The 56239-nt window shown below is 72.7% G+C and carries 56 protein-coding genes and 2 tRNA genes (1 of these 58 cut by a window edge); 21 read left to right on the plus strand and 37 right to left on the minus strand.

The genetic code is table 11. From position 1 onward, the window contains the following. The 9 genes from HDR73_RS07315 to HDR73_RS07355 all read left to right on the plus strand — a co-directional run. Positions 1 to 471, plus strand: a 471-nt coding sequence (locus HDR73_RS07315) for a 2'-5' RNA ligase family protein (RefSeq protein ID WP_287136298.1), incomplete at its 5' end; no start/stop codon positions are given. Positions 472 to 559: 88 nt separating this feature from the next. Next, the gene (locus HDR73_RS07320; protein WP_012298836.1) at positions 560 to 2611 is read left to right on the plus strand and encodes a TPM domain-containing protein; all 2052 of its coding nucleotides are present in this window, start codon (positions 560 to 562) and stop codon (positions 2609 to 2611) included. 108 nt (positions 2612 to 2719) lie between these two features. Next, a complete protein-coding gene (locus tag HDR73_RS07325) occupies positions 2720 to 3463 on the plus strand; it encodes a PspA/IM30 family protein (RefSeq protein WP_041464510.1) in 744 nt (247 codons plus the stop codon). Positions 3464 to 3557: 94 nt separating this feature from the next. Beyond that, a complete protein-coding gene (locus tag HDR73_RS07330; RefSeq protein ID WP_041464509.1) occupies positions 3558 to 4208 on the plus strand; it encodes an NADPH-dependent F420 reductase in 651 nt (216 codons plus the stop codon). A gap of 90 nt (positions 4209 to 4298) precedes the next feature. Further along, the gene (locus HDR73_RS07335; RefSeq protein ID WP_012298833.1) at positions 4299 to 5141 is read left to right on the plus strand and encodes an arginase family protein; all 843 of its coding nucleotides are present in this window, start codon (positions 4299 to 4301) and stop codon (positions 5139 to 5141) included. 70 nt (positions 5142 to 5211) lie between these two features. Continuing rightward, positions 5212 to 6051, plus strand: a complete 840-nt coding sequence (locus HDR73_RS07340; protein ID WP_049791906.1) for a crotonase/enoyl-CoA hydratase family protein — start codon at positions 5212 to 5214, stop codon at positions 6049 to 6051. 57 nt (positions 6052 to 6108) lie between these two features. Continuing rightward, entirely contained in the window at positions 6109 to 7542 is a 1434-nt protein-coding gene (locus HDR73_RS07345; RefSeq protein WP_012298831.1) for a dihydrolipoyl dehydrogenase family protein, read from the plus strand. Next, positions 7539 to 7931: a hypothetical protein gene (locus HDR73_RS07350; RefSeq protein WP_012298830.1), complete on the plus strand. Its 393-nt coding sequence runs from the start codon at positions 7539 to 7541 to the stop codon at positions 7929 to 7931. Before HDR73_RS07345 ends, HDR73_RS07350 begins: the two co-directional genes overlap by 4 nt. Then, positions 7928 to 8806, plus strand: coding sequence for an SDR family NAD(P)-dependent oxidoreductase (locus HDR73_RS07355; RefSeq protein ID WP_012298829.1), 879 nt, complete (start codon positions 7928 to 7930; stop codon positions 8804 to 8806). The genes HDR73_RS07350 and HDR73_RS07355 overlap by 4 nt, the downstream gene beginning before the upstream one ends. Positions 8807 to 8829: 23 nt before the next feature. Here HDR73_RS07355 and HDR73_RS07360 read toward each other — a convergent pair whose 3' ends face one another. Together HDR73_RS07360 and HDR73_RS07365 are read right to left on the minus strand one after the other, a co-directional pair. Further along, positions 8830 to 9234: an SIP domain-containing protein gene (locus HDR73_RS07360; protein WP_012298828.1), complete on the minus strand. Its 405-nt coding sequence runs from the start codon at positions 9232 to 9234 to the stop codon at positions 8830 to 8832. A gap of 2 nt (positions 9235 to 9236) precedes the next feature. After that, the gene (locus HDR73_RS07365; protein ID WP_012298827.1) at positions 9237 to 10178 is read right to left on the minus strand and encodes a siderophore-interacting protein; all 942 of its coding nucleotides are present in this window, start codon (positions 10176 to 10178) and stop codon (positions 9237 to 9239) included. Positions 10179 to 10309: 131 nt separating this feature from the next. On the opposite strand from HDR73_RS07365, the gene HDR73_RS07370 reads away from it, so the two are divergent. Continuing rightward, entirely contained in the window at positions 10310 to 11047 is a 738-nt protein-coding gene (locus HDR73_RS07370) for a sulfite exporter TauE/SafE family protein (RefSeq protein ID WP_041464508.1), read from the plus strand. Positions 11048 to 11072: 25 nt separating this feature from the next. Here the strand turns inward: HDR73_RS07370 and HDR73_RS07375 are convergent, their stop codons facing one another. The 3 genes from HDR73_RS07375 to HDR73_RS07385 form a co-directional block, all read right to left on the minus strand. After that, a complete protein-coding gene (locus HDR73_RS07375) occupies positions 11073 to 12500 on the minus strand; it encodes an amidase (RefSeq protein ID WP_041464507.1) in 1428 nt (475 codons plus the stop codon). Positions 12501 to 12612: 112 nt separating this feature from the next. Then, the gene (locus HDR73_RS07380) at positions 12613 to 14760 is read right to left on the minus strand and encodes a bifunctional metallophosphatase/5'-nucleotidase (protein WP_041464506.1); all 2148 of its coding nucleotides are present in this window, start codon (positions 14758 to 14760) and stop codon (positions 12613 to 12615) included. A 105-nt stretch (positions 14761 to 14865) separates the two neighbouring features. After that, positions 14866 to 16176: a LuxR C-terminal-related transcriptional regulator gene (locus HDR73_RS07385; RefSeq protein ID WP_049791905.1), complete on the minus strand. Its 1311-nt coding sequence runs from the start codon at positions 16174 to 16176 to the stop codon at positions 14866 to 14868. A gap of 119 nt (positions 16177 to 16295) precedes the next feature. Here HDR73_RS07385 and hxlB point away from each other — a divergent pair, with 119 nt between their 5' ends. After that, a complete protein-coding gene (gene hxlB, locus HDR73_RS07390; protein WP_012298822.1) occupies positions 16296 to 16907 on the plus strand; it encodes a 6-phospho-3-hexuloisomerase in 612 nt (203 codons plus the stop codon). Between the two features lie 53 nt (positions 16908 to 16960). Further along, the gene (hxlA, locus tag HDR73_RS07395) at positions 16961 to 17584 is read left to right on the plus strand and encodes a 3-hexulose-6-phosphate synthase (RefSeq protein WP_041464505.1); all 624 of its coding nucleotides are present in this window, start codon (positions 16961 to 16963) and stop codon (positions 17582 to 17584) included. Positions 17585 to 17655: 71 nt separating this feature from the next. On the opposite strand, the gene HDR73_RS07400 is transcribed toward hxlA, so the two are convergent. Further along, the gene (locus HDR73_RS07400) at positions 17656 to 18654 is read right to left on the minus strand and encodes an NAD-dependent epimerase/dehydratase family protein (RefSeq protein WP_012298820.1); all 999 of its coding nucleotides are present in this window, start codon (positions 18652 to 18654) and stop codon (positions 17656 to 17658) included. Next, positions 18651 to 18872 carry a hypothetical protein gene (locus HDR73_RS07405; protein WP_049791904.1) on the minus strand — a complete coding sequence of 74 codons (222 nt, stop codon included), beginning with the start codon at positions 18870 to 18872 and terminating at the stop codon, positions 18651 to 18653. The genes HDR73_RS07400 and HDR73_RS07405 overlap by 4 nt, the downstream gene beginning before the upstream one ends. Positions 18873 to 19013: 141 nt before the next feature. Here HDR73_RS07405 and HDR73_RS07410 point away from each other — a divergent pair, with 141 nt between their 5' ends. Further along, positions 19014 to 20153, plus strand: coding sequence for a CPBP family intramembrane glutamic endopeptidase (locus HDR73_RS07410; RefSeq protein ID WP_086935895.1), 1140 nt, complete (start codon positions 19014 to 19016; stop codon positions 20151 to 20153). On the opposite strand, the gene HDR73_RS07415 is transcribed toward HDR73_RS07410, so the two are convergent. The 4 genes from HDR73_RS07415 to HDR73_RS07430 form a co-directional block, all read right to left on the minus strand. Continuing rightward, a complete protein-coding gene (locus tag HDR73_RS07415) occupies positions 20035 to 20724 on the minus strand; it encodes a GNAT family N-acetyltransferase (RefSeq protein ID WP_012298818.1) in 690 nt (229 codons plus the stop codon). The genes HDR73_RS07410 and HDR73_RS07415 overlap by 119 nt on opposite strands. A gap of 53 nt (positions 20725 to 20777) precedes the next feature. Continuing rightward, complete coding sequence (locus HDR73_RS07420; RefSeq protein WP_012298817.1) at positions 20778 to 21464, minus strand: uracil-DNA glycosylase; 687 nt, start codon at positions 21462 to 21464, stop codon at positions 20778 to 20780. Positions 21465 to 21474: 10 nt separating this feature from the next. Continuing rightward, positions 21475 to 22197, minus strand: coding sequence for a Type 1 glutamine amidotransferase-like domain-containing protein (locus HDR73_RS07425; protein ID WP_041464504.1), 723 nt, complete (start codon positions 22195 to 22197; stop codon positions 21475 to 21477). Positions 22198 to 22390: 193 nt separating this feature from the next. Continuing rightward, positions 22391 to 22466: transfer RNA gene (locus tag HDR73_RS07430), tRNA-Glu, on the minus strand. Between the two features lie 179 nt (positions 22467 to 22645). On the opposite strand from HDR73_RS07430, the gene HDR73_RS07435 reads away from it, so the two are divergent. The 3 genes from HDR73_RS07435 (at position 22646) to HDR73_RS07445 (ending at position 25072) form a co-directional block, all read left to right on the plus strand. Continuing rightward, the gene (locus tag HDR73_RS07435; protein ID WP_041464503.1) at positions 22646 to 23284 is read left to right on the plus strand and encodes an MBL fold metallo-hydrolase; all 639 of its coding nucleotides are present in this window, start codon (positions 22646 to 22648) and stop codon (positions 23282 to 23284) included. Between the two features lie 36 nt (positions 23285 to 23320). Beyond that, positions 23321 to 23740 (plus strand): DUF3592 domain-containing protein, encoded by a 420-nt coding sequence (locus HDR73_RS07440; RefSeq protein WP_041464933.1) that lies wholly within the window; start codon positions 23321 to 23323, stop codon positions 23738 to 23740. 228 nt (positions 23741 to 23968) lie between these two features. Beyond that, positions 23969 to 25072 carry a TerC family protein gene (locus HDR73_RS07445; protein WP_012298813.1) on the plus strand — a complete coding sequence of 368 codons (1104 nt, stop codon included), beginning with the start codon at positions 23969 to 23971 and terminating at the stop codon, positions 25070 to 25072. 68 nt (positions 25073 to 25140) lie between these two features. On the opposite strand, the gene HDR73_RS07450 is transcribed toward HDR73_RS07445, so the two are convergent. Continuing rightward, positions 25141 to 25938: an SDR family NAD(P)-dependent oxidoreductase gene (locus tag HDR73_RS07450; RefSeq protein WP_012298812.1), complete on the minus strand. Its 798-nt coding sequence runs from the start codon at positions 25936 to 25938 to the stop codon at positions 25141 to 25143. Between the two features lie 55 nt (positions 25939 to 25993). On the opposite strand from HDR73_RS07450, the gene HDR73_RS07455 reads away from it, so the two are divergent. Together HDR73_RS07455 and HDR73_RS07460 are read left to right on the plus strand one after the other, a co-directional pair. Continuing rightward, positions 25994 to 26608, plus strand: coding sequence for a TetR/AcrR family transcriptional regulator (locus HDR73_RS07455; RefSeq protein ID WP_287136299.1), 615 nt, complete (start codon positions 25994 to 25996; stop codon positions 26606 to 26608). Positions 26609 to 26662: 54 nt separating this feature from the next. Further along, on the plus strand, positions 26663 to 27673 hold the full coding sequence (locus HDR73_RS07460) for an aldo/keto reductase family protein (protein WP_012298810.1): 1011 nt from the start codon (positions 26663 to 26665) through the stop codon (positions 27671 to 27673). 72 nt (positions 27674 to 27745) lie between these two features. Here HDR73_RS07460 and HDR73_RS07465 read toward each other — a convergent pair whose 3' ends face one another. The 8 genes from HDR73_RS07465 to HDR73_RS07500 form a co-directional block, all read right to left on the minus strand. Then, positions 27746 to 28372, minus strand: coding sequence for a hypothetical protein (locus tag HDR73_RS07465; protein ID WP_041464502.1), 627 nt, complete (start codon positions 28370 to 28372; stop codon positions 27746 to 27748). 521 nt (positions 28373 to 28893) lie between these two features. After that, a tRNA-Gln gene (locus tag HDR73_RS07470) sits at positions 28894 to 28965 on the minus strand. A gap of 90 nt (positions 28966 to 29055) precedes the next feature. Then, the gene (locus HDR73_RS07475) at positions 29056 to 30021 is read right to left on the minus strand and encodes an NAD(P)/FAD-dependent oxidoreductase (protein ID WP_223842754.1); all 966 of its coding nucleotides are present in this window, start codon (positions 30019 to 30021) and stop codon (positions 29056 to 29058) included. Beyond that, positions 30014 to 31534, minus strand: coding sequence for a glutamate--tRNA ligase (gltX, locus tag HDR73_RS07480; protein WP_012298806.1), 1521 nt, complete (start codon positions 31532 to 31534; stop codon positions 30014 to 30016). The genes HDR73_RS07475 and gltX overlap by 8 nt, the downstream gene beginning before the upstream one ends. A 13-nt stretch (positions 31535 to 31547) precedes the next feature. Beyond that, positions 31548 to 32321 (minus strand): hypothetical protein, encoded by a 774-nt coding sequence (locus tag HDR73_RS07485; protein WP_012298805.1) that lies wholly within the window; start codon positions 32319 to 32321, stop codon positions 31548 to 31550. A 2-nt stretch (positions 32322 to 32323) separates the two neighbouring features. Next, the gene (locus tag HDR73_RS07490) at positions 32324 to 33097 is read right to left on the minus strand and encodes a fumarylacetoacetate hydrolase family protein (RefSeq protein ID WP_012298804.1); all 774 of its coding nucleotides are present in this window, start codon (positions 33095 to 33097) and stop codon (positions 32324 to 32326) included. A 57-nt stretch (positions 33098 to 33154) separates the two neighbouring features. Beyond that, a complete protein-coding gene (locus HDR73_RS07495) occupies positions 33155 to 34324 on the minus strand; it encodes a branched-chain amino acid aminotransferase (RefSeq protein WP_012298803.1) in 1170 nt (389 codons plus the stop codon). Between the two features lie 8 nt (positions 34325 to 34332). After that, on the minus strand, positions 34333 to 35400 hold the full coding sequence (locus tag HDR73_RS07500) for a 3-isopropylmalate dehydrogenase (protein WP_012298802.1): 1068 nt from the start codon (positions 35398 to 35400) through the stop codon (positions 34333 to 34335). Between the two features lie 105 nt (positions 35401 to 35505). Here HDR73_RS07500 and HDR73_RS07505 point away from each other — a divergent pair, with 105 nt between their 5' ends. After that, on the plus strand, positions 35506 to 35760 hold the full coding sequence (locus HDR73_RS07505) for a DUF6458 family protein (protein ID WP_041464501.1): 255 nt from the start codon (positions 35506 to 35508) through the stop codon (positions 35758 to 35760). 37 nt (positions 35761 to 35797) lie between these two features. Here HDR73_RS07505 and HDR73_RS07510 read toward each other — a convergent pair whose 3' ends face one another. After that, positions 35798 to 37339: an MFS transporter gene (locus HDR73_RS07510; RefSeq protein WP_012298800.1), complete on the minus strand. Its 1542-nt coding sequence runs from the start codon at positions 37337 to 37339 to the stop codon at positions 35798 to 35800. Positions 37340 to 37459: 120 nt separating this feature from the next. On the opposite strand from HDR73_RS07510, the gene HDR73_RS07515 reads away from it, so the two are divergent. Then, the gene (locus tag HDR73_RS07515) at positions 37460 to 38083 is read left to right on the plus strand and encodes a TetR/AcrR family transcriptional regulator (protein WP_012298799.1); all 624 of its coding nucleotides are present in this window, start codon (positions 37460 to 37462) and stop codon (positions 38081 to 38083) included. A gap of 92 nt (positions 38084 to 38175) precedes the next feature. On the opposite strand, the gene serA is transcribed toward HDR73_RS07515, so the two are convergent. Next, positions 38176 to 39765 carry a phosphoglycerate dehydrogenase gene (gene serA, locus HDR73_RS07520; RefSeq protein WP_012298798.1) on the minus strand — a complete coding sequence of 530 codons (1590 nt, stop codon included), beginning with the start codon at positions 39763 to 39765 and terminating at the stop codon, positions 38176 to 38178. 62 nt (positions 39766 to 39827) lie between these two features. Here serA and HDR73_RS07525 point away from each other — a divergent pair, with 62 nt between their 5' ends. Continuing rightward, positions 39828 to 40229, plus strand: a complete 402-nt coding sequence (locus HDR73_RS07525; RefSeq protein WP_012298797.1) for a DoxX family protein — start codon at positions 39828 to 39830, stop codon at positions 40227 to 40229. A gap of 10 nt (positions 40230 to 40239) precedes the next feature. On the opposite strand, the gene HDR73_RS07530 is transcribed toward HDR73_RS07525, so the two are convergent. The 15 genes from HDR73_RS07530 to HDR73_RS07600 form a co-directional block, all read right to left on the minus strand. Then, positions 40240 to 40608: a hypothetical protein gene (locus HDR73_RS07530; protein ID WP_012298796.1), complete on the minus strand. Its 369-nt coding sequence runs from the start codon at positions 40606 to 40608 to the stop codon at positions 40240 to 40242. Continuing rightward, on the minus strand, positions 40605 to 41135 hold the full coding sequence (locus HDR73_RS07535) for a hypothetical protein (protein ID WP_041464500.1): 531 nt from the start codon (positions 41133 to 41135) through the stop codon (positions 40605 to 40607). The genes HDR73_RS07530 and HDR73_RS07535 overlap by 4 nt, the downstream gene beginning before the upstream one ends. A 124-nt stretch (positions 41136 to 41259) precedes the next feature. After that, the gene (gene ilvC / locus HDR73_RS07540) at positions 41260 to 42285 is read right to left on the minus strand and encodes a ketol-acid reductoisomerase (RefSeq protein ID WP_012298794.1); all 1026 of its coding nucleotides are present in this window, start codon (positions 42283 to 42285) and stop codon (positions 41260 to 41262) included. A 180-nt stretch (positions 42286 to 42465) separates the two neighbouring features. Next, positions 42466 to 42975 carry an acetolactate synthase small subunit gene (gene ilvN / locus HDR73_RS07545; protein WP_012298793.1) on the minus strand — a complete coding sequence of 170 codons (510 nt, stop codon included), beginning with the start codon at positions 42973 to 42975 and terminating at the stop codon, positions 42466 to 42468. Further along, positions 42972 to 44807, minus strand: a complete 1836-nt coding sequence (locus HDR73_RS07550) for an acetolactate synthase large subunit (RefSeq protein WP_012298792.1) — start codon at positions 44805 to 44807, stop codon at positions 42972 to 42974. The genes ilvN and HDR73_RS07550 overlap by 4 nt, the downstream gene beginning before the upstream one ends. A 44-nt stretch (positions 44808 to 44851) precedes the next feature. Continuing rightward, complete coding sequence (gene ilvD, locus HDR73_RS07555) at positions 44852 to 46546, minus strand: dihydroxy-acid dehydratase (RefSeq protein WP_012298791.1); 1695 nt, start codon at positions 46544 to 46546, stop codon at positions 44852 to 44854. 69 nt (positions 46547 to 46615) lie between these two features. Continuing rightward, a complete protein-coding gene (gene mnhG, locus HDR73_RS07560; RefSeq protein ID WP_012298790.1) occupies positions 46616 to 47194 on the minus strand; it encodes a monovalent cation/H(+) antiporter subunit G in 579 nt (192 codons plus the stop codon). Further along, positions 47191 to 47466, minus strand: coding sequence for an MrpF/PhaF family protein (locus HDR73_RS07565; RefSeq protein ID WP_012298789.1), 276 nt, complete (start codon positions 47464 to 47466; stop codon positions 47191 to 47193). The genes mnhG and HDR73_RS07565 overlap by 4 nt, the downstream gene beginning before the upstream one ends. Next, a complete protein-coding gene (locus HDR73_RS07570; RefSeq protein WP_012298788.1) occupies positions 47463 to 48137 on the minus strand; it encodes a Na+/H+ antiporter subunit E in 675 nt (224 codons plus the stop codon). Before HDR73_RS07570 ends, HDR73_RS07565 begins: the two co-directional genes overlap by 4 nt. Continuing rightward, a complete protein-coding gene (locus tag HDR73_RS07575; protein ID WP_012298787.1) occupies positions 48134 to 49726 on the minus strand; it encodes a Na+/H+ antiporter subunit D in 1593 nt (530 codons plus the stop codon). Before HDR73_RS07575 ends, HDR73_RS07570 begins: the two co-directional genes overlap by 4 nt. Beyond that, complete coding sequence (locus HDR73_RS07580) at positions 49723 to 50280, minus strand: Na(+)/H(+) antiporter subunit C (RefSeq protein WP_012298786.1); 558 nt, start codon at positions 50278 to 50280, stop codon at positions 49723 to 49725. The genes HDR73_RS07575 and HDR73_RS07580 overlap by 4 nt, the downstream gene beginning before the upstream one ends. Next, entirely contained in the window at positions 50277 to 53285 is a 3009-nt protein-coding gene (locus tag HDR73_RS07585; protein WP_041464499.1) for a Na+/H+ antiporter subunit A, read from the minus strand. Before HDR73_RS07585 ends, HDR73_RS07580 begins: the two co-directional genes overlap by 4 nt. A 74-nt stretch (positions 53286 to 53359) precedes the next feature. Further along, entirely contained in the window at positions 53360 to 54187 is an 828-nt protein-coding gene (gene otsB, locus HDR73_RS07590; RefSeq protein ID WP_012298784.1) for a trehalose-phosphatase, read from the minus strand. A gap of 5 nt (positions 54188 to 54192) precedes the next feature. Next, positions 54193 to 55797 carry an alpha,alpha-trehalose-phosphate synthase (UDP-forming) gene (locus HDR73_RS07595; protein ID WP_012298783.1) on the minus strand — a complete coding sequence of 535 codons (1605 nt, stop codon included), beginning with the start codon at positions 55795 to 55797 and terminating at the stop codon, positions 54193 to 54195. A gap of 100 nt (positions 55798 to 55897) precedes the next feature. Next, on the minus strand, positions 55898 to 56239 hold part of the coding region annotated (locus HDR73_RS07600; RefSeq protein WP_287136300.1) for a fructosamine kinase family protein (this coding region is incomplete at its 5' end). 242 nt of the annotated region lie beyond the right edge of the window; 342 of 584 annotated nt are visible.

Genomic DNA, 56239 nt, shown 5'->3' on the forward strand with positions numbered 1-56239 from the left:
CTCGCCGGCGCCGGCCTGCCGAGCCTCGCCGACCACGCCGGGGAGACGAACCGCCCGCACGTGACGCTGCTGGCGGCCGACGGCCTCGGCGGATCCGCGGACGACGCAGTCCGCGCCGTGGCCGCGGCCGGCCCGCTCCCGACGCTCCGCCTCGGCGGGCTCGTGGTCTTCGGCGTCCCACCGCGCGGCCTCGTGCTGGCCCGGCAGGTCGTGGTCGACGCGGCGCTGCTCGACCTGCACGCGCGGATCCACGCGGCCGTCGACGGCTCCCCAGGAGAAGCGGACGACGAGGACGTCGACGTCGTGCCGCACACCCGCCCCGGGTCGTGGACACCGCACGTGTCGCTCGCGGTCCGGCTCACCGGCGAGCAGCTCGGCGCGGCGCTCGGCCGCATCGACCCGCTCGACGCCCCGGCTGCCGGCCTCCGCCGCTGGGACCCGCACGACCGCACCGTGACGGAGCTCGCGTGACCCGCGCGGCCGCGATCCTCACGGCCACCGCACGCACCCGCGCCACTAGCCTGGATGGAGCACGCACTTGAGACGACGGAGGAGTCGCATGCCGCGGTCCGCGAGATTGCTGGGGGCCGCGCTCGCGCTCGGCCTGGCCGGGGCCCTGGTGCCCCAGATGGCGCAGGCCACGGAGCCGGTCGACTTCGGCGGGGCGACGATCCTCGACCAGGCCGACGCGGTGACGCCCGCGCAGGAGCAGCAGATCCAGCAGGCGATCGACCAGCTCCAGCAGCAGACCGGCGTCACGCTGCACGTCGCGTACGTGGACACCTTCACCGGGGCGTCGGATGCAAAGGCCTGGGGCCAGGAGACGAAGCAGGCGAACAGCTTCGGCAGCTCCGACGCCCTGCTCGCCGTGGCCGTCGACGGCCGCGAGTACGCCTTCCCCACGGGCCAGGTGTCGGGTGACCAGGAGTCATTCGAGACGACCGTGATCGTGCCCCAGCTCCGGGCCGACGACTGGTCGGGCGCCGCCGTGGCGACCGCCCAGGGCATGGAGTCGGTCGCGCGCACCGGCAGCGTCGCCGACACCCGCACCACCCCCTCCGGCGGGAACGACTCCGGCATCGACTTCGGGCTGGTCCTCCTCCTCGTGCTCGGCGCGATCCTGGTGGCCGCCGTCGGCACGACGCTCGTCGGCCGCCGGAGGAAGCGGAAGGCGATCGCCGCGACGCGCCAGGTCGCGCTCGCGGAGATGCGCACGGCCGAGCAGCGCGCGGGCAGCATGCTCGTGCAGCTCGACGACGCGCTCGAGACCAGCGAGCAGGAGGTCGGCTTCGCGGAGGCGGAGTTCGGATCCGGCGCGGTCGGCCCCTACCGCGAGGTGCTCGTCTCGGCGGGCGGCAAGGTCCGCGAGGCCTTCGCGCTCAAGCAGAAGCTCGACGACACGATCGAGGACACCGACGAGGAGCGCCGCACCTGGGCCGCCCGCATCGTCGACCTGTGCGAGGAGGCGCGGGCCGAGCTCGACGCGCAGGCCGAGTCCTTCGAGGAGCTGCGCGCGCTCGAGAAGAACGCGCCGCAGACGCTCGCCGCCATCGTCACCGACGCGGAGGCACTGAAGACGCGGATCGAGCGGACGCAGGAGGCGGTCGATCTGCTCGGCCGCCGCTACGCCGGCCCGTCGATGACGACCGTCACCGGCAACGTCGACCAGGCCCGCTCGCTCCTCTCCTTCGCGACCGACACCGCGCAGGAGGCCGCCGAGGCGATCCGCGCGGGCGACCGCGCCTCGACCGGCGAGATCGCCGTCAAGGTGCGCGCGGCGCAGCAGGCGGTCGGCCAGGCGGGCAAGCTCCTCGACGGCGTCGACCGCGTCTCATCCGACCTCGAGCACGCGTCCACGCGCGTGCAGGAGGAGATCGCCGACGTCCGCAGCGACATCCAGGACGCCCGCGCCGCCCAGCGCGGCGGGCGCATGCCGGAGCTGACGCGGCTGGTGGAGGCGGCCGAGCAGGCCATCGCCGACGCGAAGCCGCTGCAGGGCCGGCTCGCGGATCCGCTCACGAGCGTCACGCTGCTGCAGGAGGCGGAGGCGCGTCTCGACGAGGCGCTCGCGCCCGTGCGGGAGCAGCAGGAGCAGGTGCAGCGCGCGATCGGCTACCTCCCGCGCGCGCTCTCGACCGCCGAGAGCCAGGTGGCCACGGCGCGCGACTTCATCTCGACCCGTCGCGGCGGGGTCGGCGAGGAGGCGCGCACGCGCCTCGCCCACGCCCAGCGCGCGCTCGACGACGCGCACGAGGCCGCCCCGCGCGACCCCGTGCGGGCGGTCGCCGCATCGCAGGCCGCCACCGCGTACTCCGCGCAGGCCATCGAGGCCGCACAGCGCGACCTCGACCAGGGCGGCGGATACGGCGGCTACGGCGGGGGCGGCGGTCTCATGGGCGGTGGATCCGGCATCGGCGGCGCGGTCGTCGGCGGCATCATCGGCGGTCTCCTCAGCGGTGGCGGCGGAGGCGGCGGCTGGGGTGGAGGCGGCGGATTCGGCGGAGGCAGCTTCGGCGGAGGCGGCGGCGGATTCGGCGGCGGTGGAGGCGGCGGATTCGGCGGCGGTGGAGGCGGCGGATTCGGCGGGGGCGGCGGAGGCGGCAGCTTCTAGCCACACGCCGCGACGCCCGCATCACGCGCACGACCAGGACGACGAGAACGAGAGCGACCCATGATCAACCCATTCCGACGAAGCACCAGACGAGAAGGAGCAGCACCCATGTCCAAGCAGTCCATCCTCGGCCGCATCGCCCAGCTCGCGAAGGCCAACATCAACAACCTCATCGACCAGGCCGAGGACCCGCAGCTCATGCTGGACCAGATGGTCCGCGACTACACGGAGAGCATCCGCGAGGCCGAGAGCGCCGTCGCCCAGACCATCGGCAACCTCCGCATGATCGAGGACGACCACCGCGAGGACGTCCAGGCCGCGCAGGACTGGGGTCGCAAGGCCCTCGCCGCGAGCCAGAAGGCGGACGAGTACCGGGGCGCCGGCAACACCCCCAACGCCGACAAGTTCGACGCGCTCGCCCGCGTCGCCCTCCAGCGCCAGATGCAGTCGGAGAGCGAGGCGAAGGGCGCCGAGCCCACCATCGCGTCGCAGACCGAGGTCGTCGAGAAGCTCAAGCAGGGTCTCGACACCATGCGCGGCAAGCTGCAGCAGCTGTCGTCGAAGCGCGACGAGCTGAACGCCCGCCAGAAGACGGTACAGGCGCAGTCGCAGGTGCAGGACGCCATGAAGAGCATCGACATCATGGACCCGACCAGCGAGGTCAGCCGCTTCGAGCAGAAGATCCGCCGCGAGGAGGCCCGCGTCCGCGGCGCCGAGGAGCTGCAGGCCTCCAGCCTCGACGCGCAGTTCGAGGAGCTCGAGGACCTCGGCGAGCTGACCGAGGTCGAGGCGCGCCTGGCCGCCCTCAAGTCCGGCGGATCCGCGCCGAAGCAGGTCACGTCCGGCGAGTAGCCGCACACCACGACGGGCGCCGCATCTTCCGGGAGCGGCGCCCGTCGTCGTCCGCGCGGGGAATGCCTGCCGGGTGCGAGCCGTTCCCTCCCCCATGACCAACATCGGAATCATCGGCGCCGGACTCATCGGCAGCCAGCTCGCCCGCCTGTTCACCTCCACCGGCCACGACGTGGTGATCGCCAACTCCCGCGGCCCCGAGACCCTCACCGACCTGATCGACGAGCTGGGCGACCGCGCCCGCGCCGCCACCGTCGAGGAGGTCGCCGAGGCCGGCGAGATCGTCGTCGTGACCATCCCGCTGAAGAACATCGACAGCGTCCCCGTCGCGCCCCTCGCGGGCAAGATCGTGATCGACACGGACAACTACTACCCCGAGCGCGACGGGAACATCGCCGAGCTCGACGACGAGACCACGACGACCGCGGAGATGCTGCAGCGGCACCTGCCCGAGTCGAAGGTCGTCAAGGCGTTCAACCACATCTACGCCGCCGACCTCACGGAGCACGGCACGCCCGCCGGCACGCCGGGCCGCCGCGCGCTCGTGATCGCGGGCGACGACGCCGACGCGAAGGCGACCGTCACCTCGATCCTCGACTCCTTCGGCTACGACGCGGTCGACGCGGGACCGCTCGCGGAGGGCTGGCGCATCCAGCGCGACACCCCCGGATACGGCCCGGCGCTCGACGCCGACGGCCTCCGCACCGCGCTCACCGAGGCGAAGCGCTACCGCGACATGGAGTAGCCCCCTCCCCACGACGACGCCCGTCGCCCGCGGCCACGACCGCAGGCGGCGGGCATCGCCATGTCCGGCCCCGCACGGGATACTGAGGACGTGCCCGCCTCCTTCGTCGTCGTCCCCCAATGGCAGGGCTCGGGCTCGTCCCGCGCCATGAGGCTCGCGGACGGGGCGGAGGCGATACGCGGCGACCTGCCGGCGTCCGCCACGCACGTCGTCGAGGTGCCCGTCGAGGCCGGCGAGTCGCTCGGCACGGGCGTGCTCCGCTACGCGTCGCTCCTCGCGGTGCGCACCCGCCAGGAGGCGGCGCTGCGGGCGGCGTCCGCGGCCGGTGCGGGTCCGCTCGTCACCATCGGCGGCGACTGCGGGGTGGAGATCGCGTCCATCGGGCACGCCGCCGCCGCGCATCCCGGCCTCGCGGTGGTGTGGCTCGACGCGCACGCCGACCTCAACTCCCCCGCCTCCTCGCCGACCGGGGCCTTCCACGGGATGGTGCTGCGCGCCGCCATCGGCGAGGGCGTCGACGGCCTGGAGCTGCCCGCAGGCGCCGTCACGGCCGACCGCGTCGTGCTCGCCGGCGTGCGCGCGCTCGACGACGCCGAGTCCGACCTGGTGGACGCGCGCGGCATCACGCTGCTCGGCGTCGACGCCGTGGGGCCGGAGGCGCTCGTCGCCGCCGTCTCGGCGACCGGCGCCACCGACGTGTACGTCCACGTCGACCTCGACGTGCTCGACCCGGGCGCCATGTCCGGAGTCGGCCACCCGGAGCCGTTCGGGCTCGACGTGCCGGCCGTCACCGAGTCGATCAAGGCGATGCGCCGGTCGTTCGGGCTCGCCGGCGCCGGGATCACGGAGTTCGCCCCCTCCTCCCCCGCGGCGGCCGTGGACGACATGGGCACCATCCTGCGGATCATCGGGGCGCTGACCGGGCCGGTCTGACCCCGTACGGGTGGTCGCGCCCGCACGGTCGGCCCTGCGAGGCTGGCGGGGACGATCGAAGGAGACCGCCGTGAGCGACGACGCCCGCACCGCATCCACCGCCGACCACCCGGCCGACGACGCACCGCGCGTGCGCGTCGAGCGGCGCGGGCACCTGCTGCTCATCGGACTCGACCGGCCGGCCAAGCGCAACGCCGCCGACATGCGGATGCTCCGCGAGCTCGCGAGCGCGTACGGCCTGCTCGACCGCGATCCCGAGCTGCGGGTAGGCGTCGTGCACGCGATCGGCGACCACTTCACGGGCGGGCTCGACCTCGCCGACGTGGCGCCGCACATCGGTCGCGGACCCGGCGGCGGCCTCGACACGGTGCCGGAGGACGGCGTCGACCCGTGGCGGATGGCGGGCGACGGCGTCGGCAAGCCCGTCGTCCTCGCGGTGCAGGGCACGTGCCTCACGCTCGGCATCGAGCTGGCGCTCGCGAGCGACGTGGTGGTGGCGGCCTCGGGCACGCGGTTCGGGCAGATCGAGGTCGCGCGCGGGATCCTCCCGTTCGGCGGCGCGACCCTCCGCTTCCCCGCGGTCGCGGGCTGGGCCGACGCCATGCGCTGGATCCTCACAGGCGACCCGTTCGACGCGGAGGAGGCCCGTCGCATGCGCATCGTGCAGCTCGTGGTGCCCGACGGCGAGCAGCTGGATGCGGCGATCGGCATCGCCGAGCGCATCGCCGCGCAGGCCCCGCTGGCCGTGCAGGCGACGCTCCGCAACGCCCGCGCAGCGCTCCGCGACGGGCACGAGGCCGCGGCCGCCGCGCTCCCCGTCGAGCTCGTGCGGCTCGCCTCCTCCGAGGACGCGGCGCGCGGCATGCGGGCGGCAGCCGACCGGCGTCCCGCGGACTTCGTCGGCCGCTGATCCGCCGACCGAAGCCGCCCGGCCGATGCGCGGGAGGCCCGGCGTAGGGTCGGGACCATGACCTCCTACGACCTCATCGTCATCGGTGCCGGCCCCGTCGGCGAGAACGTCGCCGACCGCGCGAAGCAGGGCGGGCTCTCCGTGCTCGTCGTCGAGTCCGAGCTCGTGGGAGGCGAGTGCTCCTACTGGGCCTGCATGCCGAGCAAGGCGCTCCTCCGCTCCGGCAGCGCCCTCCGTGCGGCGCGCGCCGTCGCCGGATCGAGGGAGGCCGTCACGGGCGAGCTCGACGTCGCCGCGGTGCTCGAGCGCCGCAACTCCTTCACCAGCTCCTGGGACGACCAGGGCCAGGTGAGCTGGCTCGAGGGCATCGGCATCGAACTCGCGCGCGGCCACGGCCGCATCTCCGGGCCGCGCCGCGTCACGGTCACCGCGCCCGACGGATCCGTCGCCGAGCACGAGGCGGCGCACGCCGTCGTCGTCTCCACCGGCACCGCCGCGCTCCTCCCCGACATCCCGGGCCTCGCCGAGGCGCAGCCCTGGACGAGTCGCGAGGCCACCAGCGTGGAGGTCGTTCCGACCTCCATCGTCGTCATCGGCGGCGGCGTGGTCGCGGCGGAGATGGCCACCGCGTACGCCTCGCTCGGCAGCGCCGTCACGATCGTCGCCCGCAGCGGCCTGCTCGGCGGGCAGGAGCCCTTCGCGGGCGAGCTCGTCGGCGACAGCCTGAAGGGCATGGGCGTCGATGTGCGCCTCGGCGCCTCGCCCTCCCGCGTCGCTCGCGACGGCGACGAGGTCACGGTCGAGCTGTCCGACGGATCCTCCGTCACGGCCGCCGAGGTGCTCGTCGCCACCGGCCGCACCCCGCGCACCGAGGACCTGGGCCTCGACACCGTGGGCCTCGAGGCCGGCGCCTACCTCGACGTGGACGACACGATGCTCGTCACGGGCGGGGTCAACGCGGAGTCGCCGTGGCTGTACGCCGTCGGCGACGTCAACCACCGTGCGCTCCTCACCCACCAGGGCAAGTACCAGGCGCGCGCCGCCGGCGAGGTCATCGCCGCGCGCGCGACCGGCGGCACCGTCGACGACTCCCCGTGGGGCGTGCACGTCGCGACGGCCGACCACCGGGCCGTCCCGCAGGTCACGTTCACTGACCCGGAGGTCGCGAGCGTCGGCCTCACGGCGAAGGCGGCGGACGACGCCGGGATCCGCGCGCGCGTCGTCGACTACGACCTCGGATCCGTCGCGGGCTCGAGCCTGCACGCCGACGGCTACGCGGGGCAGGGGCGCATGGTCGTCGACGAGGACCGCGGCGTGATCGTCGGCGTCACCTTCGTCGGACCCGACGTCGCCGAGCTCCTGCACTCGGCCACCATCGCGGTCGTCGGCGAGGTGCCGCTCGCGCGGCTCTGGCACGCGGTGCCGTCGTACCCGACCATCAGCGAGGTGTGGCTGCGCCTGCTCGAGACGTACGGCCGGCCGACCGCGTGATCCGCGCCGGCCTCGGCGCCGTGGCGGGTGCCGTCCGCGGCGTCCTGCTCGACTCCCCCGTCTCGCGCGCAGGCAGCGGCGTCGCCACCGCGGTGGGACTCGCGATCGGCCTCCCGCTGAGCACGGGAGAGGTGCGCCGTCACGGCGACCTCATCGTCCTCAGCGGCCTGCCGTCCTGGGTCTTCGGCCGCGGCGGCACGTGCGTCGGCCGCGTCTACCTCACGCGCGACAACGCCGGTCCGGCCGTGCTCGAGCACGAGGCCGTGCACGTCGTGCAGTGGCGCCGGTACGGGCTGCTGATGCCGCTGCTGTACTGGTGGGCGGGGCGGGATCCGCTGCGCAACCGCTTCGAGATCGAGGCGGGCCTGGAGAAGGGCGGCTACCGGTGACCGGGCCGCTCGACGGCCGCACCGTCGTCATCACGGGCGCGAGCTCCGGCATCGGCCGCATCGCCGCCCGGGAGCTACACGCGCGCGGGGCCGACGTCGTCGTGGTCGGGCGCGATCCCGAGCGCACGCGCGGCATCGCGGCCGAGCTGGGCGCGCGGCACGCCATCGCCGACATGGACCGGCTCGACGAGGTGCGCGCCCTGGCGGCGACGCTCCTCGCGACCTGCCCGCGGATCCACGTGCTGGCCCTCAACGCCGGCAGCCTCGTGCCGCGGCGCGCGACGACGACGGACGGCCACGAGACGACGTTCCAGCGCAACGTCCTCGCGCCGTTCCTCCTCACGCGCCTGCTCCTCCCCCGCCTCGAGGAGACGCAGGACGCGCTCGGCGGGGACGCGAGCCCGGTGCGCGTCATCGGCACCGCGAGCCGCGCGAACCTGTGGGGACGCGTGCGCCTCGACGACCTCGACTGGCGGAAGCGCCCGTGGTCCGGCGGCTGGCAGGCGTACGGCACGTCGAAGGCGATGATGATCCTGATGATGCGCACGCTCGCCGAGCGCGTCGGCCCGCGCGGCATCGAGGCGTGCTCGTTCCACCCGGGGCTCGTGCGCACGTCGTTCGGATCCGACAGCACCGTGATGAAGGCGCTCCTCGCGCTCTCGATGGGCGCCTACGGCATCTCCGCGGAGGCCGGTGCCGTGCCCCTCGTGCAGCTCGTGTCGGTGCCCGACCTGGCGGCGCCGAACGGCACGTACTACGACCAGCTCACGCCCGACGGCAAGACGACCGCGCAGGCCGCGGACCCGCAGCTCGGCCGGGACCTCTGGGCGGCGCTGGAGCTCGCGTCCGGGACCGACGGACCCGTTCGGCGCTGAGCGCGGCAGCGGGCGGATCCGCGTCAGCGCGTCGCGAGCAGGTGCAGCAGGTCGTCGTGGCCGCCGACGTGCCCGCCGAGCAGAACGCTGACCTCGGTGACCGGGTGCTCATCGGAGATCGGCGCGGCGAACACCATCATCTCGCTGGCCCACGCACCGACCGCGCGCGCGACCGCCGTCATGGGCGCGGCGGGCTCGCCGTCGACCCCGCGGCCATCACGCGCGATGACGGTGACGACCATGCGCGGCGGGTGCGCGAGCGCGACCTCGACGGACGCGTCGGGCACCTCCACGAACACGCTGCCGCGGGTACACAGGGGCAGAGCCGCGAGCGCGGCCTGCGTCTGGTCGAGGCCGGTCTCGTCGGTGACGAACAGCACCCGGCGCTTCGTGCCCTTCGCGGCGCGCGTGCGGGTGGATCCGGCCATCGTCAGGACCCCTCGGCGGAGCCTGCGCGCCAGTAGCCCATGAAGGCGACCTGGCGGCGATCGATGCCCGTGTCGCGCACGAGGAAGCGGCGCAGCGCCTTGATGCAGCCGGACTCGCCCGCGAGCCACGCGTAGAGCGTCGACCCCTCGTGGACGACCGGCGCGTCCCAGACGATGCCATCGGCGTCGTCCTCGGCGAGCGGCTGGGCCTCGTCGGCGAGCGCGACCTCGGGTGCGGCGATGGCGCCGACCTTCACGTGGCAGTCGACCCAGCGGCGCACGGCCTCCTCGAGGCGCGACCCGTTCGGGCGGCCATCGCGCGGCAGCCAGCTGAGGTTCACGCCCTTCGGCACGCGCACGTCGAGGCGGTCGCCCGTGACCGGCACCTCGATGAAGGCGCAGCCGACGGCGTCGTCCGGCAGCGAGGAGAGGATGTTGCAGATCGCGGGGGCGGCCGTCTCGTCGCCCGCGAGGAGCAGCGATCGGGCGGCGCCCGGGTGCCACTCGATGCCGAGGCCGCGCGCGGGGCTCAGGGCGTCGGGGCCGATGACGACCATCTCGTCGCCGGGCTGGGCGCCGCCGGCCCAGCGGGAGGCGGGGCCCATGTCGCCGTGCAGCGCGAAGTCGACGTCGACCTCGCCGAGCTCGCGGCGGACCGCGCGGGACGTGTAGGTGCGGAGCGGGTTGCGCTCGGCGTCGGGCAGCGCGCGCCACCAGGCGAACCAGTCGTCGCCGCCGACGCCGGTGAGATCCGGCAGGCCGTGCTCGGCGACCGGCAGCAGCAGCTTGATGCGCTGGTCGAGGCACTCGTCGCCGAAGTCGCGGAGGTCGTCGCTCTGGAACGTGATCCGCAGGAAGGTGGGGCTGAGGCGCTCGGTGCGCGCGACGCGGGCGGCGAACGGCCGGTAGGCGGGACGTTCGACCGCGGGTTGCGCATCCACCACGGCCGAGGCTTCTGCCGTGCTGCTGGCGAGGGTCGCGGTGGAGGTAAGCACAGCCTAAGTATGGCATGCCTTACCTCAGGGGGCGAGGGCGGGCGGCGGATCGGGGCGGGGATCCACGGGAGGATGTCAGGGTGATCGCCCCCGTCCTCGTCGCCGTGTTCGTGGGCGCGGTGGCACAGCGGGTGACGGGCCTCGGCTTCGCGCTCGTGGTGGCGCCCGTGCTCGTGATCCTGCTCGGGCCGTTCGACGGCGTGATGATCGTCAACCTGTGCAGCGTGCTGTCGGCCTCGCTGATCCTCGCGGGCGTGCGGCGCGACGTCGAGTGGCGCCGCTACCTCCTGCTCGCGGGACCCGCGGTGGTCGGGATCGTGCCGGGCGCGCTCCTCGCCTACCTGCTGCCGGAGCCGGCGCTCGAGATCGGCATCGGACTGCTGCTCGTCGCCGCGCTCACCACCTCGCTCGCGCTGCGCCGCACGACCCGCGTGGTCGACGGCCCGGGCGTGATGGCCGGCTTCGGCTTCGCCGCGGGCGTGATGAACGCGGCGGCCGGCATCGGCGGCCCGAGCGTGAGCGTCTACGCGGTCGTGAGCCGGTGGGAGCAGCGCCCGTTCGCGGCGACCCTGCAGCCGTTCTTCCTGACCACGGGGGCGGCGTCGCTGATCACGAAGCTCGTGCTCGCGCCCGACCGCTGGCCGGACCTCGGGACGGCCGCGTGGGTCGGGATCGTGGTGACGCTCGTCGCGGGAGTGGGCGCGGGCACGCTGCTGGCGCCCCGGATCCCGACCCGCGGCGCGCGGGCCGCCGTCGTGGTGCTCGCCTTCGCGGGCGCGGTGACGGCGATCGTCAAGGGCGTCGGCGGGCTCGGCTAGCGCATCCCGTCGGCCCGGCGCCCGCTCACCACTGCGGCGGGTGCCGCCGCTCCCAGCGCAGCCGCCGCTCGAGCTGCCGGCCGATCGCGAGGAGCGTCGACTCGCCGCCCGGCCGCCCGATGAGCTGCACGCCCATCGGCAGGGCGTCGTCGGTGAGGTGCACGGGCAGGGTGATCGCGGGGAGGCCCGTGACGTTCGCGAACGACGTGTACGGCGTGTACTGCACCTGCTGGGCGAAGTTCCGCTCGCCGTCCTCGGCGTCGTACCAGCCGACCGGCCGCGGCTCCAGCGCGAGGGCGGGCGTGAGCACGGCGTCGACGTGCGCGAACTGCGCGATGACGCTGCGCTCGTACGCGGCGAGCTGCGCGAGCGCCCGGGCGAGGTCGCGCGCCGAGAGGGCCCGGCCGCGCTCCACGAGCCAGCGCGTGAGCGGCTCGAGGAGGTCGAGCTGGTCGCCCTCGGCGGGGATCCCCGCGGCGCCCGCCTGCCAGATGGTGCGGAACGCGGGCGCGTAGGTGGGGTCCGGCCGAAGCGCGAGGTCCTCGAGGCCGTGGCCGATGGTCGCGAGCTCGCGCACGGCGATCGCGAGGGCGTCGTCGGCGGAGGCGTCCCGCACGATCTCGTAGGCGTCGTCCCACGGCGTCGTCGTCATCACGCCGATCTGGAAGCGGCCCTCGCCGCGGACGGCCGCGCCGAGGAGGTCGCCGTCCGGGTCCTCGGGCGCGCGCAGGGTGAAGGGGTGCGGGATCCGGCCGTTGACCCGGCCGATCATGGCGTCGAGCAGCATGGCCGCGTCCGCGACGCTGCGCGCGAGCGGGCCGGGGACGACGAGGCCGGCGAGCGACTCCTGCCCGGATCCGGCGGGCACGAGGCCGCGCGACGGCTTCAGGCCGACGAGGCCGGTGGCCGCGGCGGGGATCCGCACCGAGCCACCGCCGTCGGATCCCGGCGCGAACGGCAGGAGACCCGCTGCCACCGCGACGGCCGCTCCCCCGCTGGATCCGCCGGCGCCGCGCGTCGTGTCCCAGGGCGTGCGGGCGGGCGGCGCGACGAGGCTCTCCGTGTACGACGGAAGGCCGAACTCGGGCGCGCTGGTCTTGCCGAGGCTGATGCCGCCCGCGTCGTCGAGCGCCTGCGGGATCGCGTCGGTGCGGTCGGAGACGTGGTCGCGGAAGAGGCGCGAGCCGAACGTGGTGCGGACGCCCGCGCGCTCGGAGAGGTCCTTGTCGCCGAAGGGCAGGCCCCAGAGCGGCGCGGTGCGCGGCACCTCGCGCTCGACGTGGCGCGCGCGCTCCAGGGCGCGGTCGGCGGTGACGGTCGTGAAGGCGCCGAGCTGCGGATCCAGCCGCTCGATGCGCTCGAGGTAGTGGGTGACGAGCTCGGTCGGGGTGACCTCGCCGCGCTGGAGCTGGTCCCACAGGTGGTGGGCGCTGAGGTGGTGGAGTTCGAACACCGCTCCAGCGTAGGCCGGGGTCGGGGCGGGCCGACCGGCTGGCACCGGACGCACGGTCGGGGCGGGCACCGGTCGTCCCGGCACCCGCCCCGCCCGCGCGGACAGCTGCTGACTAGCGGCGCGCGACCGCCGATGCGCGGCGGCGGAACGCGACGAGCGCGAGGCCGAGCGCGAGCGCCGCGAGCGAGGTGCCGAGCACGGGTCCGGCCTCGGATCCGGTCGCCGCGAGCGTCGGCTCGGTGCTCGGCGCGGGCACCGTGCCCGTGCCGGACGGGACGACGGATCCGGACGCCGTGTCGAGCGCGTACAGCACCGACGCGCCCGTGCTCGGCAGCAGGAACGCGAGCTGGTGGGATCCCGCGGCGAGGTCGGCCGGCACCGTGAAGCGCACGCTCGCGCGGCCCTGCTCGTCGGTCGTGTCGACGACCGCGGCGTCGATCGGCGTGCGCGCGACCTCCTCGCCGTCGATGAGCGTGACGACCTCGGTGTCCTGCACGGGCGCGTTCGAGACGAGGAGCGACGACAGCTCGTACGAGCGCTCCTGCCCGGCGCGGGGTGCGGCGTCCGTGGTGTCGACGATGCCGATGGAGCGCGTCGCCGAGTCCGGCTCGACGGGCGAGAACTCGGTGATGTGGTCGACGAACGCCGTGAGGTCGACCCGGCCGGAGTCGCTCTGCTCGGTCGTGTTCGCGAGCTCCGTGAAGTTGTCGCCGCCCTCCGCGAGGAAGCTGTTCGCGACCATCGTGAAGACGCGCGCGGGATCCACCGGCGCGCCCTGGAAGAACACGCCCGTGATCCGCTCGCCGCGCGCGGCCGTCGGGTCGTACGTGTAGGTGAGGTCGCGCGAGAGGCCGAGCTTGAGGAACGGCCGCGACGATCCCTCGGGCTGCCACTGCTGCTCCAGCACGGCCTTGACGCCGGCGCCCGTGATCCTCGCGGTCGTGAGCGTGTTGGCGAACGGCTGCACGATGGCGGCCTCCTTGTAGGTCACCTCGCCCTCGGCGTCGCCCGCGCCGGACGATGCCACGACCAGGTCCTGGCGGACGCCGCCCGGGTTCATGAAGGCGATCTCGGTGCCGAGGTCCGCCTGCGTGGCCCAGAGCTGCGCGTCGGCGACGAGGTTGCCGATCGTCGACTCGCCGCCGCGGTTCTCGGAGCCGTCCGCCTGGCGGGCGCGCGTGATGTCGCCCGTGATCTCGCCGACCGTGCGGCTGCCGATGACCTCGGCCTTCGCGACCGCGTCGTCGACGATGCGCTGCACCGCGGGATCCGCCGGGAACGCCGGCTTCCCGTCGGTCGTGAGCAGCGGCACCAGCTCGCTCGAGATGGACGTGAGGGCCTTGGTGGCGGGATCCACCGTGAGCGACAGGTGCCCGAGGTTCGTCCCGTAGCTGCCGGTCTGCAGCACGGGCAGCGGCAGGGCCTTGCCCGCGACGCTGAGCTCGTAGTCGTAGCCGAGGTGCGTGTGGCCGGAGATCACGGCGTCGACGTCGGCCTGCACGCCCGTGACGATGCGGCCGAAGACCGAGTCGTCGGTGAGGGAGGACTCGTCGGAGGTGGACGCGCCCTCGTGCACGACGAGCACCACCACGTCGGCCTCGCCGTTCGCGTCGTCGCCGTCGCGGAGCGCGCGGGCGGTCGCGGTGGAGGCGTCGACGACGCTGCCGACGTCGAGCGTCGCGAGGCCCGCCGGGCTCACGAGCTCGGGCAGCGACTCGGTGGTGGCTCCGACGAACGCGACGCGCACGCCGTCGATGTCCTGCACGTCGTACGCCGCGTACGCGTGCTCCTTCGTGCCGTTCTCGTAGAGGTTCGCCGAGATGTAGGGGAAGTCGGATGCGGGCACGACGCGGCCGTCGACGTCGTCGCGGCCCTGGTCGAACTCGTGGTTGCCGAGGGTCGAGACGGAGACGCCCATCGCGTTCAGCGCGTCGAGCGTGGGCTGGTCGGCTTGCGACAGCGACGTGAAGGTGGAGGCGCCGATGTTGTCGCCCGCGGAGATGAGCGTGCTGTTCGGGTTCTCGGCCTTCGCCTGCTGGAACGCGCCGGAGATCACGGCGGCACCCGCGGTGGAGGACGTGGTCTCCAGGCGGCCGTGGAAGTCGTTGATCGAGTAGACGTCGATGGCGACGGGGACCTCGTCGGCGGATGCGGGCGCGGCACCAAGGCCGAACACCGCGGTGGCGGAGAGGCCCGCCACGAGGGCGAGGGCGCCGGAGCGCGCGGCTCCGGAGGGGCGGCGGGTGGGAGCAGGGCGCATGCGGGGACATCCTCGTTCGGGCGGGCGGCGGTGCTCAATACCTTACGGAGCGGAGGTTTCCGTGCGGTTAACTCGCGGATCCGCTCGCAGCCCGGTCGCACGCCCTCAGCCGCGCACGAGCCCCGCGAGCTCCGCGCGGGTGGACGCGCCCATCTTCCGCAGCAGGTTCGCCACGTGGAACTTCACCGTGTTCTCGCTGATCCCGAGCGAGGTCGCGATGGCGCGGTTGCGGGATCCGCCGGCGACGAGCGCGAGCACCTCCCGCTCGCGCGCGCTGAGCCCGGCCTCCCCCGCGGCGTCGAGGCCGGCGGCGGGCGCGTCGAGCGGCAGGCGGACGGCGATCTCGGATCCCCAGCCGGGCGTCGCCGTCACGTCGAGCTCGCCGTCGAGCGCGGCGACGCGGTCGGTGAGGCGGCGGAGCGCGTCGAGGTCGGCGGTGGTCGCGCCCGCGCCGTCGTCGCGGATCCCGACGAGCAGGTTGCTGCCGTCGCAGTCCCACTGGATCCGCACCCGCGTCACGTCCGGCTGCTCCACGAGCGCGAGCACGGCGCCGCGCACGATGGCCCGACCCGCGTGCGCGACCTCGCCCGGTAGCGCGCGCCCCTCCACGGGCGGCTCCACGAACTGCACGTCGAGGTCGCGGAACCGCACGAGCGGGCGGAGGTCGTCGCGGAGCCGGGCGAACGCGCGCGCGACGGGCTCCTCGCCGAGCGAGCGGTCGCGGTCGCTCGCGGCGCGCAGCTCGACCATGGCGTTGGTCGCGAGGTCGGCCGCGGTCTGCCGGGCGGCCGCGTCGCCCGTGCGCGAGGAGCGCAGCACGGCGAGGAGCGACTCCAGAGTGGTGGCGTGCGCGTCGCCCAGCTCGGACACGATCCGGGCGCGCTCCGAGGACACGGCACGCGCCTCCGCCAGGTAGGCGGGCGGTGCGGCCGCGACCTGCTGCCGGATCCCGTGGGCGACGCTCCGCCACAGCGCCCGCACCAGCTCGCGGGCGGCGGGCACGTCGTCGTGCGCCGCGACGGGATCCACGAGCACGAGGAGCGCGCCCGTGTCGGCGCGCCACGCGGCGATCGTGCGGGGTCGGCCGCCGACGGGGCGCTGGACGGCCCAGGCGGAGCCGGCGTCTGCGGTGTCGCCGGACGCGTCGGCGAGGCTCGCCAGGATCCGGTCGAGCTCGGCGATGGTCACGTTCTCGACGACCTCGGCCTCGCCCGCTTTCTTGCGCGGACGGCCGGTGCAGTCCTCCGTGAAGATGACGAGTGCGCGGTGCGCGACCACGGGCTGCATCAGGCCGGACAGGGCGTCCGCCACCTCCTGCAGCGGGGCGGCGAGCGCGTCGTGCAGCCCGTCGAGGAGCGCGACCGCGTCGGCGGCGGAGTGGGCGGCGGGATCGGCGGGGTGGGTCCGGGACGGCATCACGCCACCGTACGCCCACCCGAACCGCCATCCGCGCGACGGCGACCTGCTCGAACGGGTAGGCGGATCCACCCGTCGGGTGGGCGGCACGGACGGGTCGCGGGGAGCACCCTCGACAGGTGACCAACTCGACGCCCGACCCCCGCCCGACCGGCGACGCCCCCGTCGACGTGGCCACGGCCCTCACGCTCATCGCCGACGAGAACGCCCGCGTCGCGCGCGCGCTGGCCGAGCCGGACCTCGCGGCGCGCCTCGACGAGGCCGCGCGCGTGATCCGCGACGGCCGCCGCGTCTTCGCCCTCGGCGCCGGCCGCTCCGGCCTGGCGCTCCGCATGACCGCCATGCGGTTCATGCACCTGGGGCTCGACGCCCACGTCGTCGGCGAGGCCACGTCGCCCGCGATCGCGGAGGGCGACGTCCTCCTCGTCGCGAGCGGATCCGGCACCACGGCCGGCATCGTCGCGGCGGCGCAGACCGCGCACGACGTCGGCGCACGGATCGTCGCGCTCACGACGGCCGACGACTCCCCGCTCGCCGACCTCGCGGACGTGACCGTGCTGATCCCCGCGGCCGCCAAGCAGGACCACGGCGGCACGGTCTCGGCGCAGTACGCGGGCGGGCTCTTCGAGCTCTCCGTCGCGCTCGTCGGCGACGCGGTATTCCACGCGCTGTGGCAGGCGTCCGGCCTCTCGGCCGACGAGCTGTGGCCGCGTCACGCCAACCTCGAGTGACCGACGGTCACCCGATCCCCACCACCACGCATCACGACAGGAAGAGGAACCACATGAAGCTCCAGGTAGCCATGGACGTGCTCACCACCGCCGACGCTCTCGAGCTGGCCGGCAAGGCCGCGCCGCACGTCGACATCATCGAGCTGGGCACCCCGCTCATCAAGGCCGAGGGCCTCTCCGCGATCACCGCGATCAAGGAGGCGCACCCCGACAAGATCGTCTTCGCCGACCTCAAGACGATGGACGCCGGCGAGCTCGAGGCCGACATCGCGTTCTCCGCGGGCGCCGACCTCGTCACCGTCCTCGGCGTCGCGGGCGACAGCACCATCGCGGGCGCCGTGAAGGCGGCCAAGAAGCACGGCAAGGGCATCGTCGTCGACCTCATCGGCGTCCCCGACAAGGCCAAGCGCGCGAAGGAGGTCACCGAGCTCGGTGCCGAGTTCGTGGAGATGCACGCGGGCCTCGACGAGCAGGCGGAGGACGGCTACACGTTCGGGAACCTGCTCGAGGACGGCAAGGCGTCCGGCGTGGCGTTCTCCGTCGCGGGCGGCGTGAAGGCGTCGACCATCGCCGATGTGCAGGCCGCGGGCGCCGTGGTCGCCGTCGCGGGCGGCGCGATCTACTCGGCCGACGACCCGGCCGCGGCCGCCGCCGAGCTGCGGGCCGCCATCCGCTGATCCACCAGCGTGGACCCCGAGCGCCGCGCTCCCGTCCTCGGACGGGGCGCGGCGCTCGTGCGCGGGGCCGTTCAGCCGAGCGTCGCCAGGACCTGGAGCTCCTCGGCGCGCGTGAGGCCGGATGCACGGGCCCGGTCGATCCCGCGTTCCCGCTCGTCGGCCAGCACGTCCCGCATCGTCTCGGCGAGCGGACGACGCGCGACGCCGAGGGCGCGGATCCCCGCGTCGCTCCGCGCCAGCATCCCGGCCGCCTCGCTCGGCAGCCACAGCGGCAGGGAGCGCGGGCCGGCCCAATGCCGCACGTCGGCCGTGGCCAGCTGCGCGTCGGTCGCCGCCACCCGCTCGCCCGTGGATCCCGCCGCCTCCGCCGCGAGGTCCAGCACGTCGGCCAGCGGCACGCTCTCGCCCACCGCGTCGACCACGCCGTCGAGCGCGCGCACGCCGACGTCGACGACCAGGTCGGCGAGGTCGCGCGCGTCGATCACCTGGGATCGACGGCCGGTCGCGTCGGGCACGAGCACGGGTCCGTCACCCGCGAGCGCGAACCGGGCGGGCCAGTAGCCGAATCGGTCGCTGTCGTCGCCGGGTCCGGTGATGAGGCCGGGGCGCACGATCATCCGCCGTCCGGCGAGCGCCGCGGTCACCGCGCGCTCGGCCGCGACCTTCGCCTGCCCGTACTCCTCGAGGTCGACCGGATCCACCAGCGCCGCCGTCTCGTCGGCGCCCGGGTCCTCGTGGGACGCGTAGACGGACACGGTGCTGACGAGCGTCCAGTGCCGGGCCCGGGCGGCGAGCGCCGCGACAGCCTGGCGCGCGTGCTCCGCGGAGGACGTGAGGTCCACGACCTCGTCCCAGTCCGCGCCGGCGACGGCGGCGTACGCGTCGGGCAGGTCGCGGTCGGCCGCCACGAACCGCGTGAGGTCGGGCGCGGATCCGCCCGCGCCGCGCGCCAGGCACGTCACCCGGTCACCGCGCGCCGCCAGACGCTCCGCGATGAGGCGGCCGATCCACGCGGTGCCGCCGAGCACGAGCACGTCGCGCGGGGCCGCGACCACGCCGGCGTCGCTCACGACTCGCGCGCGGGCGTCGTCTTCCCGGGCCGCACCGACGCCGTGTCCGCGACGTCGATCCGCGTCACGCCGCCCTCCTGCTCGGTCACGTCGATGCGCGTCGCCGCATCCGACTCCACCGCCTTGGGCGCGGTCGTCAGCTGGTCGTGCCGCTTCTCCGCGAAGTCGGCGTCGCGGGCCTCGTCGTGCCCCTGGTCCTCGTGCTGGTCCTGCTGCATGGGTGCGCCTCTCGTCCCGACCACCGTACGCGGACGCACGGCGACGACGGCGTCCCGTCGACCCTCCGCCGCGCCCTCCGCCGCGCGCCCTCCGCCATCGGGTGGATCCGCGCACGCCACCACCCCGCGTACCGTGGCGGCATGAGCGCACAGGAGCCGACCACGCCCGACCACGCCGAGAACCCCGGCCCGCCGGTCGCGCCGCCCGTCGACCCCGGCGCTCCCCCTGCGGCCGGGACGCCCGGCACGCTCCCGCCCGAGCTGCCCCCTCTCCCCGAGCGCCCGCCCGTCCCTTACCACCACGGCCTCCGGGACACGGGCGGCCCGTGGCGCGGCATCGTGGCGCTCGTCCTGTTCGGCGTCGCGTTCCTCGGCCTGTCCCTCGTGTTCGGCGGAGCCGCCATCCTCATCGAGATTCTCACGGGCCGGATGGACCCTCACGACGAGGCGTCCCTCACGACCATGACGCCCATCGTCCTGCTCGCCACGAACCTGTCGCTCGCCGCGCTGATCCCCGTCTCGATGCTCCTGCAGCGCTGGCTCTTCGGCGTGCGGATGGGCGCGATGTCCTCCATCGCCGGCCGCTTCCGCTGGCGCTGGCTCGGCCGCGTCGCGACCGTGATGGCGCCCGTCTTCCTCGTCTACATCGGCGTCACGTTCGCGCTCGACCCCTCGGGCGAGGTCCGGTTCGACGGCGAGGTCATGCTGTACCTGGCGATCGTGCTGCTCACCACCCCGCTGCAGGCGGCGGGCGAGGAGTACGGGTTCCGGGGCCTCATCCAGCGCTCGGTCGGATCCTGGTTCCGCAGCACCTCCATCGCCCTCGTGGTCGGCGCGGTGGTCTCCAGCTCCCTCTTCGCGCTCGCGCACCTCGCGGAGGACCCGTGGCTCATCGCCTACTACTTCGTGTTCGGCCTCTCCGCCACGATCTCGGCCCGGCTCACGGGCGGCCTCGAGGCCCCCGTCCTCATCCACGCCCTCAACAACACGCTCCTGTTCATCCCCACCGTGATCCTCGGCCAGATGTCGCAGAGCTTCGACCGCAGCGCGGGCACCGGCGGCCCGTTCATGCTCCTGCCGATGGCCGTCGTGCTCGGATCCGCGCTCCTCACCGGCTGGTGGGCGCGCCGTCACCGGATGGAGTCGGTCGCGCCCCGCCCGCTCACCGCGAAGGAGGAGCGGCGGGAGCGGGAGCGGGCGTGGTGGGCCGAGGAGCGGCAGCGCCAGGCGTCGCTCGCCGCCTGGTCCGCTCCCACAGGCTCGGCCGCTCCGCCGGCTTGAGCGTCAGCTGCATGGTTACGGTGCCGAGCCAGCGGCCGAACTTCCAGCCGACGCGCCCCATCCGCCCGCTCTCCGTGAAGCCGAGCGACGCGTGCAGCCGGATCGAGGCGTCCGCGCCCTGGTCCGCGATGACCGCGATGACCTCGCGGATCCGCGCCTCCCGGCATGCGTCGACGAGTGCCACGAGCAACGCCCGCCCGAGCCCCTTGCCGGTGGACGCCGCGCCGAGGTAGATCGAGTCCTCGACCGTCGTCCGGGACGACCGCCGGTTGCCCACGGGCTCGACGAGCGCGTACCCGAGCACCTGCCCCGACGGCGAGACGGCGACGAGGAACGGCATGCCCATCCGCTCGAGCTGCCCGAACCGGCCGCGCCACCGGGCGAGGGTCATGCGCGTCTCGTCGAAGGTGACGGTGCTGTTCATGACGTAGTGGTTGTAGATCTCGCGGATGTCCGGGAGGTCGGACGTGACGGCCGGCCGGATCTCGTAGGAGAAGACGGGCAGCGGCGGTGCGGGCTTCCGGAGGTGGGCGGGCAGGCGGCGCCTGGTCTGGTATTCCTCCTCGAGCATGCCGCGATCCTACGGGGACGGCCGCGCGCGCGGACCGATCATGCGGTGCGCGCTCAGAGCCGCCAGTCGACGGGATCGGCGCCCTGCTCGGCGAGCAGCGCGTCGGCCCGGCTGAACGGCTTCGAGCCGAAGAACCCGCGCGACGCCGACAGCGGGCTCGGGTGCACCGAGGTGATCGACGGCACGGGGGCGAGCAGCGGCGCGAGGGATCCCGCGTCCTTGCCCCAGAGGATCGCGACGAGCGGTCCGCCGCGCGCCGCCAGCCCGCGGATGGCGCACTCGGTCACGGCCTCCCATCCCTTGCCGCGGTGGGAGGCGGGCGCGCCCGGCCGCACCGTGAGCACCCGGTTGAGCAGCAGCACGCCGCTGCGGGTCCACGCGGTGAGGTCGCCGTGCTCGGGCGTCGGGATCCCGAGGTCGTCCCGCAGCTCGCGGTGGATGTTGACGAGGCTCCGGGGCACGGGACGCACATCGGGCTCGACGGAGAACGACAGGCCGACGGGGTGGCCGGGCGTGGGGTACGGGTCCTGCCCGACGATGAGCACGCGCACGTCGGCGAGCGGCTGCTGGAACGCGCGCAGCACGCGGTCGCCCGCGGGGAGGTAGGGGCGGCCGGCGGCGACCTCGGCGCGCAGCCACTCCCCCATCCGCGCGATCGTCTCGGCGACGGGCGCGAGCACGCCGGCCCAGCCGGCGTCCATGAGGCCGCGCTCGACGAGCTCGGGCAGGGTCAGCGGCACGGGCGGCGGATCAGGACGCACCGGCGGAGCTGACGGTGACGCCCGTCTCCGAGCCGATGACCGACCAGACGCTGCCGCGCCCCTCGACGACCAGCTGGCCCTCGCCCACGATGAGCACGGTGCCCTCGTCGATGGCGACGCCGCCCTCGACGAGCCCGGCCTCGGTGGCCGCGATGAGCCGGGTGAGGGTGCCCCACTGGGCGGCGTGCACGTCGACCGCGACGTCGATGAGGCCGATGCCCTGCTCCACGGTGACCTCGTCGAGGTCCTCGCTCGCGGACTCCTGCACGACCTCGACGTCGCCGATGCGCCAGCCGCCGACGATGGCGGTCTCGGCGGCGACCGCGGCGCCCGCGGAGAAGCCGAGGTACGGGACCCCGGCGGTGACCTGGCGGCGGATCTCGCCGAACACCGGCTCGAGCGCCTGGCGGTACGCGGGAGTCAGGCCCCCGCCGACGACGATGCCGTCCACGTCCTGCAGCTGCGCGACCTCGATGGATCCGCCCTCGGGGGCCAGCACGGCGACCGGCTCGCACGCGCCCGCGGCACGGAGCGCGGCGGCGTACTGGTCGAACCACTCGGCGCCCAGGCCGTCGTGGACGAGGACCACGGCGATGCGGGCCGGCTCCAGCCGGGCGGCATCGGTCGCCCTCGTCGTCGCCTCGGACAGGAACCGCGCGAGGAGGGGGGTGTCGTCATCCGACAGGCCGCCTCCGACCAGGTGCACACTCACCCCTCGACGGTACAGGGCCCGGCCGTGCGCCGAGGTCCGCCGGGCACCCGGCACAGGAGCCGAGGCGCCCCGGGCAGGGCGACCGAGGCGCCCGGGGAGGGGCGACCGAGGCGCCCGGGGCAGGGCCACCGAGGCGCCCGGGGAAAGAAGAAGCCCGGGCCCTCCGCGAGGAGGGACCGGGCTGGTGATGCGTTGGTGACCCCAACCGGATTCGAACCGGTGTTACCGCCGTGAGAGGGCGGTGTCCTAGGCCGCTAAACGATGGGGCCGCTTTTGCAACTCGTCGAGTATGCCACAGCGCGCACAGCCCGACCAAATCGAGCCCCGACCGGGCCGGATCCGCCCGATCCGAGGCCGTCCCGCGGCCGGTCGCGCGCCCCCGACCGGCGCCCACCGATGCCCCCGCGCTCGGTTTGCCCCTGCCGCCTGGACGGTGTTGGCTCCTCTCATGCGATTGACGAAGCTCGAGCACGCGGCCCTGGTCCTGGAACTGAACGGGCGCAAGCTCTTCATCGACCCGGGCTCCTTCACCACCCCCATCACGGAGGCGATGAACGCCGACGCCATCGTCATCACGCACGAGCACCCGGACCACTGGACGCCCGAGCAGCTGAAGCGGATCCTCGACAGGAACGAGGGCGTGCCCATCTACGCACCCGAGGGCGTCGCGGCTGCGGCCGGCGACTTCGACGTCACGGTCGTGCACGCCGGCGACACCGTCGAGGCCGGCCCCTTCACGCTGCGCTTCTTCGGCGGCACCCACGCGGTCATCCACGACTCGATCCCCGTGGTCGACAACCTCGGCGTCCTCGTCAACGAGACCCTCTACTACGCGGGCGACTCCTTCACGATCCCCGAGGGCGTGGACGTCGACCTGCTCGCCGCACCCGCGGGCGCGCCCTGGATGAAGATCAGCGAGTCCATCGACTACGTCCTCGCCGTGAAGCCGCGCCGTGCGTTCCCCACGCACGAGATGGTGCTCTCCGCGGCCGGCAAGGGCATCTCGAACGGGCGCCTGCAGTGGGCGACGGAGCAGGGCGGCGGCGAGTTCCACGCCCTCGAGCCCGGCGATAGCATCGACCTCTAGGCCCGTTCGGGCTCGACGAGCGGACGGGTGGACGGCATGGACGGTCTCGCCGCGGCGTCGCTCATCGTCGAGTTCCTCACGTGGATCGCGCTCGTCCCCGGGATCCTGCTCTACGTCGCCGGCCTCTCCGTGCGCGTCGTCGGCCGGCGCTGGACGGCGACCGAGGGCCTCGTCGCGGACGAGCCCGCGCGCGAGGACGGCGCAGCACCCGAGCGGGTCCTCCGCTGGTTCGACGGCGACGGCGACGTGCACGAGGCTCCGGCCGACACCCCGGAGACCCACGACCTCGCCGCCGGATCCGACGTGCGCGTCTGGTTCTCGCCGCGCTCCCCATGGCGCGTCCGCACGCACGCGCCCGAGCTCGACGGCCGGGCGCTCCGCGTGACCGGCCTCGTGCTCATCGGCATCGGCGCGCTCGCGGCCGTCGCCGGCATCGTCCTGCTCTTCCTCGAGTAGCGGCGGCAGCCGCCCAGCTGGGCATCCGCCGTGGTGGTCCGGAGCGCTCCATGCGGGCGTATACACTCGTGTCCCGAAGGGGAGTACTCCCATCCGGCGGTCGTGTCGTCAATACGGTCGGACCACTCCGACCCGTACGGCCGGTTCCGCGAGTCACAGCTCGCGGGGTGGAGGAGACCTTCAGTACCCCACCGGACCCGTCGAGGTCCGAGTACTGGAGAACCCCCAATGGATGTCCCCTTCTGGCTCTGGGCCGCGACCGTCGCAGCCGTCCTCGGCCTGCTGGTCTTCGACTTCTTCGCGCACGTGCGGAAGGCGCACGAGCCGACGCTGAAGGAGTCCGCGACCTGGTCGGTCGTCTACATCGTCATCGCGCTCGTCTTCGGCGTCGGCGTCGGCGTCTTCTCGAACTGGACCTTCGGCGGCGAGTACTTCGCCGGCTACGTGACGGAGAAGGCGCTGAGCGTCGACAACCTCTTCGTCTTCCTCATCATCATGTCGAGCTTCGCCGTGCCGCGGGCCTTCCAGCAGAAGGTGCTGCTCGTCGGCATCGCGATAGCGCTCGTCATGCGCGGCATCTTCATCGCGATGGGCTCCGCGATCATCGACAACTTCTCCTGGGTCTTCTACCTCTTCGGCGCGCTGCTGCTCGTCATGGCCTACAAGCAGATGAAGGAGACGCACGACGCGGACGAGTCCGACTCGAAGCTCATCCGCACGCTCCGCCGTTTCATCCCCACCTCGGACCACTACGACGGCGACAAGCTGACGACCCGCGTCGACGGCAAGAAGCTCTTCACGCCGATGTTCCTGGTGATGCTCGCCATCGGCCTCACCGACGTGCTGTTCGCGCTCGACTCCATCCCCGCGATCTTCGGCCTGACACAGGAGGCGTACATCGTCTTCACCGCCAACGCCTTCGCGCTGCTCGGCCTCCGCCAGCTCTACTTCCTGATCTCGGGCCTCCTCGAGCGCCTGATCTACCTCTCGCAGGGCCTCGCGGTCATCCTCGGCTTCATCGCCGTGAAGCTCGTGCTGCACGCCATGCACGTCAACGAGGTGCCCTTCATCAACGGCGGCGAGCCGATGCTCTGGGCGCCCGAGATCCCGATCTGGTTCTCGCTGTCGTTCATCCTCCTCACCATCACGGTGGCGACCGTCGCGAGCCTCGCGAAGACGAAGCGCGACGCGAGCGCCGTCGAGGGCACCGACTCGGCCACGGCCGTCGCGGGCGAGAAGGCCCCGGCCGGCGCGGACGACGACGCGGCGCGCGGCTCCGGCCGCAGCGTCGACGTGAGCCGCGACGCGGATGCGGACGCACCGCGCCGCTAGCCCTCCCCGCACGACCACGACGCCCGCTCCCGGATCCGGGGGCGGGCGTCGTCGCGCGTGCCGCGCGGTCAGCCGAGTCGGGTGCCGCCGATGCCGCCGTCGACGTCGAGCAGCGCGCCGTGGATGAACGCCGCCTCGTCGGACACGAGGTAGCGGACGGCGAAGGCGATGTCGACCGGGCGCACGGGCACACCGACGACGGTGCTCGCGGCCATCGCGGCGACCGCGTCCGCGTCGGCCGCGTTCCCCGGCGTCGAGGTCGCGCCGGGCGCCACCGTGTTGACGTGCACGCCGCGCGGCCCGTACTCCGCCGCCCATGTGCGCGTCATCTGCTCGATCGCGGCCTTCGACGCCGTGTACGCCGCGCCGAACGGGATGCCCACACGGGACATCCACGAGCCGACGTTCACGATCGCGCCCGTGCCGCGTGAGGCCATGGCGGGCGCGAGCTCGGCGACGAGCACGTGCGGCGCGCGGACGTTGACGGCGAGGATCGCGTCGAGGTCGTCGTCGGCGAGGCCGGCGGTCGCGCCCACCGGGTAGACACCCGTGTTGTTCACGAGGATGTCGACGCGCCCGCCGAGGGCCGCCGTCGCGTCGCGGGCGAACGCCCGGATGCCGTCGTAGCCGCCCGCGAGGTCGGCCGGCACCGCATGGGCGGTGCCGCCCGTCGCGGTGATGGCGGCGACCACGGCGCGGGCGCGTTCGACGTCGCGGCCGCTGACGACGACCTCGGCGCCGGAGGAGGCGAGCACGCGGGCGACGGCCTCGCCGATGCCGCTGGTGGATCCGGTGACGACGGCCGTGCGGCCGGCGAGCCGGGTGTCGAGGACGAGGGACTGGAGGACTTCTGCGTTGGACTGCATGGTCCAATTGATAGCACGCGCTGGACCATCCGGTCCACAAGGGTAGGATCGAGGCATGGCCGAGCCGAGGATCACCGAGCGCGGGCGCCGCACCCGCCAGCGGATCATCGAGGCCACGGGCGAGCAGATCCTGGCCACCGGCCTCGGCGGCACGACCCTCGACGACGTGCGCGCCGCGACGCTGACGAGCAAGAGCCAGCTGTTCCACTACTTCCCCGGCGGCAAGATCGAGCTCGTGCGCGAGGTCGCCGAGTGGGAGGGCCGCCAGCTGATGGAGGCGCAGGAGCCGCACATCCACGACCTGGGCTCCTGGGACTCGTGGGAGGCGTGGCGCACGGGACTCGTGGACTACTACATCGGCCGCGGGCGGTGGGCGTGCCCCATCGGGTCGCTCGCCACGCAGGCCGCGGCCGTCGACGCCGAGCTCGAGCGCACGATCGCCGCGTCCATGCGCGCATGGCGCGCGTTCCTCGCGCGCGGGGTGGAGCGCATGCGCGAGGCGGGGCTCGTCGCCGCGACGGCGGATCCCGAGCGCATCGCGACCGTGATCCTCGCGGCGATCCAGGGAGGCCTGGTGCTCAGCCAGCCGGAGCGCTCGGCCTGGCCGCTGGAGGCGGCGCTCGACACCGCGCTCGCACCCCTGCACGTCATCCGCTCCCCCACCGCCTGACCCGTCGCACACTTTCGTGCGGGCCCGCGGAGGTGCCCGGCGTACGGTCGGACCATGGAATTCAGATACCTCGGCAACTCCGGCTTCAAGATCTCCGAGATCACCTACGGCAACTGGCTCACCCACGGATCGCAGGTCGAGAACGACACCGCGACCGCGTGCGTGAAGGCTGCGCTCGAGGCGGGGATCACCACCTTCGACACCGCGGACGTGTACGCCAACACCAAGGCGGAGACCGTGCTCGGCGAGGCGCTCAAGGACGAGCGACGTGCCTCGATCGAGATCTTCACCAAGGTCTTCGGCCCCACCGGACCCAAGGGCCACAACGACGTGGGGCTCTCGCGCAAGCACATCATGGACTCCGTCCACGCGTCGCTCCAGCGCCTCCAGACCGACTACATCGACCTCTACCAGGCGCACCGCTTCGACTACGAGACGCCGCTCGAGGAGACGATGCAGGCCTTCGCCGACGTCGTCCGCCAGGGCAAGGCGCTCTACATCGGCGTGAGCGAGTGGACCCCCGCGCAGCTCCGCGAGGCGCACGGCCTCTCCCGCGAGCTCGGCTTCCAGCTGATCTCGAACCAGCCGCAGTACTCGGCCCTCTGGCGCGTCATCGAGGAGGAGGTCGTCCCCACGTCCGCCGAGCTCGGCATCTCGCAGATCGTCTGGTCCCCCATCGCGCAGGGCGTCCTCACCGGCAAGTACAAGCCCGGCCAGGACCTGCCCGCCGGATCCCGCGCCACGGACGACAAGGGCGGCGCCGACATGATCTCCCGCTTCATGAACGACGACACGCTCACCCGCGTGCAGGCCCTCCAGCCGGTCGCCGACGAGCTCGACCTGTCGCTCGCTCAGCTCGCCGTCGCATGGGTGCTCCAGAACGAGAACGTCGCGTCGGCGATCATCGGCGCCTCGCGTCCCGAGCAGGTGCACGAGAACGTCAAGGCGTCGGGCATGAAGATCCCCGCGGAGCTCCTCACCCGCATCGACGACGCCCTCGGCGACATCGTCGAGAAGGACCCGTCGAAGACGAGCGAGAGCTCGCCGAAGGGGCGACTCGCCTGATCCGCAGCACCTGAATACGACGACGGCCCCGCTCGAGCATCTGCTCGAGCGGGGCCGTCGTCACGAGGCGCCTCAACCCGCCTTCGTCAACTCCGTCATTTCCGCGACCGCTTTCGCATACCTCTTGGAGAGATAGACCGCTGCGGACCGGGCAGCAGCGCCGCGCAGAGTCCAATTCCTGATCCAAGGCGGCGAGGACTTCCCCAGCGGCAGGAAGGCGGAGGCCAACATGAACGCAAACGAGGATACTAGGCTGGCCGCGCCGCTGGCCGCGTAGTTGCCGAGCATGAAGGCGCCTAGGGTGATCACGACTATCACGGCCATGGCCGACAAGATGTAGACGCTGGCGCGCTCGAATGCAGTCTTGGCCCTGTATCGATCTCTCACGACGTGGAACCCCGCAAAGACACCGAGCGCGGCGCCGCATGCCGCCAAGAGCACCGCGGCTGGAATGGTCGCCAAGGGACCACCGGTGACGGAGTAGAGGCAAGTGGCCAACGCCATCCCGACCACCGAGTTCGTCACCACGACCATCGCGACAGGTACTTCAGATCGACGCCGGACAGCCGCCAACCTGTGCCGACCCCAGGTCCGAATGCGCTTGGCGGCGGCCAACTTCTCGTCTTCGTCGAAGGCCAGGAAGCACCCGAGCTGAGCCGCAAGAAAGATGGTGAGCGTTACCGCGGGAACCTCAGCCACCAGAGCGCCTACTCGCCGGACATCGGAAAATGCAGCCACAAGAGTGAGAACGAATGCGGGCACAATAGAAGCGGCAAGCATCTCGGCGGCCAAGCTCAGATTCCGCCGGACGCCGGCTGTGCGACTCATGACCCATGACCCATCGACCCCCGAGGATCAGGACATAGAAGCCCAGAAGCACAGGAACGATGACGCCGAACTCCCATCCCACGTGGTTGATGACCACCGCTCCGATCTCTGCGCATCTTGCGACGTAAGCCGCAAACTGCTGCGCGCCGTTACCAGAATCCACCAAACCGATCATCGCCCCGGTGAACATACAGGCCACGAAGCTGAAAACCGATATCTCGCGAAGAGACTCCACGACAGGTCGCGTGGGCACGTCTTGCTCGGTGCTGCCAGATGCCAGAGCCATGGGAATCACACTAGCTGATGCGAGATGATCGAGAGGCGCGCGCGCAGCAAGTCACAAATAAGAAAGACCCGGATATCCGGGCTTTTTATTTTTTGCTATCTCAGTGCTGGGGTACCTGGACTCGAACCAAGAACAAAAGAATCAGAATCTTCCGTGTTGCCAATTACACCATACCCCAAGGCCCCGATGCGCGATCGGGCCTCGTCGAGTGTAGCCCACCGGCCGGATCCACGCCAAACCGGCGCGCGCCCGGCGGGCCGGCCGCCCCTCAGATGCGCGGCAGCAGGTCGCGGTTGATCGCGCTGGCCGCCCGCGCGCCGAAGCCGGCCGCGATGATCAGCTGCTGCGGGCCCGGCTGCGAGCTGTCGCCCGCCGCGTAGACGCCCGCGTGGGAGGTGCGGCCCTCGGCGTCGACGGCGATGTGGCCGTCGTGGTCCGTGTCGAGGTCGAGCCCTGCGAGGAAGTCGAGCGCGGTCGAGTAGCGCGGGCGCACGAAGCCGCCGGTGCGCGGGACGACGGAGCCGTCCTGCATCCGGATGCCGGTGACGACCGCGCGCTCGCCCTCGATGTCGGCCACGGGTCGGCGGTCGACGCGGATGCCGAGGGACGCGAGTCCGCGCTCCCCCGCCTCGTCGATGTGCGCGACGCCGTTCGTGAACACAACGATGTCGCGCGACCACTGCGAGAGCAGCAGGGCGCGCTCCACGAGGTCGTCGGTCTCGCCGATGAGGAACAGCGGCTCGTCGGCCTTCTCGTAGCCGTCGCACTCCATGCAGCTGTGCACGGCGGTGCCGTAGTAGGCGCGGATGCTCGGCAGGTCGGGCAGCGTCTCCACGAGGCCGGTGGCGATGAGGATGCGGCGCGCGTGCACCTCGCGGTCCGGCGCACGGCGCACGCCCTTGGCGCGGATCGTGAAGCCGCCCTCGGCGGGCTCCGCCGACTGCACGACGGCCAGCTGGAACTCGCCCTCGTCGTATGACTCCACCTCGACCTGGCCGAGCTTGCGGAGCTCGAGTGGGGAGATCCCGTCGCGCGTGACGAAGCCGTGCGACATGAGGGTCGCGGCGTTCCGCGGCCGGCTGCTGTCGAGCACGAGCGTGCGGCGTCGGGCGCGCACCAGGTTCAGCGCGGCGGACAGGCCGGCAGGACCCGCGCCGATGACGACGACGTCGTACGAGTCGCCGGTCACGATGGAGCCGGCGCCGGCATCCGAGCCGACCCCGGGATCACTCACCGAGCATCCCCGCGAGGCGATCGAGACGCGCGATGGTCTCGTCCTTGCCGAGCAGCACCATCGACTCGAACAGCGGCGGCGAGATGCGGCGACCGGAGATGCCGACCCGCAGCGGGCCGTAGGCGAGGCGCGGCTTCATGCCCATGCCGGTGATGAGCGTGTTCTGCAGCACCTCCTGCACGAGGTCGATGTCCCACTGCGTGTGCGGGACCCCGGAGAGCGCGCCACGGGAGGCGGCGAGCACCTCGGGGGCGTCGTCCTTGAGCGCCTGGACGGCCGCGTCGTCGTAGGGCAGCTCATCCGCCGTCGTGAAGAGGAAGGACAGCAGGTCGGGCGCCTCGCCGAGGAGCTGCATGCGCTCCTGGACGAGCGGCGCGGCCGCCTCGAGCATCCGCCGCTGGTCGTGCGTGAGCTCGGCGCCGACGACATCCGCGGCCTGCAGGTACGGCACGAGGCGCTGGGCGAAGTCGTCGAGCGCGAGCAGGCGGATGTGGTCGCCGTTCAGAGACTCGGCCTTCTTCAGGTCGAAGCGCGCGGGGTTCGGGTTCACGTCGGCGACATCGAACGCGGTGACCATCTCCATCCGGCTGAACACGTCCCGGTCGTGCGTGAGCGACCAGCCGAGCAGCGCCAGGTAGTTGATGAGGCCCTCGGGGATGAAGCCGCGGTCGCGGTGGTGGAACAGGTTCGACTCGGGGTCGCGCTTGGAGAGCTTCTTGTTGCCCTCCCCCATCACGTAGGGCAGGTGCCCGAAGCGCGGGATGGCGTCGGCCACGCCGATGTCGATGAGCGCGTGGTACAGCGCGATCTGCCGCGGCGTCGAGGAGAGGAGGTCCTCGCCGCGGAGCACGTGGGTGATCCCCATGAGCGCGTCGTCCACCGGGTTCACGAGCGTGTAGAGCGGGGCGCCGTTGGGGCGCACGAGCACGAAGTCGGGGAAGGATCCGGCCGGGAACGTGACCGTGCCGCGCACGAGGTCGTCGAACGAGAGGTCGGTGTCCGGCACGCGGAGGCGGAGTGCGGGCGAACGGCCCTCGTCGCGGAACGCCTGGCGCTCCTCCTCCGTGAGGTCGCGCTCGAAGTTGTCGTAGCCCATCTTCGGGTCGCGGCCGGCGGCGCGGTTGCGCGCCTCGATCTCCTCGGCCGTCGCGAAGCTCTCGTACAGGTGGCCGGATGCGGTGAGCTTGGCGATCACATCGAGGTAGAGGTCGGTGCGCTGCGACTGGCGGTACGGCGCGTGCGGCCCGCCGACGCCCTCGCCCTCGTCCCAGTCGATCTCGAGCCAGCGCAGCGCCTCGATGAGCTGCTCGTAGCTCTCCTCGCTGTCGCGCGCGGCATCGGTGTCCTCGACGCGGAAGACCAGCTTGCCGCCGGTGTGGCGGGCGTAGGCCCAGTTGAAGAGCGCCGTGCGGATGAGCCCCACGTGCGGCGTCCCGGTCGGGGACGGGCAGAACCGGACGCGGACGTCCGTCCCGGTAGCGGTGGTCACGGGGTGCGCGGTTGTCTCAGTCATCCTGGATCCGATTCTAGGGCGCGGGCGTGGCCTGGCCCGCGGTCCCCGGCTGGCCGTCAGCGCAGTACGGCTCCAGCAGGTCCCACCGGTCGTACTGGTCGCCGGGCGGGACGCCGCACTCGAGGAGGACGGCGCCGGCGTAGCGCGTCGGGTCGAGGCCCTCGAGCGTGCCGGATCCGCGGAAGGCGCCGTCGCAGCCCGTGACCGTCACGTGCGCGGACTGGGCGGAGCCGAGGTACCCGATCACGTAGCGGGCCGCTCGGTCGAGCACGGGATCGAACGAGGTGATCTGCAGCGGCCACCCGAACAGCGGCCCCACGAGGTCGCGGTCGCGGAGGTCCGCGGCAAGGAAGGCGGCCCAGGTGTCCGGCGGGGCGAGGCTGTCGGCGACCGGGGTCGCGGACCCGTCCCGCTTGTCGAGCTCCAGGCGGAGGGCCGGGCGCAGCGCGGTGTCGACGCGCGTCACGCGCTGCGTCGTGGAGCCGAGTCCGGGCTGCTCCCCCGCGCTCGGGATCCGCACGGTCATCACCCGCACGGCGAGCAGCTCGTCAACCGGGCCGGCCGCGGGCTCAGCCCAGTCGATGGAGAGGTCGGCGGGCGTGCATCCGGCCGGCAGCCCGAGCTCCGCGGCACCCGGGGTGGGCGACGGGGTCAGGGCCGCGGAGGGCGGCGCGGATGCATCCGGCGTCTCGAGCCCGTAGTCCGACACGTCGTAGACGCAGCCCGAGAGCAGCGCGACCGCCGCGGCCGCCAGCGCGAGGCGCGCCGCACGGCCGGTGCGGATCACGGTCAGGCGCGGGCGCGCGCGGGGTTGGAGAGCGTGCCGATCCCCTCGATCGACACCTCGACGACTTGGCCGTCGGTGAACGGGCCGACGCCCGCGGGCGTGCCCGTGAGGATCACGTCGCCGGGCAGCAGGGTCCAGACGCGCGACGCGAACGCGATGAGCTCGGGGACGGTGTGCACCATCTCGCTCGTGCGGCCCGACTGGCGGAGCTCGCCGTCGACGCGCGTCTCGATGAGCGCGTCCTCGAACGAGCCCTCGGTCTCGATGACCGGGCCGAGCGGGCAGAACGTGTCGTACCCCTTGGCGCGGGCCCACTGGCTCTCGGAGTGCTGGATGTCGCGGGCGGTCACGTCGTTGCCGATGGTGAAGCCGAAGATCGAGCGCGCTGCGTCCTCCACGGACACGTCGCGCGTGATCCGCCCGATGACGACCGCGAGCTCGCCCTCGTGCTCGACCCGCTCGCTGTCGGCGGGGAGGCGGATCGCGTCGTCCGGGCCGATGACCGAGGTGTTCGGCTTCAGGAAGATGAGCGGCGTGGTCGGCGCCTCGCTGCCGTGCTCGGCCGCGTGCGCGGCGTAGTTGCGGCCGACGGCGACGACCTTCGAGCGCGGGATCACCGGCGCGAGCAGGCGGGCGTCGGCGAGCGGCACGCGCTCCCCCGTGGTCTGGTAGCCGCTGAACATGGGGTCGCCGGAGAGGACGACCAGGTGGCCCTCCTCCTCGTCGAGGATGCCGAAGCGGGGGTCGTCACCGGTGCTGAAACGCGCGATCTTCACGAGACACGACCCTAGCCGTGCCGGCGGCGCGCGGCCGCCGGCACGGGCCGACGCGCGCTACGCGTCGAGACGCGTGAGCCAGCCGTGGCGGTCCGGGATCCGGCCGTACTGGATGTCGGTCAGCTCCTGGCGCAGCGACATCGTGAGCTCGCCCGCCGGCGCGTCGATGTCGCCCACGTCGAGGTCATCGCCCATCAGGCGGCCGATGGGCGTGATGACGGCCGCGGTGCCGCACGCGAACACCTCGGTGATCTCGCCGGACTCGATGCCGTCGGCCCACTCGGCCAACGTGACGCGCCGCTTCTCGACCGTCAGGCCGCGGTCGCGCGCCAGCTCGAGGATGGAGTCGCGCGTGATGCCCTCGAGGATGCTCTCCGAGTCCGGCGTGACGAGACGGCCGTCCTCGTAGACCAGGACGATGTTCATCCCGCCGAGCTCCTCGAGGTAGCGGCCCTCCTCGGAGTCGAGGAAGAGCACCTGCGCGCAGCCGTGCGACGCGGCCTCGGCCTGCGGGAGGAGCGAGGCGGCGTAGTTGCCGCCGCACTTGGCCGCGCCCGTGCCGCCCTTGCCCGCACGGGAGTACTGCGTGGAGAGCCAGATCGAGACGGGCGCGACGCCGCCCGTGAAGTAGGCGCCCGCCGGGCTCGCGATGACGTAGTAGCCCACGCGCTGGGCGGCGCGCACGCCGAGGAAGCTCTCGTTGGCGATCATGAACGGGCGGAGGTAGAGGCTCTGCTCGGCGGCCGACGGCACCCAGTCGATGTCGGCTCGGACGAGCTGCGTCACCGACTCGACGAAGTCCTCGGTGGGCAGCTCCGGCAGCGCGAGGCGGCGGGCCGAGCGCTGGAGGCGGGCGGCGTTGCGGTCGGGGCGGAAGGTCCACACGGATCCGTCGGCGTGGCGGTACGCCTTCATCCCCTCGAAGATCTCCTGGCCGTAGTGCAGCACGCTCGCGGCGGGATCCAGCTGGAGCGGCCCGTACGGGACGACGCGGGCGTCGTGCCAGCCGGCGTCGAGGGTCCAGTCGATCTGGACCATGTGGTCCGTGAAGTGCTTGCCGAAGCCGGGGTCCGCGAGGATCGCCTCCCGCTCGGCGTCGGCGCGGGCGCTCTCCGACGGGGTCTGCTCGAAGGACAGGGGGAAGGCGGTGCCGGTGCTGCTGGTGGAGGCTGTGCCGCTGGTGGAGGCTGTGCTGCTGGTGGAGGCTGTGCTGCTGGTGGAGCTCATGTGGTCCTTCAGTGGTTCGTGGAGAGGGCGCGGAGGATGGCGTCGCCGACCTCCGCGGTGGATCGGGGTGCCGCGTCGCCCGTGGCACGCGCGGCGAGGTCGTCAGAGACCGCCGCCGAGACGCGCGCCGCGGCCTCCGAGAGGCCCAGGTGGTCGAGCAGGAGCGCGACCGAGAGGATCGCGGCGGTCGGGTCGGCCTTCTGCTGCCCGGCGATGTCGGGCGCGGATCCGTGCACCGGCTCGAACATGCTCGGGAACGCGCCGGTCGGGTTCACGTTGCCCGACGCCGCGAGGCCGATGCCGCCCGAGATGGCCGCGGCGAGATCGGTGATGATGTCGCCGAAGAGGTTGTCGGACACGATGACGTCGAAGCGCGACGGGTCGGTGACCAGGAAGATCATCGTGGCGTCGACGTGCAGGTAGTCGACCGTGACGTCCGGGTGCTCGGCGGCGACGCGGTCGACGGTGCGCTGCCAGAGGGATCCCGCGAAGGTCAGCACGTTGGTCTTGTGCACGAGGGTGACGCGCTTGCGGTCGCGCTTCTCGGCCAGCTCGAACGCGAACCGCACGGTGCGCTCCACGCCGTGCGCCGTGTTGACGGACACCTCGGTCGCGATCTCGTGCTCGGTGCCGCGACGCAGCACGCCGCCGTTGCCCGCGTACGGGCCCTCGGTGCCCTCGCGGACGACCACGAAGTCGACCTGGCCGGGCGCGGCGAGCGGCGATGCCACGCCGGGCAGCAGGGCCGTCGGCCGCAGGTTGATGTAGTGGTCGAACGCGAAGCGCAGCTTGAGCAGCAGGCCGCGCTCGATGATGCCGCCGGCCAGGCGCGCGTCGCGGGGGTCGCCGCCGACGGCGCCGAGCAGGATCGCGTCGTGCTGCGCGAGCGCCGCGAGGTCGGAGTCGGTGAGGATCTGCCCCGTCTCGAGGAAGTGGCCGGCGCCGAACGGGTACTGCGTGGTGTCGAGCGACACGTCCGCGGGGACCGCCTCCCGGAGCACGCGGAGGGCCTCGTGGACGACCTCCGGACCGATGCCGTCCCCGGGGACGACGGCGAGCGAGATGGTGCGGGGCATGGATCCTCCCGGGACTCGTGGCTTTCCGGACAGGCTACCTGTCCGTCGACTGGCCCCGCTCGCTAGGCTGTGCCGACCCCGACCGCACGACAGAAGGACACCACCATGAGCATCGGACTCGGCATCTTCCTCGTCGTCCTGCGGGCGATCCTCGCCTTCGCGGTCGACATCACCGTCCCGGGCGTCGACCTGCAGCTCGTCGGCTACATCCTCATGGGCAGCGGCGCACTGGTGATCATCATCGGCGTCGCGCTCCTCGCCCGCCGCCGCACGGCCGTCAGCGAGACGCGCACCAGCATCGACCCCGCCACCGGCCAGCGAGTCACGCGCCGCGAGCGGTCGGACGACAACCTCATCTGATCGGCTCCCCGGACGCGCTGCCGCGTGCCGCGAGCGCTCAGTCGTGCGAGCTCGCACGGCGGAGGCTCGTCAGCGAGATGACGATGGCCCCGACCATGAGCGCCGCGCCGATGATCGAGGTCGTCACCACGCCGCCGTCGAACGCCTGGTGCGCCGACTCGAGCAGCGCGGCCCCGACGTCGGCCGGCACGCGCTCGGCCACCGAGACCGCTCCCCCGAGCGTCTCCCGCGCCGCGGACGCGTCGCCGTCGGAGAGGCCGGCGGGCAGCACGAGCCCGGTCCGGTAGCTGGCCGTGAGGATGCTGCCGAGCACCGCCGTGCCGAGCACCGCGCCCACCTCGTACGCCGTCTCCGACACCGCGGACGCCGCGCCCGCCTTCGCCGGCGGGACGGCCGCGATGATCAGGTCGTTGGAGATGGTCTGCGACGCGCCGATTCCCGCGCCCAGCAGGCAGAACGCGAAGACGAGGAGCCCGACGGACGCGCCCCTCCCCGTCGCCGCGAGGATCACGTAGGCGACGGCCGAGAACGCGAGCGCGATCGCGACGACGCGGGACGGACGCGCGCGGGCCACGATCGGCACGATCACCAGCCCCGAGACGATGACCACGACGGATCCCGGGATGAGCGCGAACCCGGCGGCGAGCGGGTCGAGCCCCGCGACCAGCTGGAGGTGCTGCGTCACGAAGAAGAGGAAGCCGACGAGCGAGACGACGCTCAGCAGGTTGACGAGCACCGCCCCCGTGAAGACCGGCTCGCGGAACAGCGCGACGTCGAGCATGGGGTTCCGTGCCCGCGACATGCGGCGGACGAAGAGGATCCCCGCGACCACGCCCACGACGGGCGCGGCGATCGCGAGCGGCGTGACGCCCTCGGTCGCGAAGGTCTTGATCGCGTAGACGATGGGCGCGACCGTCGCGAGCGACAGCAGGATCGCGATCCCGTCGATGGGCCCCGGTGCCGGGTCCTTCGACTCGGGCACGAGCACGGGCGTGAGGATCAGCAGGGGCAGCAGCACGGGCACGGCGACGAGGAACACCGATCCCCACCAGAAGTTGTCGAGCAGCACGCCGCCCACGAGCGGGCCGAGCGCGGATCCGCCGGAGAAGCCCGACGCCCAGATGGCGATGGCGAGGCGGCGCTGCTTCCGGTCGGTGAAGATCGAGCGCAGGAGCGAGAGCGTGGAGGGCATGAGCATCGCGCCGAAGAACCCGAGCGCGGCGCGGGCGGCGATGAGCTGCGACGCGTCGGTCGCGAACGCGGCGAGGGCCGAGACGAGGCCGAAGCCGGCCGCGCCGATCATGAGCAGGCGGCGGCGCCCGTAGCGGTCCCCCATGTTGCCCATCGCGACGAGGAGACCGGCGAGCACGAGCGGGTAGGCGTCGATGATCCAGAGCTGCGCGGCGCCCGACGGCTCGAGGTCGCGCGCGATCGACGGCATCGCGAAGCTCAGCACCGTGTTGTCGATCGAGACGAGCAGCACCGGGAGCATCAGCACGACGAGCGCGGCCCACTGGCGTCGCCCGGCCCGGCCGGCGACGGCGGTCACGGGGACGGATGCGGTGCGAGGCGTGGACATGACGGGGCTTCCTGACGTCGGGATGCGGGGTGCACGGCGTACTGGCGGGGCCGCGGGAGCGACCGGGATCACTGTACCGTCCGGTCGGTACAGTGGGCAACTCGCCGCTACGCTGGATCCATGCCCGCCACACCGCCCGACGACCCCGCACGCGCGCCCGAGCCCGACGCCGGATCCGACCCCGCGTCCTCCTCCGCCGGGAGCGCCCGCGACCGGATCCTCGACGCCTTCGAGGAGCTGCTCGTGCAGCAGGGTGAGCGCGGCACGACCCTCGAGTCCGTCGCCGCCGCGGCCGGCGTCTCCAAGGGCGGGCTGCTCTACCACTTCGGCGGCAAGGAGGCGCTCGTCGACGGCCTGCTCGCCCGCATGGCCGCGCTCGCGCAGGCGGACGTCGCGCGCCTCCGGGCGGCCGAGCGGGGACCGGTCGACCTGTGGATCCGCAGCTCGCTGTCCACGGCCACGCCCTTCGACCGCGCCTACGTCGCGACCTCCCGGCTCGCGCAGGGCAACCACCCGCGCGCCCGCGACACGCTCACGCACCTGCAGGACGAGTGGGCCGCCGTGATCCTCGAGGCCGTGGGCGACCCGGCCGTCGCGCGCGCCGTGCTCCTCATCGGCGACGGCCTCTACTACAACAGCGCGCTCCAGCCGTGGCTCGGCGGCTCCGCTCCCGCCGACGAGGCGCTCGACGAGCTCATCCGCGTGGTCGACGACCTCGTGCGGATCCGCTCGACCCGCGGCTGACCGGGCCCGCCGCCCACGGATGCGCCGACCCCGGACGCACGTGAGGGCGGCCGCCGCAGCAGCCGCCCTCACGGTGGTCGATCCGACCGGGTTCAGTCCGCGATGTCGATCTCGCGCAGCGACGTGGTCTGGATCGCCCGCCGCACGTTCTCCAGCACGCCGTCCGGCACGGGCGAGTCGACGCTGAGCACGCTGAGCGCGCGACCGCCGGCCTCCTGGCGGGCGATCTGCATGCCCGCGATGTTGACCTCGGCGTCACCGAACTCCTTGCCGTAGACCGCGACGATGCCGGGGCGGTCCTCGTACTTCATGACGATGAGGTGGCGGCTGAACGGCACCTCGACGTCGTAGCCGTCGATCTCGACGAGCTTCTCGATCTGCTTCGTGCCCGTGAGCGTGCCCGACACCGACACCTGCGTGCCGTCGGACAGCGCGCCGCGGATGCTGAGCACGTTGCGGTACTCCTCCGACACGGCGTCGGTGATGAGCCGCACCTCGAGCCCGCGCTGCTCCGCGAGGAGCGGCGCGTTGACGTAGGAGACGTTCTCGCTCACGACGTTGGTGAACACGCCCTTGAGCGCCGCGAGCTTGAGGACGCTCACGTCGTATCCCGCGAGCTCGCCGCGGACGACCACGTCGATGCTCGTGAGCGCCTCGTGCGCGAGACCCGAGAACACCTGCCCGAGCTTCTCCATCAGCGGGATGCCGGGGCGCACGTACGGGTCGATGACGCCGCCGGCGACGTTCACGGCGTCCGGCACCAGCTCGCCGCCGAGCGCGAGGCGGACGCTCCTCGCCACCGAGACGCCCGCCTTCTCCTGGGCCTCGTCCGTGGAGGCCCCGAGGTGCGGCGTGACGATGATGTTGTCGACCTCCAGCAGCGGCGAACCCGTGGGCGGCTCGCTCACGAACACGTCGAGGCCGGCGCCCGCGATGCGCTTCGACTTGAGCGCCGTGTACAGCGCGTCCTCGTCGATGATGCCGCCGCGGCTCGCGTTGACGATGCGCAGGGACGGCTTCGCCAGCGCGAACTGCTCCGTGGAGATGAGCCCCGTGGTGTCGGGCGTCTTGGGGATGTGGATGGTGATGAAGTCGGACGCCTTCATCAGCTCGTCGAGCGGGAGGAGCTGCACGCCCAGCTGCTGCGCGCGGGCCGGCGTGACGTAGGGGTCGTACGCGACGAGCGTGGCGCCGAAGCCCGCGAGGCGCTGGGCGACGAGCGTGCCGATGCGGCCGAGGCCCACGATCCCGATGGTCTTCTCGTACAGCTCGACGCCCGTGAAGGACGAGCGCTTCCAGAGGCCCTGCTTGAGCGAGGCGCTCGCGTCCGGGATGAAGCGGGCGAGCGAGAGGATGTGGCCGATGGCGAGCTCGGCGGCCGAGATGACGTTGGAGGTCGGCGCGTTCACGACCATGACGCCCGCGGTGGTCGCGGCCTTGATGTCGACGTTGTCGAGGCCCACGCCCGCGCGGGCGACGACCTGGAGGCGCGGCGCGGCGGCGATGGCCTCCGCGTCGATCTTCGTGGCGGAGCGCACGAGCACGGCGTCGGCCTCCGCGAGGGCCGCGAGCAGGGCGGGGCGGTCGGTGCCGTCGACGGATCGGACGTCGAAGTCGGGCCCCAGGGCGTCGACGGTGGCGGGCGAGAGTTCTTCGGCGATGACGACGACGGGCTTGGTCAAGAGCGGTCCTTCGGGCGGGGGCGGCTGGGACCCTCACATGCTAGTGGCCCCAGAATGGGCGGATGAGCGATGTGACGTGGGCTGCGATCCAGCTCGCCGTGCGGATCCTGCTGGCCCTCGTCTTCATCGGGATGGGCGTCAACCACTTCGTGCCGAAGGCCGCGCAGGCCATGGCGGCGATCATCCCGCCGTCGTTCCGCCGCCCCGGCGTGCCCTCTCCCCTGGCGCTCGTGCGGTTCACGGGGCTGTGCGAGATCGCGGGCGGGATCGGCCTCCTCGTGGAGCCGGTGCGCCTCGTGGCCGGCATCGCGCTGGCGGTGTTCCTGGTCGCGGTCTTCCCCGCCAACGCCTTCGCCGCCCGGCATCCCGATCGCTTCGGCCGCATCGCGATCCCGCTGGTGCCGCGTCTCGTGGCGCAGGTCGTGCTGATCGCGCTGGTGCTGTTCGCCGGCTGGCCGCTGTAGCGGTCCGCCGCTAGACGAGCGGCAGCAGCTCCGCGAGCCCGACCGTGAGCGCGCTCGCGGCGGCCAGCCCCGCGAGCATCACGAGGACGCGCGCGGGGACAGGCCGGCCGCGCGTCGCGAGCGCCGCGAGGACGAACGCGACGACCGGCACGAGGATGGCGCCGACGAGCGTCGCGAGGGTGCCCGGCCGGAGCGATCCGCCGAACGCCGTCGCGATGTCGCGGAAGGCCGTGTACTGGTCGACGGCCTGCCACACCAGGACGCCGTGGGCGAGCGCGCCGAGGATCCCGACGACCCAGCCCGCGCGCGTCGGCCGACCACGACGCGCGCGCGCGGGCGCGGTCGCGGAGTCGGCGACGGGCACCCGGTCGCCGCTCATCGGGTCACCACCCAGGGCCACGGGAAGAGGACGACGGCGCCCGCGGCGAGCACGACCATGCGGCGGCCGACGCGCATCCCGCGCAGGGCGGCGACGACGGCGGCCACCCACAGGGGCGGCGCGAGCACCGTGAGGGCCTCGGTCGCCTGCGCGACGCCGACCTGGAACGCGGATCCGGCGCTCGACGGGTTGTCGCGCACGACGAAGAACCAGGCGATGGCCTCGAGCACCGCGACGGCGCCGAAGAAGGCGAGGCCCACCACCTCGGGCGAGGCGTCGGGGGCGGCGCTGCCGTCGTCGATCGCGCGGGCGTGCGGCTCGTCGGATGCGGACGTCGCGGCTCCGGACGCCGCGGCCCGGCGCGCGGCCGTCGCCCCGAGGGCCGACGCCCGGCCGCCCTCGGTCGCGGGGCTTGCGCCAGGGCGACGCCGCGGCACCGCACGCTGCGGCTCGGGCGATCGGGCGAGCGTGGGATCCGCGTCCTCGCCGGCCCAGCTGAGGGCGTCGTCGTCGGGGGTGCGTGGCATCCCACGATGGTACGTGCTCGGATCCGGACGCCCGCTCCTCACGCACTCCGGCACCTGCCCCGGACGCGCAGACGCCCGGACGCACGAGGCGACCGGGCGTCCGGCGGTGCGGGTGCGGCGTCGGCTAGCGGGCGACCGAGCCGTCCGTGTAGTCGTCGTCGGCCTTGTTCCACGCGAAGAGCTTGCGCAGCTCGCGGCCGGTCGACTCGATCGGGTGCTCCTCGCCCTTCTTGCGCAGCTCGAGGAACTCGGGCGCACCGGCGTCCTGGTCCTTGATGAAGCGGTCGGCGAACGCGCCGGACTGGATGTCCGCGAGGACGGCCTTCATGTTCTCCTTGACGTCCGGCGAGATGACGCGCGGGCCGGAGACGTAGTCGCCGTACTCGGCCGTGTCGGAGATGCTCCAGCGCTGCTTCGCGATGCCGCCCTCCCACATGAGGTCGACGATGAGCTTGAGCTCGTGCAGCACCTCGAAGTACGCGATCTGCGGCTGGTAGCCCGCCTCGATCAGCGTCTCGAAGCCGTACTGCACCAGCTGCGAGGTGCCGCCGCAGAGCACGGCCTGCTCGCCGAAGAGGTCGGTCTCGGTCTCCTCGGTGAAGGTCGTGCGGATGCCGCCGGCGCGGAGGCCGCCGATGCCCTTGGCGTACGACCACGCGAGGTCCCACGCCTTGCCCGACGCGTCGACCTCGACGGCGACGATGACGGGCACGCCGCGGCCGGCCTCGAACTCGCGGCGCACGGTGTGGCCCGGGCCCTTGGGGGCGACGAGGACGACGTCGACGCCCTCGGGCGCCTCGATGTAGCCGAAGCGGATGTTGAAGCCGTGGGCGAAGACGAGCGTCTTGCCCTCGGTGAGGTTGTCGCGCACGCTGTCGGCGTAGAGGCCGCGCTGGTGCTGGTCGGGCGCGAGGATGACGATCACGTCGGCCCACGCGGACGCGTCGGACGGCGTCTTCACCGTGAAGCCCTGCTCCTCGGCCTTGGCGCGGCTCGTCGAGCCCTCCTTGAGGCCGATGACGACCTCGACGCCGGAGTCGCGGAGGTTCAGCGCGTGCGCGTGGCCCTGCGAGCCGTAGCCGATGACGGCCACCTTGCGACCCTGGATGAGCGAGAGGTCGGCGTCCTTGTCGTAGACGATGTCAGTCACGTGATGGATCTCCTTGTTCTGTCGTCCCCGCGGGAGGTGCGAGGGGCGGTCGTGCCTGGCCGCCCCGCGCTCGGCGGGGCGTGGGTCGTGCGGGCGGGTACGTGCGTGGGAGTGCGGCGGACGGAGGTCGCGGCGCGGGGGGGAGCCTAGCGCCCGACCCCGCGTCCCGCCGGGTCGGTCCTAGGCGGTGCGGAAGACGCGGTCGGTGATGGACTTGGATCCCCGGCCCATGGCGAGGAGCCCCGACTGCGCGAGCTCCTTGATGCCGAACGGCTCGAGCACGCGGAGGAGGGCCTGGGCCTTCCCCGAGTCGCCCGTGACCTCGATGATCAACGCGTCGGTGGCCACGTCGACCACGCGGGCGCGGAAGAGGTTCACGGCCTCGAGCACCTGGGAGCGCGTCACGTTGTCGACGCGCACCTTCACGAGCAGGTGCTCGCGCTCGACGGCCTGGCCGGGATCGAGCTCCACGATCTTGATGACGTTGATCAGCTTGTTGAGCTGCTTCGTCACCTGCTCGAGCGGCAGCGCCTCGACGTCCACGACGACCGTGATGCGGGAGAGGCCCTCGATCTCGCTCGCACCGACCGCGAGCGACTCGATGTTGAAGCCGCGGCGGGCGAACAGGCCCGCGACGCGGGTGAGGAGTCCGGGCTTGTCCTCCACCAGGAGGCTCAGGATGTGGCTCACTTCTCGGTCCTCCCGGTCTCCGCGAGGTCGTCGTCCCAGTCGGGCGCGTGGTCGCGGGCGTACTGCACGGCGCTGTTGCTGAGACCCTGCGGCACCATCGGCCACACCATCGCGTCGCGGCTGACCACGAAGTCAATGACGACGGGCCGGTCGTTGGTGGCGAGCGCCAGGCGGATCGCGTCGTCCACCTCCTCGGGCTTCGTCACGCGGATCCCGAGGGCGCCGTACGCGTCGGCCATCTTCACGAAGTCGGGCACCATGCGCGTGCCGCCTCCCGTGTTGAGGTCGGTGTTCGAGTAGCGGCCCTCGTAGAAGAGGGTCTGCCACTGGCGCACCATGCCGAGCGACGAGTTGTTGATGATCGCGACCTTGATCGGGATGTCGTTGATCGTGCAGGTGGCGAGCTCCTGGTTGGTCATCTGGAAGCAGCCGTCGCCGTCGATGGCCCACACGTGGCGGTCCGGCTGGGCGACCTTGGCGCCCATCGCGGCGGGCACCGAGTAGCCCATGGTGCCGGCCCCGCCGGAGTTGAGCCACGAGTTGGGGCGCTCGTACTTGATGAACTGCGCCGCCCACATCTGGTGCTGGCCGACGCCCGAGGCGAACACGCCCTCCGGCCCCGTGATCTCGCCGATGCGCTGGATGACGTACTGCGGCGCGAGCTGGCCGTCCTCGGGCGGCGTGTAGCCGAGCGGGAACTCCTCGCGGAGGCCGTCGAGGTAGGTCCACCAGTCGGCGATGTCCTGCTCGACCGCGGAGGCGGCCTTCGCCTCGCGGAACGCGACCGCGAGGTCGGCGATGACGTCCTTCGCGTCGCCCACGATCGGGACGTCGGCGATGCGGATCTTGGAAATCTCGGCCGGGTCCACGTCGACGTGGACGACCTTCGCGTTCGGCGCGAAGAGCGACGCCTTGCCCGTGACCCGGTCGTCGAACCGGGCGCCGAGGGACACGAGCAGGTCGGACTCCTGCAGCGCGAGCACCGCGGGGACCGTGCCGTGCATCCCGGGCATGCCGAGCTGCTGCGGGTGGGAGTCGGGGAACGCGCCGCGCGCCATGAGCGTCGTGACGACGGGGGCGCCGACCGCCTCGGCCAGCGCGAGGAGCTCCTCGTGCGCCTTGGCGCGGATCACGCCGCCGCCCACGTAGAGGACGGGCTTCTTCGCCTCGACCAGCAGCTGCGCGGCGGCCTGGATCTGCTTGCCGTGGGCCTTGGCGACGGGACGGTAGCCGGGCAGGTCGATCTTCGGCGGCCAGTGGAACGGCGCCTCGAGCTGCTGCGCGTCCTTGGTGATGTCGACGAGCACGGGGCCCGGGCGGCCCGTGGAGGCGATGTGGTAGGCCGACGCGATGGTCGACGGGATGTCCTCGGGCCGCGTCACCAGGAAGCTGTGCTTCGTGATGGGCATCGTGATGCCCACGATGTCGGCCTCCTGGAAGGCGTCGGTGCCCATGAGGGTGGAGAAGACCTGGCCCGTGATCGCGAGGAGCGGCACCGAGTCCATGTAGGCATCTGCGATGGCCGTGACCAGGTTCGTGGCGCCGGGACCGGAGGTCGCGATGCAAACGCCGGTGCGTCCGCTCGAGGACGCGTAGCCCTCGGCGGCGTGACCGGCGCCCTGCTCGTGGCGGACGAGGATGTGGCGCAGCTTCGTCGAGTCCATGAGCGGGTCGTAGGTGGGGAGGATGGCGCCGCCGGGGAGGCCGAAGATGTCGTCGACACCGAGGAGCTCGAGGGTGCGGACGACCGCCTGGGCCCCCGTGAGGATCTCGTCGCCCTGGTGGGCGGTCGGCGCCTGCGGCGTGGGGGGCGGGGTGGGCAGAGCTGGCATGGGTGCGCGATTCCTGGCTGATGGTGCTGGAGGTGAGGAGGGGGTCATCCCGTGATCGCGCCCTCGGCGGCCGAGTGCACGAGCTTGGCGTACTTGGCGAGGACTCCGCGCGTGTAGCGCGGCGGGAGAGGTGCCCACCCCTCACGGCGGGCGGCGAGCTCGGCCTCGTCGACCAGTAGGTCGAGCGTGCGAGCGGCGATGTCGACGCGGATCCGGTCTCCATCGCGCACGAAGGCGACGGGACCTGCGTCCACCGCTTCGGGAGCCATGTGGCCGATGCACAGTCCGGTTGTGCCGCCTGAGAATCGACCGTCCGTCAAGAGTAGTACATCCTTGCCGAGGCCGGCTCCCTTGATGGCGCCCGTGATGGCGAGCATCTCGCGCATGCCGGGGCCGCCCTTGGGGCCCTCGTAGCGGATGACGATGACGTCGCCCTTCGAGATGCGGCCCTCGGTGAGCGCGTCCATGGCGGCGCGCTCGCGCTCGAAGACGCGGGCCGGGCCCTCGAACACGTCGAGGTCGAAACCGGCGGTCTTGACGACGGCGCCCTCGGGGGCGAGCGAGCCGTGCAGCACGCTGATGCCGCCGGTGGCGTGGATGGGGTCGTCCATCTTGCGGATGACCGTGCCGTCGAGGTCCGCGAGGTCCATCGCCTCGAGGTTCTCGCGCATGGTGCGGCCGGTGACGGTCATGACGTCGCCGTGCAGGAGGCCCGCGTCGAGCAGCGCCTTCATGACCACGGGGACGCCGCCGACGCGGTCGACGTCGTTCATGACGAAGCGGCCGAACGGCTTGAGGTCGCCGAGGTGCGGCACGCGGTCGGCGATGCGGTTGAAGTCGGACAGCTGCAGGTCGACCTCGGCCTCCCGCGCGATGGCGAGGAGGTGAAGGACCGCGTTGGTGGATCCGCCGAACGCCATGACCACGGAGATGGCGTTCTCGAACGCCTCCTTGGTCATGATGTCGCGCGCGGTGATGCCCTTCGCGATGAGGTTGACGACGGCCTCGCCCGAGCGGTGCGCGAAGTAGTCGCGGCGGCGGTCGGCGCTCGGCGGGGCGGCGGATCCCGGGAGGCTCATGCCGAGGGCCTCGGCGACGCTCGCCATGGTGTTCGCGGTGTACATGCCGCCGCAGGCTCCCTCGCCCGGGCAGATGGCCTTCTCGATGCGGGTCAGGTCCTCCTGGCTCATCGTGCCGGCCTTGCACGCGCCGACGGCCTCGAAGGCGTCGATGATGGTGACCTCCTTCTCCGTGCCGTCGGAGAGCTTCACCCAGCCGGGGGCGATGGATCCCGCGTAGAGGAACACGGAGGAGAGGTCGAGGCGGGCCGCGGCCATGAGCATGCCGGGCAGCGACTTGTCGCAGCCAGCGAGGAGGACGGATCCGTCGAGGCGCTCGGCCATCATCACGGTCTCGACGCTGTCGGCGATGACCTCGCGCGAGACGAGCGAGAAGTGCATGCCCTCGTGGCCCATCGCGATGCCGTCGCTGACGGAGATGGTGCCGAACTGGAGCGGGTAGCCGCCGCCCGCGTGGACGCCCTCCTTGGCGCCCTGCGCGAGGCGGTCGAGGCTGAGGTTGCAGGGGGTGACCTCGTTCCAGGAGCTGGCGACGCCGATCTGGGGCTTCTCCCAGTCCTCGTCGCCCATCCCGACGGCGCGGAGCATGCCCCGCGAGGACGTGGCCTCGATCCCGTCGGTGACGTCGCGGCTCCGGGGCTTCATGTCGATCTCAGGCATGGCATGAGTTTATGTCCTGCCGTGGAGCAGTCCCGGCCTCCTGGGGCGACGTGCGGGCCCGCGTGCGGGTCAGCCGATGCCCGGGGGCAGGCGGGCCGCGTCCGCGTCGCCGTCGCGGCCGTCGGGACCCGGGACCGCGGTCGTCGGAGCCAGGTGCGACTCCGCGTCACGGGGCCCCGCGCCGCCGGTGACGTGGCCCGCCTCCTCGGCGGCGATGTTCTCCGCGGAACCGACGGGCAGCGTCGACGCGTCCACCTCGTCGGCCTCGCGCAGCTCGTCGTGCGCACGGTCGATCGCCTCCTCGAGCTCGTCGACGAGGAGGTCCTCGCGGAGGAAGTGGCGGAGGCGGTAGCCCGCGCGGCCGACCATGTGCGCGGATATCGGCGCCGTGAGCATCTGGAAGAGGAGCACCGGGACGAGCATCGCGACCGTGCTGAGGCTCTGCGACTGCAGGGCGAGCGCCAGGAGCACGAGGATCACGCCGAGGATCTGCGGCTTGGTGGCCGCGTGCATGCGGGCGAGCGGATCCGGGAAGCGCAGGAGCCCGACGCCCGCGGCCACCGAGAGCACGCCGCCGAGGATGAGGAGCACGAGGCTCACGACGTCGAGGGCGTCGGCAAGCGGGCCGGACACGAGGATGCCGTTCACGACGGGTCCTGCTTCGAGACGTAGCGGGCGACGGCCACCGTGGCGAGGAACGCGGTCATCGCGAGCACGAGCATCACGGGCACCGTGCGGGTGTGGCCGTTGTAGACCATCTCGGCGCCGAGCACGCAGATGAGCGTGGTGAGCAGCACGTCGGACGCGATGATCCGGTCGAGGATGCTCGGGCCGCGAACGATGCGCACGAGCGCCATCGCGGCGGTCGAGAAGAACAGGGCGCCGACGACGACCCAGCCGACCTGCATCACGATGCTCATGCGAGCTCCTCCCCCGTGGTGGTGATGAGCCCCGCTTCGAGGTCGCGGTCGCGCACCAGCTCGTGCGCGCGCTGCGTGCGGGTCTGCAGCAGCGGCTCGCGGCCGGACTCGCGCCGGTCGCGGTTGACGCGCCACACGTCGTCGGCGGTGCCGAGCGTGAAGACGATGCGGCTCTCGACCTGCAGGGTGGTCTCCCGGACGCGCTCCACCTCCTCCGGCGTGGAGGTGCCGAGCGCGTGGAGGTAGAGGATCGAGCGCTCCCGGTCGGCCTCGACGACGATCGAGCCCGGCACGAGCGACACGAGCTCGGCCGTGAGCGTCATGACGAAGTCGCTGCGGGTGTGCAGGTGCACCGCGATGACCGAGTTGACCGGCACGCGGCGCCAGTCGAAGGCCATGGCGGCGACCTGGAACGACGCGCGCACGAGGTCGACCGCGAAGTGGCCGAGCAGGATGGCCGCCCAGCGGATGTCGAACCGGCCGGACAGCTCGACCGGCGGCAGGTAGAACACGCGCGTGACGAGCAGCGCCAGGACGATGCCGGTGACCACCGAGATCACCGTGACGTGGCCCCAGAGCAGGAGCCAGAGGATCACGAGCCAGACGAGGAGCGGCAGCTGCACGAGGAGCGAGAGCCGCTCGGCGCGGGCCCTGGCCTTGCGGGGGCTCATTCGACGCCTCCCGGGAAGACGGTCTCGACGTAGCCGAGCTCGCCGGATCCGTTGCCGGACCCGGGGCCGGTGAGGCTCTCGCCCGCACGCTCGGCGAGGGCGTACACGGGACCCGCGAAGACGGTGAGCGTCACGCTCACGACGACCATGCCCGCCGTCGCGCCCGTCATGAGCACGGGCGTCTTCCGCACGGTCGTCACGGCCTCGCCGCCCGGCCGCTCGGAGAGCTGGTCGAGCAGTGGCGACTCGTAGTCCTCGACCTCCTCGGCGCCGCGCCAGAACGCCATGTTCCAGACGCGGGCGAGGGCGTAGAGCGTGAGGAGGCTCGTGGCGGCGCCCGCCGCGATGACCGCGTACGTGAGCCAGCCGCCGACCTCGGCACCCGAGTCGAAGAGCGCGACCTTGCCGATGAAGCCCGAGAACGGGGGGATGCCTCCGAGGTTGAGCGCGGGGATGAAGAACAGGATCGCCATCACGGGCGCCGCCTTGAGCAGGCCGCCGAGCCTGTTGATCGAGGTGCTGCCGCCCGTGCGCTCGATGAGGCCGGAGGCGAGGAACAGCGTCGTCTGCACGACGATGTGGTGGATCACGTAGTAGATGGTCGCGGTCATGCCCGCCACCGTGTTGAGCGCGATGCCGAAGATCATGTAGCCGATGTGGCTCACGAGCGTGAACGAGAGCAGCCTCTTGATGTCGGCCTGGGCGACCGCGCCGAGGATGCCGATGACCATCGTGAGCGCCGCGACCACCATGAGCGCCGTGGAGAGCTGGTCGGTCGGGAACATGACCGTCTCCGTGCGGAGGATCGCGTAGACGCCGACCTTGGTGAGGAGCCCCGCGAACACCGCGGTCACGGGCGCGGGCGCCGTCGGGTAGGAGTCCGGCAGCCAGAACGACAGCGGGAAGACGGCCGCCTTGATGCCGAACGCGACCAGCAGCATGATGTGCAGGATCAGCTGCACGTCCGGCGGGATCTCGTCGAGCCGCACCGAGATCTGCGCGATGTTCACCGTGCCGAGCGCGCCGTAGATCATGGCGATGGAGGCGAGGAACAGCATCGACGAGACGAGGCTCACCACGATGTACGTGACGCCCGCGCGGATGCGCGCCTCCGTGCCGCCGAGCGTCAGCAGCACGTAGCTCGCCACGAGGAGGATCTCGAACCCGACGTAGAGGTTGAAGAGGTCGCCCGCGACGAAGGCGTTGAAGACCCCCGCCGCCAGGATCAGGTACGTCGGGTTGAAGATGGACACCGGCGTCTCGCCGTCGCCGTCCTCGAGGCCCTGGCCGATCGAGAACATGAGCACGGCGAGCAGCACGATCGACGAGATCAGCAGCATGAGCGCCGACAGCCGGTCGACCACGAGCACGATGCCGAAGGGCGCGGCCCACCCGCCGACCTCGACGGACTGGCCGCCCTGCTGGTCGACGAGCACGAGGAGCACGGCGCTGAGCGCGACGACGATCACGAGCGCGAGCACCGAGACGGCGACCTGCAGGCGGCGCTGGCGCGCGGCGACGAGGGCAGCGGCCGCACCCAGCAGCGGCACGAGCACGACGAGCGGGATGAGCGTCTGGAAGATCGTCATCGGTCGTCCCCCGTCCGCTTCTCGGCGCGCTGCGTGCGGAAGTCGCGGTCGTCGTCGTCGGCGGAGTCGTCGATGGCCTCTTCCAGGTCGGATCGGTTGTCGCGGAGCTTCCGGGCGGACGCGATCGCGGCCTCGGCGTTGGTGCCGAACTCGGTGTCGTCGTCGTCGGGGACGGTCGGCTCCTCGCCGAGTCCCGTGCGGGGGCCGCGCATCGCGAGGTCGTCCTCGTCGTCCGTCACCACGTCGGCGTTGGCCAGCCGCCAGGAGCGGTAGATGAGCGCCATGAGGAAGGCCGAGACGCCGAAGGTGATGACGATGGCCGTGAGGATGAGGGCCTGGGGCAGCGGGTCGGCGTACTCCGACGGATCCACGTCCGGGTCGTAGATCGGCGCGAGCCCCACGCGTCCGGACATGATGAGGATGAGGATGTTGGTCGCGTTGCCCACCAGCAGGAAGCCGAGGAGCACGCGCGTCATGCTGCGCTCGAGCATGAGGTAGATGCCCGTGGCGTACAGCGCGGCCATGATCACGATGAGGGTGACGGAGACGCTCACACGCTCACCCCCTGCTCGGTCTCCATGCCGTCCGCTCCCTGCTCGACCGTCCGGTCGCTCTCCACCTGGCGGTCGACCTCCGCGCCGAGGCTGCGGAGCACGTCGAGCGTGAGGCCGACGACGACGAGGTAGACGCCGACGTCGAAGAAGGTGCTCGTGACGAACTCGACGTGGCCGACGAAGGGCACTTCGGTGTCGATCCACGTGGAGGTGAGCGCGTCGGCGCCGAAGACCAGCGGGACGACCGCCGTGCCGACCGCGAAGACGAGGCCCGTGCCGAGCACGCGTCCGGCGTCGACGGGCGCGGCGGCCCCGAGCTCGTAGCGGCCGCCCGCGAGGTACCGCGCGACGAGGGCCATGCCCGCGAGGAGCCCGCCGGCGAATCCGCCGCCCGGCAGGTTGTGGCCCGCGAACAGCAGGTAGACGGACACAACAATGAGGCTGTGGAAGAGGAGCCGGACGACGACCTCGAGGAGGATCGACCGGTTCTGCGGCGCGAGCGTGCGGCCCGCGAGGAGCCACGGGCTGCGCTGGTCGCGGTGCGAGTCCGTGACCGCGTCGCGCGCGTCCATGCGCGGCCCACCGACGCCGTGCTCGACCTCGAGCGGCGCCTCGGCGCCCTGCGGGTCGCGCCGTCCGGCGAGCCGCGCGATGAGGCTGCGGCGCGACGGCGCGGTGAGGCGCGGCAGGGAGTCGGTGCGGCGGTTGAGGAAGATGAGGCTCGCGACGCCCGTGGCCGCGACGATGAGCACCGAGATCTCGCCCATGGTGTCCCAGCCGCGGAGGTCGACCAGCGTGACGTTGACGACGTTGCTGCCGTGGCCCTGCTCGTATGCGAGGCGCGGGAACTCCAGCGAGATGGGCGACGCGACGCGGGCGCCGAGCGCGACGACCGCGACGGTGGACATGAGGGCGGCGACCGCGATGCCGATGGAGGCGCGCCAGATCGGGTGCACCGACCGGTTCCGCTCCCCCAGCCGCACGGGCAGGCGGCGGAGCACGAGGACGAAGGCCACGAGCGTGATCGTCTCGATGAGCACCTGCGTGAGCGCGAGGTCGGGCGCGCCGTGCAGGGCGAAGAGCGCGGCCATGCCGTAGCCCGTGACGCCCACGAGCACGACGGCCTGGAAGCGCTTGCCTGCGCGGGCGGCGGCGATCGCGGCGACGATCATCACGACGCCGATCACGGGCTGCGCCGGATGGTCGAAGGGCACGGCGGTGGTCGGCCAGGAGCGGTTGAGCGCGAGCGCGGATCCGACCGAGCCGATGAGCACGAGCAGGATCACGCCGAGGTAGAACGGCAGCGAGCCGCGCTGGGTGGTCGCGGTGGTGCGCGCGGCGACCCGGTCGATGAGCCGCATCGACGCCCAGTAGATGCGGGCCGCGTCGATCCAGGACGGCACGCGCGACTGCAGCGCGAAGACCCCGTCGCGGAGGCGGAACATCGTGAGGCCGACCACGAGCGTGCCCGCGGAGATGAGGAGCGCCGGCTCGATCCCGTGCCAGAGCGCGAGGTGGTACGTGTGGTCGGGCTCCCCGGAGGCGCCGGCGCTCACGGCCGGGAGCGTGTCCGCGTATCCCGCGATCCAGCCGTCGACGGAGGAGGCGAGGAACCCGAGCACGAGGCCGGTGACGGCGAGCACGGCCGGCGGCACGAGGAAGTCGAGGTGCTCGTGCACGGGCTGGACCTCGGCCACGCCCCGCTTGCGGGCGAACGCGCCCCACATGAAGCGCGCGCTGTAGGCGACGGTGAGGCAGGAGCCGACGGAGACGCCGACGAGCGCGACCCAGCCGAGCCCGCCGCCCTGCTCCGCGTCGGTCAGGAGCGCCGTGAGCACGGCCTCCTTCGCGACGAAGCCGAGGAAGGGCGGCAGGCCCGCCATCGAGGCGAGCGCGAGGGCCGCGATGACCGCGAGCACGGGGGCCTTCCGGCCGAGCCCGCTGATCTTGCGGAGGTCACGTGTCCCGGCCCGGTGGTCGACGACGCCCACGACGAGGAACAGGGTCGCCTTGAACAGCGCATGCGCGAGCAGTAGGGCGACGCCCGCGAGCGCGGCGTCGCGCGTGCCGTAGCCGACCACCACGGTGAGGAACCCCAGCTGGCTGACCGTGCCGTACGCGAGGACGAGCTTGAGGTCCATCTGCTTCAGCGCGCGCCAGCCGCCGACGAGCATCGTCGCGACGCCGAGCGCCACGAGCAGCACGCGCCAACCGGGCACGTCGGCGTAGCCGGGCGCGAGGCGCGCGATGAGGTAGATGCCGGCCTTCACCATGGCGGCGGCGTGCAGGTACGCGCTCACCGGGGTCGGCGCGGCCATGGCGGCGGGCAGCCAAAAGTGGAACGGCACGAGGGCGGACTTCGAGAGCGCGCCGAGGAGGATCAGCACGATCGCGACGGGGATCAGCGGGCCGCCGGGCGGGTCGGCCACGAGCGCGGCGAGGCTCGTGGTGCCCCCGGTGACCGACAGGATGACGAGGCCCACGAGCATCGCGAGCCCGCCCGCCGTGGTGACGAGGAGCGCCTGCAGCGCGGCGCCGCGGCTCGCCTTCTTGCCGGTGTAGTGGCCGATGAGGAGGTAGGAGAGGACGCTCGTCGCCTCCCAGAAGGTGAAGAGCACGAAGACGTCGTCGGCGAGGACGAGACCGAACATGACGCCCGCGAACGCGACGAGGAGCCCCGCGAACCGGCCGAGGCCCTCCTCCGAGCTGCGGAAGTAGCGCGCGCAGTAGAGGAGCACCAGGGCGCCGACGCCCGTGACGACGAGGGAGAGGAGCCAGGACAGCGCATCCATCCGCATGTCGAGCGTGATGCCGAGCGACGGGATCCACTCGACGCGCTCGACGACCTCGCCGTCGGGCAGCACGGTCGGGCCCTGCGCGATCGTGTAGGCGAAGGCGGCCGCCGGCACGAGGGCGGCGACGACGAACGCGCGCACGCCGAGCACGCGGGCGAGGAGGGGGATGCCGACGGAGGCAAGCAGGAACACCGCGAGGAGGACGATCACGTGCGGTCTCCTCTCGCGAGTCGGCTATTTCCCCAGTCTACCTGAGCCCTACCTGAGAGACCGGGGCGGCCGCCTCAGTCGGGATGGACGGCCGGCTCGGCGCGGAGGTCGGCGAGCACCTGGAGCACGCGCGCGACGTCGTGCGGGCCGTCGACGCGGAAGTCCGCCGCCGTGGCGCCCGTGCCGCTCTTGAGCCCGAGGTCGCCGGCCTGGAGCGCGGCGAACGCGTCCTCGTCGGTGACGTCGTCGCCCGCGTAGAAGACGGCCGTCGCCTCGGCGTACCGGCGCAGGTGCTCGACCGCCTCGCCCTTGGTGGCGTGCCGGACGCTGAACTCCAGCACGTCCTTGCCCGAGCGCACCTTGAGGCCCTCGACCTCGGCGTGCGCCTCCTGCGTGGCGACGAGGTGCGCGATGCGGCTGTGCTTCTCGGTGGCGAGGCGCGTGTGGAGGGCGAAGCCCGCGGGCTTCTCCTCGATCCAGACCTCGTCGAGCGAGTCGGCGACCTGGCCGAGCACGTCGGACAGCACGCCGCGCTGGGCGAGCTCGCCCTCGTCGAGGGTGAGCTCGATGTCGTCGGTGTCGAGGCGGATCTCCACCCCGTGCGACCCGACGAGCAGCACGTCGTCCGGCAGGTCGGCCACGGCCTCGAGGCTCCGGAGCGCGCGACCGGACACGAGCGCGACGCGCGTCCGCGGCAGGGCGAGCAGCGCGAGCACCGCGGCGCGGGCCTCGGGGACCGCGCGCGCCTTCTCGGGGTCGTCGACCTCCGGGGCGAGCGTGCCGTCGAAGTCGAGCGCGACCAGCAGGCGCGGGGTGCGCGCGAGCTCGGTGAGCGCCTCGAACAGGCGGCCGGGGAACCCGCGGCCTCCTTTGGCCTGGATGTCGGTGGTCAGCTCGGCCACGCGCGCTACCAGCCCTCGTCCATGAGCGGCTCGACGACCTCTTCGTCGGGTCCCTCGTGGATCGAGGCGGCGTGCGTGCGCCCGAGGTCGGCGAGGAACGAGCTCGACCAGGCCGTCACGTCGTTCTCGAACACGCGCTTGCGGAGCGACCGCATGCGCTTGCGCTGCTCGGCCTTCGGCATCTCGATGGCACGGAGGATCGCCTCCTTGAGGCCCTCGATGTCGTGCGGGTTCACGAGGAGCGCGGCCTTCAGCTCGTCCGCGGCGCCCGCGAACTCGCTGAGCACGAGCACGCCCTCGTTCGAGTGCTTGGTGGCCACGTACTCCTTGGCGACGAGGTTCATCCCGTCGCGGAGGGCGGTGACGAGCATGACGTCGGCCGCGAGGCAGAGCGCCACCATCTCCTCGCGCGGGTACCCGTGGTGCAGGTAGCTGATGGCGGTGTGGCTGATGGAGCCGTAGTCGCCGTTGATGCGGCCGACCGTGAGCTCGATCTCGTCGCGGAGCTGCTTGTACGTCTCCACGCGCTCGCGGCTGGGGCTCGCCACCTGCACGAGCGTCGCGTCCTCCACCGTGACGCGGCCCTCGGCGAGGAGCTCGCCGAACGCCTTCAGGCGGTGGCCGATGCCCTTCGTGTAGTCGAGCCGGTCGACGCCGAGCAGGATCGTCTTCGGGTCGCCGAGATCCGCGCGGATCTGGCGGGCGCGCTCCTGGATGGCGGGGTCCTTGGCCATCTCCTCGTAGCTGCGCGCGTCGATCGAGATCGGGTAGTGCTTGGCGACGACCTGGCGCGTGCGCAGCTCGCGCACGGGCTTCGACGGCTTCGTGCCGGGGACGGTGAGCGGGATGCCGCCGCGCACGGGCACGTCGACGGTGGATCCGCGGGTCGTGTACCCGAAGAGCCGCCGGACCGCGCGCGTGAAGTTGCCGGCGTCGGCGACGCGCTGGAAGCCGATGACGTCGGCGCCCAGCAGCCCCTCGATGATCTGCGTGCGCCAGGGCAGCTGCGAGTAGATGCCGTAGGGCGGGAACGGGATGTGGTTGAAGAACCCGATGGTGAGGTCCGGCCGCTGCTCGCGGAGCATCTTCGGCACGAGCTGCAGCTGGTAGTCCTGGACCCACACGGTGGCGCCGGGCGCGGCGGCCTTCGCGGCGGCGTCGGCGAAGCGCTGGTTGACCGTCACGTAGGTGTCCCACCACTCGCGGTGGTAGCTCGGCTGCGCGATGACGTCGTGGTACAGCGGCCACAGGGTGTCGTTGGAGAAGCCCTCGTAGTACTCGGCGAGGTCCTGCTCGGTGAGCGTGACGGGGATGATCGAGATGCCGGCGTCGACGAACGGCTCGACGTCGTGGTCGGCGATGCCCGGCCAGCCGACCCACGCGCCCTCGTTGGCGCGCATCACGGGCTCGAGCGCCGTGACCAGGCCGCCCGGCGAGTGCCGCCAGGAGGTGGTGCCGTCGGCCGCGACCACGCGGTCGACGGGGAGGCGGTTGGACACGACGACGAGGTCGTAGGCGCCGGGCTCGACGTCGCCGTCGTGCGCGTCGGCGGTTCTCGGCTCGGTCGTCGGCTCGGTCGCGGAGGGCGTGGATGAGGGTGGCGGAGTCACGGTTCCCGTCTCGGTTGCGCAGAGCTCTGTGGTACCTGCTCGGTGGGTCCAGGGTACCAGCCTCACCCCGGCCTGACCGGGGGTCTCTCGTCCGTCGGCGTCACATCCGGAGCACCGCGCGGGCCGCGTCGTGCAGCGCGTCGCCGTAGGACGGTCCGTGCGACGCGGCGTGCACGGCGAGCGGATGCAGCTGGTGCAGCGGCATGCGGGCGCGCCAGCCGGCGCCGAGGGATCCGGTGTCCGCGTACGCGCCGAGGACGTCGTCGATGCCGGGGCAGCCGAAGAGCGCGAGCATCGCGAGGTCGGTCTCGCGGTGGCCGCCGTGGGCGGCCGGGTCGATGAGGACGGCACCGGTGTCCGTCCACTGCACGTTGCCCGACCAGAGGTCGCCGTGGATCCGCGCGGGCGGCGCCGGGTCGTCGAACCGGCCGTCGGCGGCGAG

Origin of the sequence: Clavibacter sp. (assembly GCF_014802555.1) — a bacterium.
Lineage (GTDB): Bacteria > Actinomycetota > Actinomycetes > Actinomycetales > Microbacteriaceae > Clavibacter > Clavibacter sepedonicus.

Coding starts and splice junctions, on each gene's coding strand:
- HDR73_RS07320 (WP_012298836.1), top strand. CDS start 560: ATGCCGCGGTCCGCGAGATTGCTGGGGGCCGCGCTCGCGCTCGGCCTG.
- HDR73_RS07325 (WP_041464510.1), top strand. CDS start 2,720: ATGTCCAAGCAGTCCATCCTCGGCCGCATCGCCCAGCTCGCGAAGGCC.
- HDR73_RS07330 (WP_041464509.1), top strand. CDS start 3,558: ATGACCAACATCGGAATCATCGGCGCCGGACTCATCGGCAGCCAGCTC.
- HDR73_RS07345 (WP_012298831.1), top strand. CDS start 6,109: ATGACCTCCTACGACCTCATCGTCATCGGTGCCGGCCCCGTCGGCGAG.
- HDR73_RS07360 (WP_012298828.1), bottom strand. CDS start 9,234: ATGGCCGGATCCACCCGCACGCGCGCCGCGAAGGGCACGAAGCGCCGG.
- HDR73_RS07380 (WP_041464506.1), bottom strand. CDS start 14,760: ATGCGCCCTGCTCCCACCCGCCGCCCCTCCGGAGCCGCGCGCTCCGGC.
- HDR73_RS07385 (WP_049791905.1), bottom strand. CDS start 16,176: ATGCCGTCCCGGACCCACCCCGCCGATCCCGCCGCCCACTCCGCCGCC.
- hxlA (WP_041464505.1), top strand. CDS start 16,961: ATGAAGCTCCAGGTAGCCATGGACGTGCTCACCACCGCCGACGCTCTC.
- HDR73_RS07405 (WP_049791904.1), bottom strand. CDS start 18,872: ATGCAGCAGGACCAGCACGAGGACCAGGGGCACGACGAGGCCCGCGAC.
- HDR73_RS07410 (WP_086935895.1), top strand. CDS start 19,014: ATGAGCGCACAGGAGCCGACCACGCCCGACCACGCCGAGAACCCCGGC.
- HDR73_RS07415 (WP_012298818.1), bottom strand. CDS start 20,724: ATGCTCGAGGAGGAATACCAGACCAGGCGCCGCCTGCCCGCCCACCTC.
- HDR73_RS07435 (WP_041464503.1), top strand. CDS start 22,646: ATGCGATTGACGAAGCTCGAGCACGCGGCCCTGGTCCTGGAACTGAAC.
- HDR73_RS07440 (WP_041464933.1), top strand. CDS start 23,321: ATGGACGGTCTCGCCGCGGCGTCGCTCATCGTCGAGTTCCTCACGTGG.
- HDR73_RS07445 (WP_012298813.1), top strand. CDS start 23,969: ATGGATGTCCCCTTCTGGCTCTGGGCCGCGACCGTCGCAGCCGTCCTC.
- HDR73_RS07450 (WP_012298812.1), bottom strand. CDS start 25,938: ATGCAGTCCAACGCAGAAGTCCTCCAGTCCCTCGTCCTCGACACCCGG.
- HDR73_RS07455 (WP_287136299.1), top strand. CDS start 25,994: ATGGCCGAGCCGAGGATCACCGAGCGCGGGCGCCGCACCCGCCAGCGG.
- HDR73_RS07460 (WP_012298810.1), top strand. CDS start 26,663: ATGGAATTCAGATACCTCGGCAACTCCGGCTTCAAGATCTCCGAGATC.
- gltX (WP_012298806.1), bottom strand. CDS start 31,534: ATGACTGAGACAACCGCGCACCCCGTGACCACCGCTACCGGGACGGAC.
- HDR73_RS07495 (WP_012298803.1), bottom strand. CDS start 34,324: ATGAGCTCCACCAGCAGCACAGCCTCCACCAGCAGCACAGCCTCCACC.
- HDR73_RS07500 (WP_012298802.1), bottom strand. CDS start 35,400: ATGCCCCGCACCATCTCGCTCGCCGTCGTCCCCGGGGACGGCATCGGT.
- HDR73_RS07505 (WP_041464501.1), top strand. CDS start 35,506: ATGAGCATCGGACTCGGCATCTTCCTCGTCGTCCTGCGGGCGATCCTC.
- HDR73_RS07510 (WP_012298800.1), bottom strand. CDS start 37,339: ATGTCCACGCCTCGCACCGCATCCGTCCCCGTGACCGCCGTCGCCGGC.
- HDR73_RS07515 (WP_012298799.1), top strand. CDS start 37,460: ATGCCCGCCACACCGCCCGACGACCCCGCACGCGCGCCCGAGCCCGAC.
- HDR73_RS07525 (WP_012298797.1), top strand. CDS start 39,828: ATGAGCGATGTGACGTGGGCTGCGATCCAGCTCGCCGTGCGGATCCTG.
- HDR73_RS07530 (WP_012298796.1), bottom strand. CDS start 40,608: ATGAGCGGCGACCGGGTGCCCGTCGCCGACTCCGCGACCGCGCCCGCG.
- HDR73_RS07535 (WP_041464500.1), bottom strand. CDS start 41,135: ATGCCACGCACCCCCGACGACGACGCCCTCAGCTGGGCCGGCGAGGAC.
- HDR73_RS07550 (WP_012298792.1), bottom strand. CDS start 44,807: ATGCCAGCTCTGCCCACCCCGCCCCCCACGCCGCAGGCGCCGACCGCC.
- ilvD (WP_012298791.1), bottom strand. CDS start 46,546: ATGCCTGAGATCGACATGAAGCCCCGGAGCCGCGACGTCACCGACGGG.
- HDR73_RS07565 (WP_012298789.1), bottom strand. CDS start 47,466: ATGAGCATCGTGATGCAGGTCGGCTGGGTCGTCGTCGGCGCCCTGTTC.
- HDR73_RS07570 (WP_012298788.1), bottom strand. CDS start 48,137: ATGAGCCCCCGCAAGGCCAGGGCCCGCGCCGAGCGGCTCTCGCTCCTC.
- HDR73_RS07575 (WP_012298787.1), bottom strand. CDS start 49,726: ATGACGATCTTCCAGACGCTCATCCCGCTCGTCGTGCTCGTGCCGCTG.